This is a genomic window from Paenibacillus eucommiae, from assembly GCF_017874215.1.
Classification (GTDB): Bacteria; Bacillota; Bacilli; order Paenibacillales; family NBRC-103111; genus Paenibacillus_AI; species Paenibacillus_AI eucommiae.
Map to the genome: position 1 here is coordinate 57,672 of NZ_JAGGLB010000011.1, position 57,671 is coordinate 115,342.

General features: G+C 45.3%; 27 protein-coding genes (2 of these 27 cut by a window edge). 7 read left to right on the forward strand and 20 right to left on the reverse strand.

Annotated elements, in window-relative coordinates:
• The 5 genes from J2Z66_RS16945 to J2Z66_RS16965 form a co-directional block, all read left to right on the forward strand.
• On the forward strand, positions 1 to 663 hold the 3' portion of the coding sequence (locus J2Z66_RS16945) for a DUF418 domain-containing protein (RefSeq protein WP_209972638.1). It extends 537 nt beyond the left edge of the window; 663 of the gene's 1,200 nt are visible here — the last part of the coding sequence; its start codon lies beyond the left edge, outside the window; the stop codon is at positions 661 to 663.
• Positions 664 to 1,231: 568 nt separating this feature from the next.
• A complete protein-coding gene (locus J2Z66_RS16950; protein WP_209972639.1) occupies positions 1,232 to 2,215 on the forward strand; it encodes an ABC transporter permease in 984 nt (327 codons plus the stop codon).
• A complete protein-coding gene (locus J2Z66_RS16955; RefSeq protein WP_209972640.1) occupies positions 2,202 to 3,500 on the forward strand; it encodes a hypothetical protein in 1,299 nt (432 codons plus the stop codon). The genes J2Z66_RS16950 and J2Z66_RS16955 overlap by 14 nt, the downstream gene beginning before the upstream one ends.
• 5 nt (positions 3,501 to 3,505) lie before the next feature.
• The gene (locus tag J2Z66_RS16960; protein WP_245375620.1) at positions 3,506 to 4,225 is read left to right on the forward strand and encodes an ABC transporter ATP-binding protein; all 720 of its coding nucleotides are present in this window, start codon (positions 3,506 to 3,508) and stop codon (positions 4,223 to 4,225) included.
• A 288-nt stretch (positions 4,226 to 4,513) separates the two neighbouring features.
• Positions 4,514 to 5,878 carry an FAD-binding oxidoreductase gene (locus tag J2Z66_RS16965; RefSeq protein WP_209972641.1) on the forward strand — a complete coding sequence of 455 codons (1,365 nt, stop codon included), beginning with the start codon at positions 4,514 to 4,516 and terminating at the stop codon, positions 5,876 to 5,878.
• Between the two features lie 111 nt (positions 5,879 to 5,989).
• On the opposite strand, the gene J2Z66_RS16970 is transcribed toward J2Z66_RS16965, so the two are convergent.
• Together J2Z66_RS16970 and J2Z66_RS42690 are read right to left on the reverse strand one after the other, a co-directional pair.
• Positions 5,990 to 6,571: a TetR/AcrR family transcriptional regulator gene (locus J2Z66_RS16970; RefSeq protein ID WP_209972642.1), complete on the reverse strand. Its 582-nt coding sequence runs from the start codon at positions 6,569 to 6,571 to the stop codon at positions 5,990 to 5,992.
• Positions 6,572 to 6,669: 98 nt separating this feature from the next.
• Positions 6,670 to 6,927, reverse strand: coding sequence for a hypothetical protein (locus J2Z66_RS42690; protein ID WP_245375639.1), 258 nt, complete (start codon positions 6,925 to 6,927; stop codon positions 6,670 to 6,672).
• Here J2Z66_RS42690 and J2Z66_RS16975 point away from each other — a divergent pair.
• Complete coding sequence (locus J2Z66_RS16975; protein WP_245375627.1) at positions 6,869 to 8,044, forward strand: MFS transporter; 1,176 nt, start codon at positions 6,869 to 6,871, stop codon at positions 8,042 to 8,044. The two genes, J2Z66_RS42690 and J2Z66_RS16975, sit on opposite strands and share 59 nt — an antisense overlap.
• 51 nt (positions 8,045 to 8,095) lie before the next feature.
• Here J2Z66_RS16975 and J2Z66_RS16980 read toward each other — a convergent pair whose 3' ends face one another.
• The 6 genes from J2Z66_RS16980 to J2Z66_RS17005 form a co-directional block, all read right to left on the reverse strand.
• Entirely contained in the window at positions 8,096 to 8,590 is a 495-nt protein-coding gene (locus J2Z66_RS16980; protein WP_209972643.1) for a GyrI-like domain-containing protein, read from the reverse strand.
• A 27-nt stretch (positions 8,591 to 8,617) separates the two neighbouring features.
• Complete coding sequence (locus tag J2Z66_RS16985; RefSeq protein WP_209972644.1) at positions 8,618 to 9,043, reverse strand: VOC family protein; 426 nt, start codon at positions 9,041 to 9,043, stop codon at positions 8,618 to 8,620.
• Positions 9,044 to 9,100: 57 nt separating this feature from the next.
• Positions 9,101 to 9,574, reverse strand: a complete 474-nt coding sequence (locus J2Z66_RS16990; RefSeq protein ID WP_209972645.1) for a GyrI-like domain-containing protein — start codon at positions 9,572 to 9,574, stop codon at positions 9,101 to 9,103.
• 131 nt (positions 9,575 to 9,705) lie between these two features.
• On the reverse strand, positions 9,706 to 10,560 hold the full coding sequence (locus J2Z66_RS16995) for a pentapeptide repeat-containing protein (protein WP_245375629.1): 855 nt from the start codon (positions 10,558 to 10,560) through the stop codon (positions 9,706 to 9,708).
• A 45-nt stretch (positions 10,561 to 10,605) separates the two neighbouring features.
• Positions 10,606 to 11,094: a GyrI-like domain-containing protein gene (locus J2Z66_RS17000; protein ID WP_209972647.1), complete on the reverse strand. Its 489-nt coding sequence runs from the start codon at positions 11,092 to 11,094 to the stop codon at positions 10,606 to 10,608.
• An 18-nt stretch (positions 11,095 to 11,112) separates the two neighbouring features.
• On the reverse strand, positions 11,113 to 11,376 hold the full coding sequence (locus J2Z66_RS17005; protein ID WP_209972648.1) for a hypothetical protein: 264 nt from the start codon (positions 11,374 to 11,376) through the stop codon (positions 11,113 to 11,115).
• A gap of 467 nt (positions 11,377 to 11,843) precedes the next feature.
• Between J2Z66_RS17005 and J2Z66_RS17010 the strand changes: the two genes are divergently transcribed.
• Positions 11,844 to 12,533 (forward strand): VOC family protein, encoded by a 690-nt coding sequence (locus J2Z66_RS17010; RefSeq protein WP_312894625.1) that lies wholly within the window; start codon positions 11,844 to 11,846, stop codon positions 12,531 to 12,533.
• A 136-nt stretch (positions 12,534 to 12,669) separates the two neighbouring features.
• On the opposite strand, the gene J2Z66_RS17015 is transcribed toward J2Z66_RS17010, so the two are convergent.
• The 12 genes from J2Z66_RS17015 to J2Z66_RS17070 all read right to left on the reverse strand — a co-directional run.
• On the reverse strand, positions 12,670 to 13,083 hold the full coding sequence (locus tag J2Z66_RS17015; RefSeq protein WP_209972650.1) for a basic helix-loop-helix domain-containing protein: 414 nt from the start codon (positions 13,081 to 13,083) through the stop codon (positions 12,670 to 12,672).
• 215 nt (positions 13,084 to 13,298) lie between these two features.
• Positions 13,299 to 14,603 carry a helix-turn-helix domain-containing protein gene (locus J2Z66_RS17020; RefSeq protein ID WP_209972651.1) on the reverse strand — a complete coding sequence of 435 codons (1,305 nt, stop codon included), beginning with the start codon at positions 14,601 to 14,603 and terminating at the stop codon, positions 13,299 to 13,301.
• A 176-nt stretch (positions 14,604 to 14,779) separates the two neighbouring features.
• Positions 14,780 to 15,475 carry a S1 family peptidase gene (locus tag J2Z66_RS17025; protein WP_209972652.1) on the reverse strand — a complete coding sequence of 232 codons (696 nt, stop codon included), beginning with the start codon at positions 15,473 to 15,475 and terminating at the stop codon, positions 14,780 to 14,782.
• A gap of 41 nt (positions 15,476 to 15,516) precedes the next feature.
• A complete protein-coding gene (locus J2Z66_RS17030) occupies positions 15,517 to 24,723 on the reverse strand; it encodes a chitobiase/beta-hexosaminidase C-terminal domain-containing protein (protein WP_209972653.1) in 9,207 nt (3,068 codons plus the stop codon).
• Between the two features lie 88 nt (positions 24,724 to 24,811).
• A complete protein-coding gene (locus tag J2Z66_RS17035) occupies positions 24,812 to 32,461 on the reverse strand; it encodes an S-layer homology domain-containing protein (protein WP_209972654.1) in 7,650 nt (2,549 codons plus the stop codon).
• A 103-nt stretch (positions 32,462 to 32,564) separates the two neighbouring features.
• Positions 32,565 to 37,847, reverse strand: coding sequence for a hypothetical protein (locus J2Z66_RS17040; protein ID WP_209972655.1), 5,283 nt, complete (start codon positions 37,845 to 37,847; stop codon positions 32,565 to 32,567).
• A gap of 1,174 nt (positions 37,848 to 39,021) precedes the next feature.
• Positions 39,022 to 40,677 (reverse strand): S-layer homology domain-containing protein, encoded by a 1,656-nt coding sequence (locus J2Z66_RS43835; protein ID WP_209972656.1) that lies wholly within the window; start codon positions 40,675 to 40,677, stop codon positions 39,022 to 39,024.
• Positions 40,678 to 40,761: 84 nt separating this feature from the next.
• Entirely contained in the window at positions 40,762 to 52,659 is an 11,898-nt protein-coding gene (locus tag J2Z66_RS17050; protein ID WP_209972657.1) for a beta strand repeat-containing protein, read from the reverse strand.
• Positions 52,660 to 52,721: 62 nt separating this feature from the next.
• Positions 52,722 to 55,076 (reverse strand): preprotein translocase subunit SecA, encoded by a 2,355-nt coding sequence (locus J2Z66_RS17055; protein ID WP_209972658.1) that lies wholly within the window; start codon positions 55,074 to 55,076, stop codon positions 52,722 to 52,724.
• A gap of 575 nt (positions 55,077 to 55,651) precedes the next feature.
• The gene (locus tag J2Z66_RS17060; RefSeq protein WP_209972659.1) at positions 55,652 to 56,158 is read right to left on the reverse strand and encodes a hypothetical protein; all 507 of its coding nucleotides are present in this window, start codon (positions 56,156 to 56,158) and stop codon (positions 55,652 to 55,654) included.
• A gap of 256 nt (positions 56,159 to 56,414) precedes the next feature.
• A complete protein-coding gene (locus J2Z66_RS17065) occupies positions 56,415 to 56,921 on the reverse strand; it encodes a hypothetical protein (RefSeq protein WP_209972660.1) in 507 nt (168 codons plus the stop codon).
• Positions 56,899 to 57,671: the final stretch of an ABC transporter transmembrane domain-containing protein gene (locus J2Z66_RS17070; RefSeq protein ID WP_209972661.1), read on the reverse strand. The gene runs 1,405 nt beyond the window's last position; 773 of the gene's 2,178 nt are visible here — the last part of the coding sequence; the start codon falls outside the window, past its right edge; the stop codon is at positions 56,899 to 56,901. Before J2Z66_RS17070 ends, J2Z66_RS17065 begins: the two co-directional genes overlap by 23 nt.

Below are 57,671 nucleotides of genomic sequence, written 5' to 3' on the forward strand. Positions count from 1 at the left end.
ATTACCATTTATGGAACGGGCACATATGAGGAAATCAAGCACCACCGCAACACGCAAGATCCGCTCGGAATGAATGGCTTCCTGATTTTTATTCTGCTGCTTATTGCTCCACTTATGACTGCACCCTTGTTTCTATTTGGTATGTATGCCGCAAAGAAGCAATGGTTCAAGCAGCCGGACAGCGAACGGAGTATTTATTTAAAACGCATGCTGCTCTTCCTTCCCGCAGGACTGCTGCTGAAATCACTAAAGCACCTGTTTCCCGGGCAAGGCTGGAGTATTGCAAGTGATACGATCGGCGGAAATCTTTTGGCTCTCGGATATATCTTTGCCTTTGCCCTGCTTTTCGCGGCAGCGAAATCATCGCCTTGGCTTGTACGCCTCGAAGCTCTCGGAAAGCTTTCCCTGACAAACTATCTGCTGCAGTCGGTCATCTGCACGACGCTCTTTTATGGCTATGGGCTTGGATGGTTCAACAAGATTGGTGTGATCGCCGGCTGCGGACTCGCTCTTGTCATCTATATCGGGCAGCTCTTTGCCAGCCGTTGGTATCTGACACGATTTAACTCAGGGCCTGTGGAACGGCTGCTCCGCATATGGACTTACTTTTCCTTAAGTGGAAAATCAAAAAGTCGGGTTGATGGCAGGGAGAAGCTGTTTTGATGGATTGACTCACAAACTTCTAAAATTAGCTTTATTTATAATTATGGGAAATGTATTGGGAATTTTCGCTAAACATGATGCGAGTTATATATCCTGTTTCCCATGATTTTATTCTTCTCATAAATTTCCTATTATATTAGTTGTAAATTCTCCTACTAGCTTCGAATCCTCAAGCCTCATTCCTGGAAGCGTGATAATCGTCTCATCATCTTTCAGAGTTGCTACTTCCAAACTTCTTCCGTAATTTCTCACCCCCCTTTCCACCGCCGCTAATAGCACCCTTCCTACTATTCAATAATTTTAGTGCGATTGGGATGATTGGGTCGCTCTTTTTAGTTGTGGTTTAGGTGTCCAGCATTGGATTATAATTGAAAATATTTAGTAAATATAATATAATGTGGAATTAGATTGTGATTAGTACTTCACTACTAAGCCTCTCTCTTATTGCAGCTGCTGTTCCCTCATACCTTTCTTCAAATTCAATATGCGTAAGTAATGAAAGGTTACTTTATCTATTAAGTTAGATGAAGTAGCCTTTGGCCTTTATTTCAGTGAAATGAGGAAAGACATGTTTACATTCAAAAGAAGAGATGTAGCTTTCATCTTTATTTTTATTTGTCTTTATTTATTCTGTTTTTCTTTTCAGCTATATTCTAGTAAACAAAAAAAATACTACGAATTATCCAATGAACTTTATACCAATCATTATGCAGTATTTGTCACTAAAGATGATCAAAAATGGCTACCAACCCCACTTTCGAAATCCAGTTATCGAGTTTTTATGGAATATAACCAAACATTTCGACTTATATTGGAAAATAAAGGAGATTGGTCACCTCCAATGATATCTGGTCGTTTCTTCGCAGAGACAGATGAAGGTTCTAAGGCGGTTATTGGGCAGGAAATGCTCGAATATGTAAAAGAACATAACGGTATGAAATATATAACTTTTAAGGGAGAAGATTATCAAGTGACAGGTGTTATGGGGGCTTCATTTGCAAGTTCGATTGATTATTTAATATTACTTTATGTGCCTAATCAAACTCCCGTAACAACAGGCATGAGAATAATTCTAGACAGTGACAGTAAATCCACAGTGAAGAAGATCACACATCACATTCTAGATATTAATCCATCACTTACTGTCATCGAAAGTATACAAAAAGGAATTTTCAGAAAAGCAAATATACCCTTCTTTTATTATTTGCTACTGCTTGAGATGTCTCTTCTTTTGTTTTTTAGTATATTTGCGTTTTTACGATATTGGTTTGAAAAAGAAAAAAAATATATGTATGTGCTTTATTTGTTGGGTATTTCAAAAAGAATTATACATAGAAACATCTTTATTAAAACGAGCTTGAATATTTTTATTGGAACCCTTATATCAATTATACTTTTTATTGTATTTAACTCGGAATCTGTATTAATACTGAATCAAATGGTCTGGTGTGTCATCCTTTTTCTTTCAATTTCTTGGATTCTTTTAAGTTCATTTATTTGGAGCAATAACTTAAATTCGAGAAGTGGGGTAGTAAAAAGTGATATTAAATGAGCTTAAGTTTTATCTAAAAAAATATAAGATAATGATATTAATCCTTTACCTTCAAACCACTTTATTTTTAATTATTTTAGGGACATTCATTGCTTTTATTGAAGAACTTAACTATGAAAGCAAAAATCTTCAGCAAATATATGAAGGAAAAGCTATATATCAACTTATTGACCGTTATTATGATGGTGATGAATACCAAAAGTTTACTAGCCGCCCTGATTATTTAAATAGCTTAAAAAATTTTTATAAAGAACTCCATACATCAAATGATTTTCAGTTCCTTTCTATGTTTGATCATCATATTTTAATAAAAGATGAAGGAATTCCTTTGGAAATGATTGAAGGGTATGAGAACGGCAGGGAAAAATACCAACAAGAAATCAATGATAAGTTATATACAGCTGTTAAATCTTTTCAAATGAATGCGCAAGCTCTTGATTTTTTCGGGCTGGATGTGTCGGAAGGAGAAATCTGGGACGAACAAGATTTTAGTGATACTCAAAAAATAATGCCTGTCTTGTTAGGTAATTCATATCGGGATGTGTATAAGATTGGTGATGAATTAACTATCAATTATTATCAAAAAACCATCCCTATAAAAATCATTGGATTTTTAGAGCCTAATAGCAATGTTTATTTTAAAAATGATACACAGTTTTTTTTAGACAGATATATACTCCTTCCCTATATAGATTATGAAAAGCAGCCGACATCAGATATTGATGAGAAATTTGAACAAATTAGCTATTTTGCCATGATTAATGGGTATGTTGTAACTGAGAATAACCCTTCCTCTACTCAAAACATGATGCAAAGGATTGAAGCAATTGCCCAAAAGGCCTCTTTTGAGTACTCATTTATTGGACTGAATCCTCATTTCCAACAGTATAGAGGTCTGATGACAGTTTTACAAGAAGATAAGATGTTAGTACAATCTATATTCGTTTCTTTTTTTATTTTAAACTTAATCATGATAAATATAATTTTATTGTTGCAACAAAATAGACGATTATCGTTTTTTGCTACACATTTCATAAATGGAGCAACTAAATGGCATCTTGTGAGAATGCAATGGAGAGAAATTAGTATTATATGGCTCGCAGCATTTTCAACTAATTTTATTATATTAAACCAAATACTAAAAATTGGAGATTATAAAACACAGTTTTATTTACTAATCCTTGTTATCGTTATGAGCATTATCGCTTGTCTATTGCCTACATGTAAATTAATATTCAATCCTATTGTAAATTTCTTGCATAACGAAGATGAAGGGGGAAAATAAATAGTATGTTGCTCGAACTCTCTGGAATCACAAAACGTTTTAAAAATGGAACTAAATATCAGGAAATCTTAGAAAATTTAGATCTTAGAATATATGAGGGAGATTCAATCGCCATTAAGGGCAAAAGCGGTTGCGGAAAATCTACTTTACTTAATATCTTAGGAGGATTGCTTCCTTTCGATGAGGGAGAAATGCTATTTAAAAGTAGAAATATTTCAACACTGACTGTAAACGAACAAGCAGAATATCGCAGAAAAAATGTTGGTTTTGTTACTCAAAATTTTCATTTGCTAGACGATAGAAATGTATACGATAATATTGCACTTCCATTGCAGTATCTTAGGCTACCCAAAAAGCTGGTAAAAAGCATGGTGGAAAGTGTATTGTATGATTTAGAAATCGAACATATTATGAAAAGACATATTTCTACCTTGTCAGGCGGAGAGCGCCAGCGCGTTGCGATTGCACGGGCAATTGTCAAAAAACCTGCTATACTTCTAGCAGATGAACCCACTGGCTCATTGGACGAGGAAACTGAGGAATTCATCTTAAAAATTTTTGACAAACTACATCAAAAGGGCATGACCTTTGTAATTGTTACTCATGATGATACTGTATCAAGCCATTGTCAGCATATTTATGAACTACATCATAAAAAACTGAGACTTTTTAGAGGGGTTGCCTCTGAAATAAACAGTTTGAAAGACGAGCCGCTAGTGCTGTAGTAAAGGGATACCTTATTGTTAAAGGTGTAAAGGAACCGTTATGTTCGTATTTCCACCATGTTTCATCCACACTTGGACCATCCTTCTCTGGGTGGTTTTTTTCTGTTCAAGCTTTCTGTTTCGAATGTCTATCACTACATCAGCACTTACTTTCTAAAGAAAAATATTGACAAAGTATTTATCAAGCTATATCTTATACTTTATAAACAAATATGTTTAATAAGTATCCGGATGCGATGTATACATACCTGTTTATTAGATAACGAACAACCCAGGGAGGAATTTAATTTGTTTGATCTTTTAAAAGCTGAAATTAACGGATATCTCCTATTACCAGAGGATAAAGAGTACAACGATAGAAGGAAGGTTTGGAATACCTTCATCGACAAATACCCGGCAGCAATCTTGGTTTGCAAGACCACTTCCGATGTTGCCGCAGCCGTTCGATTTGCCAAAGATAAAGGGATCCCGGTTTCGGTTCGCGGCGGCGGTCATCATGTGGCTGGGACAGGAGTCTGCGATCAAGGTATCATGATAGACTTATCCGATATGCGCAAGGTCTCTGTCGATACCGAGCATCGCATAGCTATTGTTGAACCAGGTGCAACTCTAGGTGATGTCGATGCGGAGACGCAAAAATACGGTTTGGCGACTCCTACAGGAACCGTTTCAGAAACAGGTGTCGCGGGGCTCGCTTTATGCGGTGGGCTCGGTTATCTAAGAGGCAAATATGGCATAACTAGCGATAATATTGCAGCTGTGCGAATCGTTACTGCTGACGGAGCGGAGATTCAAGCCAACGAGCAGGAGAATCCCGATCTTTATTGGGCTATTCGTGGCGGCGGGGGCAATTTCGGAGTTATCACTTCCTTCGAATTCAAGCTTTACCCTCTCGGACCTGAGGTTCTTGCGGTCGATGTGATGTATGATTATAAGGACGCGAAACAGATTTTGCAAAAAGCGCAGGCTTTTTTGCGGTATGCACCTGACGAAGTATCCTTTAATATGATGGCCGTCCAACTACCTGCCACTCCGGGCTTGCCTGAGAACTTGCATAACAAACGAGTAATCATTATAGCCGGATTATATGCAGGTGATAAGGCGGATGGAGAAAAGGCTGTTCAACCATTACGCGAGTTAGCTAGTCCGATCGTGGATCAAACGGGCATCGTCCTTTTTAAGGAGTTACAGAGAAAGTTCGACTTGATGGCTCCGAAAGATGTTCCCGTTTATGGAACGTCACTCTTTGTTAAAGAATTAACTGATGATACGATTGATACTCTGCTAAGTAAACTTGAGCAAATTCCACGACCATCTGTATTGGTTCAATTCTGGGCGTGTCACGGCCAAATGAATCGTGTGCCTTCCGACGCATCGGCATTTGCCGTTCGGGATGCTTCTTTCCTTCTCTTGTTCGATGTCGATTTTCCTCTGGAAGAAGCTCAGCTGTGCAAGGATTGGATCGAATCCGTATATCAGACGATGCTGCCATATTCGCTTCGCAAGTCATCTTATTTAAATACCGTTCGCGCTGATACCCAAATAACGAAAGATTCTTATGCGGACAATTTCAAGAGACTAATAGAAATAAAAAAGAAATACGACCCTACAAACTTTTTCCGTCATAACCATAATATTGACCCGCAAGTTTAGTATAGTCTAAAAAAACATTCCACCTTGTCTTTTGAGGCGGAGTGTTTTTTTAACTTAGTAATTTGTTAATTTTAAAGAAAAAAACCACGATTTACGTGACCTCCAATGGGCTTAGTCTAACAAAGTAAGTGTTACCCTTACAGAATTATCTACAAATGACCGTTCCGGGCAAGATTTCATCATTACGGTAATTCCAATTAACGAAACAACTAGTGTCTGTGCCAATGCTTTGGCGTTCAGGCTGGCTTCAAGCTCACCGGTTCGTATCCCCCTCTCAATCGTTTCTTGGAACGTTGCCGAAAGATACATTTGATGCTCCCTTGTGAGGATTTCGAATTTTGCATCATGAGGCGCCAGCTCCACCATCGTATTGATGCAAAAACATCCCTTGTTAAGATTTTCTTTATAGGCTTCCGCCACCAGTCCCTCAAAAAAAATACGAAATGCTTCTTTTACAGAAGTATAGTTTTGAAGTGTGGTTCGGACGTAGGAAGCATGAGCTCGTGTATATTTACGCAGCGCAGCTTCGAATAATCCCTTCTTGTCTCCGAAGGCTGCATATATGCTTGGCCGTTGTATACCCATTCTGGAAGTTAAATCACTTAAGGAAGTAGCCTCATATCCCTTCTCCCAAAATATTTGCATGGCTAAATCTAATGCCTGCTCCTCATTAAATTCACGCGGCCTAGCCATAACATACCCCTCATTTCATATCGATCAGTATGTTATAATTTTATTCTACGATAGATCGCTTGTCAAATAATTGTTGAATAGAACTTATTATATTGACATTACACAAATGAATGAGTTATATTTACCACAAATAATTTCATACCGTTGAGTATGTTATTTAAATTTGGAAATGGGGTGTCTGAAAAAATGAAGAAGATGGATGATAAAGTCACAGTTATTCCTGACTCTTTTTGCGGCATAGAAGCGGCAGCAACACAAGAAGAGTTACTCGGTTCCAAATCAATTCTTGTCTCTTCGATGTCTCGTTCTGTGGCACTCTTGTTTGCAATCGCCTGCGGGTTGGCTGTTGCAAACATCTACTACGCACAACCGCTTCTGGTCGCACTCGCCAACGAGTTCCATATGACTCATTCTTCCATTGGCATTGTCATTACCATTACTCAGATTTGTTATGCACTGGGACTACTTCTGCTAGTACCGCTCGGTGATCTTATAAATCGACGCAAGCTGATCGCAGGTCAGATGCTATTGTCCGTGTTGGCTTTGACCGTAGTTGGCCTCGCCCCTACCAACACTGTGCTGCTTATTGGTATGGCAGCCGTCGGATTGCTAGCCGTAGTGACACAGGTACTTGTTGCGTTCGCCGCGACGTTGGCTGCCCCTGCCGAGCGCGGACGAGTAGTCGGCTTGGTGACAAGTGGTGTCGTAATCGGTATTCTGCTAGCACGAACCTTTGCTGGCCTATTAACCGATCTAGCAGGTTGGCGTTCGGTCTATCTCGCATCAGCAGCCTTAACGCTAATCATGGCTGGAGCGTTGTTCCGAGTGCTCCCTTCTGATGAGCGCCATAAAGCATCACTGTCCTACACGCAGCTGCTTCTTTCGGTCCTCGCACTATTCGTGCAAGAACGAATTCTACGTATCCGTGCCGTGCTGGCTCTATTGATTTTTACCGCGTTCAGCATATTATGGACTTCACTCGTGCTGCCTCTCAGCGGACCGCCGCTGTCTCTTTCGCATACCGCGATTGGAGCATTTGGTCTCGCTGGAGCTGTTGGAGCGTTAGCGGCAGCACGGGCAGGGCGGCTCGCTGATCAAGGTCTAGGACAAAAGACCACCGGCATCTCTCTTGTCCTGCTGCTGGCATCCTGGTTGCCAATCAGCTATACAGGACACTCCCTGCTAGCATTAATCATTGGTGTTGTCCTCCTTGATCTGGCAGTGCAAGCCGTGCATGTCACCAACATGAGTATGATCTATACCGTACGCCGGGAGGCACGCAGCCGGCTGACCGCTGGCTACATGATTTTCTATTCCATCGGCAGCGCCACCGGATCAATCGCTTCAACCCGTATTTATGCATTCGCTGGCTGGAACGGAGTGTGCCTGCTCGGAGCCTCTGTCAGTGCTTTGGCCCTTTTGTTTTGGGCATTGACTCTCAGCCCGCGCAAGCTGCCACCGTCATTGGACTAAATATTTAATAACAAATCATGCTTCAAACTTGAAGCATGATAATGTTTGAGTCTAGTTTATAGGACCGTATACCTCTAGAGCGATGTACTCATTTGGTAGGCATTCTTGATCAAAACGATATTTTTCAATGACCATGCCATTGTCTTTTTGCTTTATTTGATTTGCCTGACGATACTGGGCCAACAGCTCATATGGATCAGGGCCCATTGGATGTGGCCCTTCATAGGAAACGGCAGCGTACTTGGTTCCTGGTATCGTAAACCCGTTCATTCCTTCGGGAATGTCCGCCAGTTCACTGACCCTCAGACAGTAAAAGTATGTAAACATCAACTCGCAGCTGTACCAAGGTGACCAATAGCTCTCCTGATCAACGGCATGTTTGATTTCACCTTTTCGTTCCATAAACAATTGCTTCATTTTCCCGATTTTGCTAAAATCGCCATCTTTAAATGATACCACAACTGGAAAACCTACAAATTTCATTTCTTCTAGCTGGACGATTTGCACATCCGATGCTTGTCCTGCCTTTTGGTCTTGTTCACTCATGAACTTCACCCTCCATCTATCAATCATTTATCCAAAAACAATAATGTAACCATCAGGATCTTGAATGTAGAGATTTTTAAAGGTCACGTCATTACTATGAGTTTTTTCAATAGGTCCTAAAATAATATTGGCTCCATTGGCTTTCATTTCTTCTATTAGTAAATCAAGCTCTTCATAATTTATATGGACAAATGTGTCCCAGCCTAGATCAGGCCCTTCCCAATCTGTCGGATAATTATCCCGTTTTGCTGATAGTTGATTGGGCTTGACATCACTTGAATCCTTAGCCTGCTGGAGGATTAGTTTCATTCCTCCTCTTACAGCATGTCCCCAATAATCGACCTCACAACCAAGCACATCACGGTACCAAGCTAATGATTTTTCCAAGTCCGATACAAGCCTTACCTGCAAACCATCGTAAAATGTTGCTTTCGCTTTAATATTTTCTTCCAATTTGCTCACCTCAAAATTAAATTTTATTTTAATACGGAAAACATATTTCCAACAGGGTCAATTTGATGCTTTTATGGCAATGTAAATATCGGTTTCAGATTGTTCATTTTCACCTCCGAGAAACCTTTCTCCATACAGTTCAAAGCTGTCTTTTTCATCGAGCTGATAACCCGAATTGGGCAGCCAAGTGTTATGAATAAATTCAAATGCTTTACCCATTGATTCCAACTTCCCTTTATGCGTCACAACCACATATAAAGCCCCTTGAATTGTTTTGGAAATCATTCCATCAGGCACTACTTCGATGCTGTTTACAGGAGCACATGCCCAGTAAGTAAAAAATTCGTCAACATAATTATCGCTATATTCACTAATTCCATATGTATCATGGTGGTTGGTCCGATGTACGATTTCGTCCATTCTTGGTAAAAATTTTTGCCATAGTTCAGGTATCTGATTCTCGACCATTCTGGTATCAACTCTCATTCCTACAACCATAAACGTTTCTTTGAAAACAACATTCGGTTCCACTGGCAATCCCCCATAAAAATGATTTAATTACTCTTTTGAAATGGTCATTACTCTAATTGCAATTCCAGACATTAACTCGGTTTCCCTCAGCATCTATAAGGTAAAACATTTGTTTTCCTTCCAACATAGTTTTAACACTCCAGAATAGTGAACTTATTACCATCAGGATCAATAATTTTAAAAGTCTTACCACAAACCCCGTGGTCTTCTATTTCTGTAATATTCACGTTTTCTCTCTTTAGCTGCTCATAAAAATCATTCATATTTTCTGTACGTAATTCGAATATAGTTAAGTTACTTCCGCTATTTATTGAAAAGTTCATACTAACTTGTTCAGTAGATTCACGCAGCCAAACAGAAGGACCTGCTTTACCTAGCCTAATTAGCGAGTTAGCATTCCCGTCTGGGAATCTTTGAGGTTCCCGCATTATAGTACTTCCTAAATGATTAACATACCAATTTGTAGATACTTCAACGTTACTTACTGGAAGATTTATGCATGCTACTTCAGATACTCGATGCATTTCCCTTTGTTCAAATTCTTGGTCTATTTCCATTTTTTCTGCAGCAGATGCATGCTGTCTGATTAATTTTTCGATATTAATGCCGTTTATCTCCAAGCCAGAAATGTCGCAATCCTCCAGCTTCACATTCGTTAGATTACATTCTGCAAACACGCCTTCTTTTAAAGAACAATGGGAGAACTGCACAGGATTGCTTTCGATTTGTGCTAATTCTGGCTGATCCTTGTCAGAGTACCCGAGATGAAGAAAAAGTGCACCTCCCCACTGCGCCCCGTCAATGACGAGTCCGCTCAAATTTGCATCGGAGATGTCCATTCCTGTCAAATTGACATCGTTCATCTTCATCCCACTTAGATTGGAACATTGAAAAGTGAGTTGTTCTGCCCTAACATTCTTAAATCTAGAACCAGTAATATCAGAATTAATTATTGTCACTACTTTCTTTTCATTTTCCAATTGCATCACTCGCTTCCTCCTAAAATTAATGATCTCATATATATCCCAACATCAATTCGATGCTAAAATTGGAATGCGTAACTCAATCTCATTATCAGCTGTTTCTTTATCCAACAAATTTGCCGCAGGTCCTTTTATTTCTAATACAAACGCTTTCAAATTATGTTCAAATCCTTGAGTTTCTATAAATGAATTAACTCTCTCATAGGCACTATTAAAGTTTTTAATTGGACCACGATAATTGTAAGATACATATCTTTGAGGAGGTATTGTAATTTGAATCATTTCTGGAGGAATATTTTGAACGGAATTAACCTCAACACAAATGTAATAATAACATTTATTGGTGTCTGGACTATCACTTGATTGTGGGTACATTCCATATAAAATATCATCGTTTCTTCGATCAGACACTTCATTTTTCCGAATTTTCATGGACTTCCAAGCATCAGGTATTTCTACTTCCATGCTAGTGAAAGGACAGATTATTTCGACCCCAACTAACTTTAATTCTTTTTCAACAATGATTTTGCATTTCAAGCTTATTCCCTCCAATAATTATTTATCTTGATATTCTACATACACCACACGACTATTATAGCGCACATATGTTCTATTGTATATATTTTCCTTTAAATAAACATGCAGAAAAAGAAGAAAAACACCCTGCGGTGTCCTTTGAGGAGCGTGTTCATGGCGTTGGCGCATTACGGAGGAAGAGATGTGAGCTCCAGCCGCTGTTAAATATTTGCTCCCTTTAATGGAATGGATGAGGGGATGGAACAAATCTTTAAAGGCGGACGCTGGCGCTCTTCCGCCCACACCCCTTCCCTCTCTCTAGCTACAATCGCACGAATAGCACGAATACCAAGTTCAAACGGACAGCCAGCAAGGGTTTTTCTCTTGATTTAGAGGAGATTTCCTAGCTGGCGCAGGCGCTGGGCATGAGGAGCGCGCGCAGTTGAGAAGGATCTGCTACTTTAACGATGTTTTTCATCGTTAAAAGCACTGGGTCCCCTCCATATCCTTGCTTTAGCGATGAAAAACATCGTTAAAATCCCTTTTAACCATCCTGAGATGCCATCTGCCCTCTTTTAACGATGAAAATCATCATTAACGTGACGGATTGACCTGGAACTCTTACTTTAACGATGAAAAACATCGTTAAGTGAAGCACGCGCTCAAAAGGACTGCCAATATAGGTTGCTTCCTGTAGAAAAGCCCCTCAATGGCCATATTTTCCGAATAAGGATATAATATTAAGTACAAGTTATTGTTACATAAGGATGGTGACTCCATTGAAAATAACTGAAGTACTTTTAGGCACACACCGTTTCGAAGCAATGAAAACCTTTTACGGCTCTCTCTTAGGCCTGGAAATTCTTGAGGATCAGCCATCTCAGCTGTCTTTCCAAGCCGGAGAATCGGTTCTTGCCTTCAGAGAAAACTCCCCTACGGATAACGCGTTTTATCACGTTGCGTTTACGATTCCAACGAATAAGTTCGCAGAAGCCAAACAATGGGTAATCCAGCTGGGTATCCCATTGTTCTCCAAAACCGGACAAGATGAGTTCCCCTTTGAGAGCTGGAACGCAACAGCACTTTACTTCTATGATCCGGACGACAACCTGATCGAGTTCATCGCTCACCATACGCTCGACAATGCGGCATCCGAGGCTTTCGGACCAAAACATCTACTTCGAATTAGCGAGATTGGGCTTCCTGTCGATGATGTCCCGGATGCCGCCAAGAAGCTTGCTGATGCGTTCCAGCTTAGTCTGTGGGGCGGGGACGGAAAGCAATTCGCGCCGCTCGGCGACGTGGAAGGCGTGTTGATTGTGGTGGACAAGCAGCGGCCGTGGTTTCCGGACGATCGGGTACCAGATATTTTTAACACCAGGGTCTCAATTAAAGGTACAGAAACAGGCTCCGCCAGCCTCTCGCTTCAGAACGGCCTCTACGATCTGAAATCGACCTGATAGGAACAAAACAAGGCCGCCCAATAACTGGGCAGCCTTGTTTTGAATTTAAGCTCGCATTTTTTAGTAGACTTGTACAATACTTGTGCAATATTCATGAATACATCGGTAATAAGGAAGAAGGTTCCAGGAGCTTCTACGACAGAAGCCCCATATACATAAGCTCGGATGGATTAGCCGGATTATGGCCCAAGCCGACCCGATCTCCTGAGCGCGGGATTTGGATTTTCGATACGAGCGTTTCTAAGGTCTTCCGGTATGTGCTCCCGTCATTCTCTATAACATCCAATACGAGGACGACGATCGGATCGAAATTGATAAGCTTTCCTGTATCGGCTACCGATACGACGATGGCGGTTGCGCTAAGCGGCACGCTGCCGCTCGACGCCATTTGTGCTTGTTTTGCCGTCTCCAGGCTTTGGTTGATGCGGTCCCTATGTTCTTTGGACACCGTACTTTTCATAAGTAACCCCGTCAATCCTTTATTCATCAGATTATCCGCCTGCTTCAGAGCATCCTGCGGTTTTTTCTTTTTTCCGAATCCGAACATATGCTTCACGCCTCTCTTTTGTTTGGTTAGTCGTTGTGCTTTAAGTGTATAAGACCGCCGTTAAGCTTACAATAGCTTCAGCGACATACAAACAAGAGAGTAATAACGTAAGTTTCCCTTCAGATTAACGTTTCATTTTTTTCGAAATGTGGCTTACTTTGCAAAATTTCCGGTCTTGCCCGCCATTTAATGGTTCCAATCGTTCAAAGTTTTGTTTAAATCTGGCCGGAAGCTCCTCCATTACCGCCATTATTTCTTAACAGATACACCAGCTTCCGATAATAAATGGACGATTCCTTGTAGCGGCGCCCTTCTTCAGAAACGACTGCCAACGATTCGTATAGCTGCTCGAGACGCATCGCATGTCCAGTGGATTCAAAATAGGGCAGACATTCCAGTGCACGGGTCTGAAACGTCTCCATATCCCCTTGGGCAAGTGCCAACTGGCTTTCATAAAAGTCCAGGGCCATCTTCTGATCCGTGCCGGTATGGCATATCCGCAACCGCTCAATCCCCTGCAAAAGCAACCCCCAGTTTCTCTGGGCAAAAGCGGCTTCACACCGATAAATGGTCGTCACCGGCTCAAGCAGCTGTCGAGATTCCTCCGGCTCATTGGCGATCATGGCCTCGAAGCGGACGATTTCCTCCAATGCTTTATCCGGCTCTCCCGTCATCGTCAGCATAACAATCCGGTTGTTCATAATCGTCGTGACCACTTCGCCCGGCTGCTCCAAGTAAACAAGGTTGGCTTCAGCCATCGAAAGAGCCCGCAAAGCTTCCTGCACAAGTCCCATCGCGAAGCAGTATCCGCTGTACGCCACATACAGCCCGGATAGACGGTGAAACAGCCGGTCATCCACGATTTGCCGCATCGTCTGCTCGAACACCTGCTTAGCCTGTTCGAACTGCTTCAGCAGAACGTAGGCTTCCATCCTGATATTTTGCGCCGTCAGCCATATTTCTGTTCCCGCCTCTACAAGCCCGCTTAAGCGGTTAACATCGTTCAGCACATCGTAGTAACGGCCTTTGGAGCGATAATACTGGACTTTATATAGCAGGAGAGCTTTCTTCAAGGGCAGCGGTACATCAACATCATCAGCTATTCCATATTTTTCCAAATAATGATTCAAGTAGGATTGATGCAAATAATCATAGGCCGCCTGATTGTTCATTTGTTGGTAATAAACAGCTTTCATTAAGGAAGTTGTCAGCTCTACGACGATTGTATCATCCCGATCTTCCTGAGCATCCACGTAACTTTCGGATACCGCCTGCCCGGACATGGTCTGGAAAATACGCTCCGCCCGCTCCATCGTCTGTTCATCATCCGCCGCGGCATTGGTCAAATAGGTAATGGGAACGCCAAGTCGGCCCGCAATATGCTCCGCCAAATCGTCCGCGAACGGATATCTTCCTGCCAATATGTTGGCAAAATGGGACTGCGTGACGAGTCCCTCCACAAGATCTCTCCGCGATATTTGTTTCTTCTTGCACAACAGCTCGATACGTTCCTTGAGCATGAGGCTCTCCCCCGCTTTCTGAAACCTATTGTACAGGCTTGCCGGTCCCGATTCCAGTGTAAACAGTCCTACATTTAGATTGTTTAGGATGAAGAGCAGCTTCTCTAATAACAATAAAAAAAGCCTATAGATGAAGAGAAGAACCCTCTCCACTATAAGCTTGCAAAATAACTGGATTACTTCAATTTTGCCGGAAGTAAGCTTCTTAAATCTTTGGTGTCAATAACAAGATGGATATTATTCATTGTCCGTATAGAGCCGGAGATAATCCCTTTCAGATGCCCCTGCTGATCCAGAATCGGTCCTCCGGACATGCCGCTTACAATCTGCGCCGATGTCAGGATTCTATCTCTTCCGTTGATCTCTGCCTTTGGCGTATTCACAATCCCCTCTGTAATGATAGGCGTATTTTTGAGCGGGTATCCGATGGCAAATACTTTTTCCCCGTGCTTAACGCTTTTTTCGCTAAGTTGAAGGACATTATACGCTTTATACGTTTTATCCTTGCCAGCTATTTTTTTCGGATCAGGCAGCTTCAGTATGGCTACATCTTTTAGCTCATCGTAGCTCAGTACCTCTATCGGACTAATGACACGTCCGTCATTCAGCGTTCCTTCAATCCGCTCCGCCCCTTTAATAACATGGTAAGCTGTAACTGCTATCCCGTCTGGGGATAGCAGCACACCTGTTCCAACCGCTTTTACAGTATCATCATTCTGGAGAATCCGGACATAGAATACAGCATCAGCGGAATGCTCAAAAATTTCCTCCGCATTGTAAATAGGCGGTGTATCGGCATTCACATTCACATAGAAGATCATACCGGAGAGCAGCGTAATGAATAAGCCTAAAGCCATTATTTTTCTTTTCATTTCTTAACCGCCTTCCCAAGCCCTCGCCTCTACTTGAGCCTTTATTTCACTACGGCCATAATGTCCTCATAGGCCCAGTGAGATGGACTTAAATCAATAAATTTCTTAGGCAGGCTTTGCTTTTTGGTGCCGATGATTCTGTTGATAACGACTACAGCCTGTGCCCTTGATATTTTGCTTTCAGGCTTGAAGGTCCCATCCGGGAAGCCTTCCACATAACCTGCCGCGGTAAAGGCATTAACGTACTTTTCGGACCAGTGCCCCTTCACATCAGACAGTACCGTTTTACCTTTACTGCTTAAATCCAGCTTCAAAACCCTCGACATGATCACGATAAATTCAGCTCTGGACAGCTCTCTTGTGCCGCCGAAGGTCCCATCGGGATAACCATCTATAATGCCTGCTGAGGCAAAAAATGCAATTAAATCCGCGGCGCCGTCTTCAGCATCACTAAATGTACTTCCCACACTCACTTCCTCCATATCCAGCAAAGGCGCCAGAACTTCAACAAGATTAAATCTTGTCATGGCTGTATCAGGTTTAAACAAAGCATTCTCAAAGCCAGTTATATATTTGATTTGATTAGCTTCCCTCTTCAAATTATATTTGGCATCTTCAACTTGATAGCTAATGGTGATCACCTTACTGTCTTTATCTGTAATGGCTTTGATGGTCATATTTCCTGTGATAAGCAGTTCCCCTTTAAATTGAGCACTGTTTTTCGTAGGCGTACTTCCATCTGTTGTATAATAAATAATTTGACCTGCTGGAGCTGTTAATTTCAACTTACTGTTTTTAGGCACTTTCACTGCCTCTTTACTATTAGCTTCCAACGCTTTTGAACCAATATTGGCTGTAATTGATGGTTCTGTTTCTTTAAGTGGTGCACCCCAGAAGCCTCCGCCCCAGCCTCCGCTTACGAGCAGGGTCCAAACGCCTGTCAGCACCTCACTGTTTTCCTTCTCATCAGCAATTGTAATAGCCTGAAGTGTGGTTGTCTTTTTCAGTACGATCGGGCCTTGGTAGAGCAGCGAGTCAACATCAGGCTGACTGCCATCCAAAGTGTAATAAATCTTTCCTCCCGGTTCATCCGTTGCTAAGACGACCGATACCTGGTTACTGAAATTCGCATCTCCAGAAACCACCTTTGGTTTTGCCGCAGTGTTATTAAACTTTAAGGCCGGGATATTAATCACTATATCTCTGCTTTCTCCATGAACCGCCGCTGTCAAAACTGCACTACCTGACGATTTCAAGATGCCCTGCAGCTTTCCGGAAGTATCCTGGATTGAAGCTTTAGCCGGATCAGCCGTCCAAATAACCGCTCCATCCCGGGTTAATTCAAAGCTTCCTTTGACACGATTCACCAGCTCAGCATCATTGAAAATAACTGCCACAGTACTTAGCTTGGCCGCATTCGATCCGCCGAATGCTCGAAGTGAAGGATAAAAGCCTTGAACAGCCTGCCAATTCTCAGCTTGCACATTGCCGGGGAGCACCGCTTTAACAAGGTCTTTGCCCAGCAGTCCGGCTGCGCTGCCCGTTTCCCCTGTGATCCTGCTGCCTGCAGTGTCAAAATAGGCTGTATTTGTTTTTAACATCTGCTTGTTAAAGGCCGTATGTGAGACTGTCGCAGCAGCTTCCTTCTGACCTGTAATCCCGCCATAATAAGTCTTTCCAGGTACAATCTTACCCTCTACCCCTGCGATAACCTCACCATAATTCAATGAATAGCTTATCGTACCAGCTGCAGCATATCCGGCAATACCGCCAGCCCAAGCTTGTTCTGTGCCTTCGGCTTTAATCCGCCCAGAGTTGTAGGTATTGCTGATCATTCCATGGTTACTACCGGCAATTCCACCAGCCTTAGTTTGTTTGGAGGAAATATCCATATCCGAATAAGAGAAAGATTGGGTAATTTGTCCGGCTGCCCTATTTTCACCTGTAATTCCCCCAACAGCAAGTACTAATTCAGGGTTGGCAAACTGGATCGTGCCACTTGAATAGGACTTGTTCACCAATCCTTCATTGGCGCCAGTCACGCCTCCCAAATAATTGCCTGTACTTGTTACACTTGCTTCTACAGCGACCCCGTTTATGCTGCCGCTATTCAAGCCAGTCAGGCCGCCTGTATAATCGCTTCCTTTTACCGATGATCCTCTAATAACCACATCACTGATAATCGCTTCCGCATGATTAATCCCGGCAGCAATCCCGGTCATCCTGCTCATTCTGTTTACCAAGGCAACTCCTGTGCCCGCATCAACCTGAGCATTCTCAAAGATCACATTTGTAATTTTGCCATAGTTTTCAGATACGAAACCATTAGCAGCCGCACCTCCGCGAGCCGTTAGCTTGAGTCCTGAGATCCTGTAGCCTCTTCCATCAAATTCACCTCTGAACTCAGCAAAGGGTATCCAGGGAACGCTCGTCAGGTCGATATCAGCCCCTAGAATGATCTTGCTCAAACCAGGTTTCTCAGTTGCTGTTCTGTTAAATAAGCGATAATAGTCCAGACCCGTATCATTGTACAGGAGAACTGCGCCAGCAAGCTGTTTTCCATTAACAATCACAACTTCCGCAGCTCCACTATTGATTAAAAAAGAAGTATCTGGTTCGAAATTCCATTCACCAAACGCATAAGCGTTAATTTGATCCGCTTGTACTTTAGCAACCTCTGTCGAACTGCCTATGTTGTGTCCAATGGGAGCTATGGAACCCACATAAGAGGAAAGAGAAAACTTCCCGTCTCTGAAGTTATAGCCGATGAAGGCTCCCTTGTAGGCATTGGCACCTGTCACATTGGTTGAAATATTGGAAACATTCGCAAATACATCTTCCAAAGTGCCATCATTATAACCTGCGAAGCCTCCAGTATAGGATCTGGTAGCATGGTTGATTCCAGTAGTCACTACACTGTCCTGAACCGCGTAAGCATGCTTGATGCTGCCTTTTCGCTCCACAGCGGCGGCAAACCCTCCACTTCTTGTATCAAAGCCCATATTGGAAATATTGCCCGTTGAGTAGGCATCAGTAATCGTATAATGATCCACAGAGCCCGCAAATCCTCCCGCATAGGCGCCTGTTTTTCCTTGTACCTCTACACTTCCCTTGGCATAAGCTTGATGAATAAGTGCAACTGCCGTCTCGGAATCACCAAGCAAACCTGCAAATCCTCCGGCATAAATGGTATTGTCTTGATTACTGCATATCACTTGGATGGCTATATCGGCATAAGAATTTGTGATCTTGGTTTGATCCGCCATTCCCACAAACCCGCCAACATGCGCCGCCGGTATAAAGCCCGGTTTAGTGATGGCGCTGCCTACGGTGATTTGTTCTCCTTTAGGAGAGGTCATGTTCGAATAATGGATTTCACCACCCGCTGCCTTGCCCACAACGCCTCCAACTTGATATACACTGCTTGTATCAGCATGAATGTTGTTTTGTGCGGAAGAGCTCACGATGATCCCGTCACTGAAACCGGCAATTCCCCCAACAGCAGCAGATTTGCCGCCATTAACCGTAAGATCGGATGTTGCTTTTGAATGATAAATGGAAGCAGTTAAATGTTTACCCGTGATTCCACCTGCAAATATATTTGTGCGATTGTCCACTCCATGGACCTGAATCCCTTTTGTATGAACAGCTGCCTCATAGATGCCCCGGTATAACGGAGTCAGACGGCCAAAATCAAAGCCCTTATTTATATCACTCGAAGCTATAATACCGGCCACTCCGCCAACGGCATTTTCTCCCGTTCTCGCTGTGGTAGTCATGTCGGGTAAAACCTCAACCTGGTAAAGGATTGAATCTTGTCCATCCCCCACGATACCACCGGCTGTGACACTGTCTCCTTCAGCCTTTATTACTGCATTAAATATGGCATGACTAATCGCTGTATCCGTCAGTTTTCCTGCAATCCCGCCGACAATAGCATGGCTGCTCTCTGACAATGTGGAAAGCAATACCTTTTCGATTTTCACATGTTCAACATCGAACGTATTGCTGCCGCTGCCTTCTTTGACACCAACGATGCCACCGACAATTCCGTTTCCTGTCAAATGCTGGCCTTCCTGCGCAGCCGTCACTGTCACATTCTTGATCGTATTGCCGGCATCAGATTGCCCGATCAATCCGCCAAGAGTTGACGCCGCTCCGCTTGCTTCCAGCCTGCCATCTACGAAAGTAAGGGTTACATCTTCCGCCTTACCAGAGACATAGTGCCCAATTAATCCGCCAACAATATTGTTAGTTCCTGTGGATGTGATCCTGTATGATGCCGTAATATCAACCTTCAAGCCGCTGACATCTCCGGTCTGCTTTCCAATCAATCCGCCAACCGTCGCGTGATCCGCGGCGCTTCCCACACTGCCGTCGATCGTCTTCAGATCGAAAATAGCAGGCTGGATGGCAAATGTGTTATCACCGACAATTCCACCGGCAATCGCCTGGTCCCCAGTTCCTTCAATCCGGCTTCCGCCGTCCAAGGTCAAGGAAATGGCTTCTAAAGTTCCTGTATTTTTACCTAAAATACCGCCAACGGTACCGCCGCTAACCTTCACCCCATTGAGCAGCTTAACATCAATATGCGAGACAATGCCTTGATTGACCCCGGCAAGCACTCCGGTGAACTGCTTTCCTGCCACGTTAAGAGGCTCCAGCTTCACATTTTCTACCTTGCCTGACTGTCCAATAACCCCAAACAAGCCTGAAAAATGATGATCGGGTAACAAGCTCAGCCCATCGATCAAATGATGATTCCCTGCAAAAGTTCCCTGAAATGCATGTTCTTCATTGCTGCCAATAGGCACCCATTGACTGGACTGAATATGAATAGGATTCAATACCCTAACAGTTCTGCCCGAGAAATCAAATTTCGCAACTCCGGGAACTGTTCCATTCACAATCGCTGCGAGTCCGGCAAGCTCGGCTTCCGTCTTCAGTTCGAAGTAAATGGCGTCTTTATCCCGCATATACCAGTTGATGTTCGCATTCACATCATTGCCGCTGCCCCCGTCTCCGCCTGTGTTGGCAATGCGGTTGACTTCGGGATATTTATAATAGGCACTTAATGAACCATATTTCCAAGCTGCGCCAAAATCCCATCCTGAAAGCTCAGGAAAGATGTTCCTGTCTTTAAGCGTTGCGGAAAGAATGGTGCTGAGTCTCACATGCACATTAAGAAAACGGTGATTGCCTTCCGCGAAGTCCGGCAAATCCTTATTAATATGCTGATCCTCGTCCTTCACATAATAAGTTTTATAAATTAATTCTTTACTTGGATTGTCATAACGCCCTGCAAATCCACCCGCATACGCGCCATTAGCAGCTGTTACCTGACCAGCTGAGTAGCTGGTTGCAACCGTACCAAAGGTGATTCTGCCAATAAAGCCACCAGCGTAGGAATGATCCTTGTTCGCTATAACTTCTTTAGATGCATATGAATTTGTGATAGTACCAGCCTTATGCTCACCTACCAAGCCACCAACATTTGTATAGCTGCCGTTAGCCGTTACCTTGGAAGCTGAGTAAGATTTCTCTATGGCGCCGCTGTTCCTGCCCACCAGTCCGCCTAAGAACACAGAACCATTCTCGGTTCCAAAAGCATTGCTCGTAATATCGATGTCAACGTAGGAAGCAATAATTTGTCCTTCATTGCTGCCCACAAGACCACCAGCCAGTGTATTTTTCCCTTCAATCGTAAGATTGGCATTGGAATACGTATAATAAAGCGTTCCTGCTCCTGTATTCAAGCCGACCAGTCCGCCAAGGGTACTATCATTCTTCTTCGATGAAACCAGGATTTTATCCGTAATGCTGTTGTTAGCAATCAGACTCCTGTTTTCACCAACCATGCCTCCGGTCAGGGAAGCTGGGGCATCAGCCTGAATATTTCCAACAATACGGCTGTTTTGAATCGTACTGACTGCTGTAGCTGGATCAGAGCTTGGGTCACCTGTCCTGGCATCATTGATCCCGATGAAACCTCCGATAATTGAAGATGCCGCTGGAGTGTTCACCTTAATATTAAGATCTATTATATAATTGCTAGTGATTATAGCTGTATTCGTACCCTGGTTGTATGCAGCCATACCACCAACGGCCGTCTTCTGGCCATTAATGATCAGATTCACATTTTTGGCTACGATTTTATCCATTCTTGTTTTGTCATTATACCCGGAAATCCCGCCTATATAGGCATCAACTGCCGCGTTGGTAGTTGAAATCAACAGATTGTCTATATTCGTTTTTAACGCATCGCCTTCGATTTTACCAGTAACAATTTGACCAGCAATCCCTCCGGCCATTACACGCCCTGCTTTTATGGACAGCATGGCATAATCGGGAATCACTGCGTTTAATTGAGGTGCTTTAATCTCGGTACTCTTGGCAAAACCAACGATACCACCGGCAAAAGAATCCGCTCCCGTTACTGTAATCAGAGCCTCTTCTCCTGCAAGAACCGAAGCCTGGCTGATCCTCGCAGGAACCTGGCTATTCTCGTTTGCTTGCGAATGACCGGCAATGCCTCCAGCCTCAGCCTTTTCACCGTTGGCCACAATTGTCAAATTCATAACTTGGCTTTTTAGCAGAGAGCCTGTGTTCCTACCCGCGATACCACCTAATTCGTTAGCTGTTCCCTCCGCGGTAATAGATATATTTTCCACGAGACTCGCTCTTGTATCGCCACGATTTGCGCCAAAGAGACCACCTATTTGATTCTGGTTCCCTTGAGCTTGTATAGTGATTTGTTTGGCCATCATTACATGCTCTTCTGTATCGTTATCCGCTATAACCGCATCGTTAATTCCGGCAATCGCCCCCACGATTCCTGATGCAGCCGGGACAGTTATTTGAATCTGTTCTGCTTTCACATATACCTCTGGAGAATGGTTAACACCGATAGCGCCTCCGACGCTGCTGTTATCCGCCTTAACATCGATATTGACCTGTCTGATCTCAACAGGCACACCCGGTTCACCAAGCTTCGCAGCGGCGGATAGGAATCCTGCTGCTGCCCCCAAAGTATAGCTGCTTCTGCCGCTTTGGTTCATCAAGCCGATTTTTGTAACTTGGCTTTTGACAATAGTCAATGCCTGATCATTTACACCTACAATGCCGCCGGCCGTAAAATGGTCTTGACCATCCGCCGCATTTCTTACCAAGGCAGCTAATCTTACACTATCACTGGTTGCAAAATCTGTATCCCCGACCACTGCACCCGTTATTTGTCCCTGGGCCTTCCCGGCAATTCCACCAGCAAACCCATCAGCTGTCTGTACAGTCAGAGCAGCATATTTAACAGCTGCCGTATCTACAGAACCTTTCATATATCCTGCGATACCGCCAACGACACCATCCGATGCGATAGTTGCAAAATCATTTGCTGTATTTCCAATGGTGATATTGCTAAGCAAACCACCGTCCATATACCCGCTAATTCCGCCCGTATAGGTATCTGCGCCGCCGCCTGTTACTTCAAGCTTGCCGCGGAAGGTGCTCTGATTAATACTTCCACTGCCGCTTCCATTCACATAATAGCCGACGATGCCTCCGGTGCTGATGCTATGAGCGGGATCGGAAGCTGTTGCTGTGACATGTATCTCCTTCGTGAAGACTGCACCTGATATCGTTTTATCTGCTCCCTCATTTGGAACAATTCCGATAAAGCCACCCGTATATATGCCGGATACACCATTTACTTGAATGTTTTCACTGCTGCTCACATTATTGCTGGCCTCGCCAGAAGCTCTTGCATAAGCTCTATTCGAAACAATTCCTCCTGTATACAGGCCTGTTCCGCCGCTTACTGTAATCTTGCCGCTGTTCTCATAAGCATTGCTCACCGTGCTTTCCAATAAAACCCGGCCACCTGCAAAACCGATGAGTCCACCTGTATAGGCTTCATTCGGCTTCTGCGGCTGCGTTCCGCCTGACACCTCAATCACTCCGGTGTTCTGACCAGATCCATTAAATGTAAGATCTCCCGTCACCTTCCCGAGAAGTCCGCCGCTGTATACATGTTCATGGCCAGTTACCGTAATGTTCACACTGTTTATATAGCTTTTCCCCCATATGAAGGAACCCTCGACAAAGCCTGCAATCCCACCCGTGTAAACGTTCGAGCCGCCATGATTGGTGACAGGCTTATTGTTTGTAAAGGTAATATCAAATAACGGATTAAGCTGCTGCCCTGCAATTGCGCCAACTAATCCCCCTGCGTAGGAGCTGCTTGCCCCGGGGGCATTCACATCGACAGCTCCCTCATTGGAGGTCGTCGGGGAGAAAGTCACTTCTGCACTTGCTTTAGCTATAATACCACCAGCATAGCTGTTGCGGCCATTAACTGCTGTCACAGCAGCCTTGTTCGCAATGGGTGTATTTTCTTCATCCATCAACAGTGCTCCGGAAGCAAAGCCTGCAATCCCGCCTGCATACACATCTCCAACACCATGACTATCTGCATCTACCGTGCCGTTGTTGGTGACTTTTTTGATTTTAAGACCTTCATTGTCGCCATAACCTGCAATCCCGCCGGCATATATATTCGTGCCTTTTACCTGAATGGGCTGGTTATTGACGGAATTTGCAATCGTTCCTTCACCCGATCCGACAATACCTCCAGCATATACGTTGACGTCCGGAGTGTTTATCTCCAGGGCAATATGATTCGTTATTTGGTAAACGGTACTATTGTTCACCATTTTACCAACCGCAGTACCGACATAAACACCTGTACCGCCGTAAACATCCTGGCCTACAGTTTGAATATGAATACTGCCCCTGTCAGTAAACTCAAATCCGCCCACAGTAGCCCCGTTCATGTAGCCGATAAATCCAGCGTAGGCGATGTTTCCGGTCAATTTCATACCTGAAATCTTGTAGACTGCTCCGCCCTTGGCAATTAATGTTCCTTTGAACGGTCTTTGCTCGGTACCGATAGGTACCCATAAATAATCGGATAAATCCAGATCCTGATCGATTTCCAGCACCTTGTCTTTAAATCCATCAATAGGTGCTCCGGAAGCGCTAACTCCTTCATTTACAAGCTTAGCAACGCCTGCAAGCTTTTGATTCGTATCAATTTTGAAGGTTGTATATACAGGGTCATACCAGCTGGTATCCGCTTGATCCCACCAGCTTTCTCCGCTAGCATTAGCCCGAAACACCCCCGATAATGCCAACAGGGTGATGACTACTACAGCAAGTACAATCCCATAGATTGTTTTTTGCTTCACTGCCATTTTTACACCGCCTCAATTCATTATTGATCCTTATAGAGCAGATATACCCGCACAAATCCTTTGGTTTTGTGCAGGTATACTTTATTTATTAATTCTCTGTTACCAAGCGATTCAGCCTTACCGCAATAGCGGCGGCTTGCGCTCTAGTCAGTACATCCCGTGGATTCACGTTATTGTTCTCACCCTCGATAATGCCGTACTTGATACTCAATGCGGCAGATGCTCTGCCCCAATCAGGAATTAGATCTCTGTCTTTAAAAGCACTAAGTATCTGCTGTACTTCCTCTTCCCCGATATCGCTGCTGATTCCAAGTACGTTAAGCAGTCTCCCTGCCATAGTCATAGCTTCAATTCGGGATACAGGTGCCTGGGGCGCATATAGTCCCTCTGCCAGACCATTTACAATCCCCAATTGTGCCGCTATGGATACACTGCGGTTAAACCAGTCGCCTTCTTTCACATCTGTAAAGCTAGCCTTCGCCGTCTTATTCATCAGTCCTGCAACCCGAAGCAGAATCGTCGGGTACTCGGCTCTTGTAATTTTGCTTTCAGGCTCAAAGCTGTCAACCGCTTTACCTACTACAAAAAGCTTGGCCGCTGCTTCGCTGATGCTAGCTTTCCCCCAGAATGAAGGGGCCACATCCTTGAAAGCTTTGGTATTGCGGATGAATACCAGGTTGCCCTCACCGGTCAATTGAATATTTGCATAAGCTGTCTTGTTCCCAGGGTTCGCAGGGGCCGCAGGGGCCAGCTTCCAAGGTACCTGGGTCCAATTGCCGTCTGGACCCATCAAAACAACTGCTGTAATATCTTCTGCCTGAATCGTGTCTGGAATTGCCAGCCTCACATCCATATACGATTTCCAATTGTTTGCAGGCAGGTTTGTCTCAATAGCTGCGCCCTCTCCCGATGCCAGCAATGTGGCATCCACACTTGCAGCTATCTCAGTCAATGCGCTTATAGCTTTATCACTGTTAGGACTGATTTTAATTTCCAGATCCTGCTCCATGCCTGTAAGCATATCTGGCGTTAGCACTAATCTTGCAGCCGGTACATCGATAATGAGCTTCCTCTGCTGGCTGACAGCCAGTTGTCCTACTGCTTTATCAATGCGGAAGGAGTAGCCCTTAACCGTTGTATCCTGAGAAGCTATAACAATGTCTTTGGAACCAGTGGACTCGATGTCCTTCAATGTAATATGGGCCGATAAAACACCCTCTTGTATGTCAACATTTACCGGTTTCTCATTGACAGTTACCGTCTCTTTACCGGACACTCCCGGGAAGAAGCCACCGCCGCCGCCACCACCGCCACCTGAGGGGTACCAAACATTAGCGGCTAGCTTTTCGGATACAGCCACAGCCTGCCTGCCTCCAGAGGTTCTTTTGGCAATGACAATGTACTCCCCTGACTTGGCAGCAACAACCCCATTCTGAGGCAGAATGCTCCACTCATCTATATTTTGCCGGAATTGCGGCAGCACTACGTCTGCTGGCTTGGCATATACCTTATAAACAAGCTGTTGTCCTGTCAAGTCGCCTGCCGAGCTTACAACCACCTTGGTTCTGGTACTATCATTATTAATCATAGTTGTTGAAGCAGATATACTTCCCATTCGTTCCGGTGCCGGTACATCTACCGATGCTACCATCATAGCCTGAAGGGCTACACCCTCAGATACTTGATACTCCGCCTGAATGAGACTTGCCCCAACTGCTAGTGCAGATACTTTGCCATCCTCTGAAAGCATCACCGCTTCACCCATCTCGACCGAGTAGCTTAGCCGCTTCTGATCTTCGGGAGACACTGGAACTTCCTTGAATTTAGGTTTGCCACCATCATTCTTTCCATCGGGCATCCGCAAAAAGGCTTCTACCTTTTTACTATCGCCCGGTTTCATAGCCATTTTCTTTAATACAAGAGCGACAGGCGCATCAAACTGATCATTTGTAATGGCCACGACTGCTGTATTTTCATTGCCTGCACCGTCATGAGCTGTAAACTTAAGCTCTATAGAAGGGTCTCCGGATGTCACACTAATGGATTGATTAAAGCTTCCATTATCCGTAATACTCAATGTTGTTCCGTTAACTGTCAATACAGCATCGTTCGAGGTTGTACCCGAAACCTGTATTTGGCCATTATGGGTTCTGGCGCCAGTTAGCGGTTCATCGATGTACAGCACCGGCGGGATTTTATCCACAGTCAAATAGAGCATTGTCACCGATACATCTTTCGTCTTTGTATTCGTTGCTACCAGTTCAATTGCATAAGGCCCGTCAGACTGGAATGAATCCAAGTGCAGGGTCCCGCTGCTTCCGCTCCCTTTATTCACAAAGGCTACTTTGCCAAGGGATTGCTCTGCGTAGAAGGCTTCCACCTCTATATCCTTTTGATCGGACACAAGTTCGATGCTCTGCTCGCTTTTGTTCGTCAGCAGCTCCATATAATGCTCGGATGCCCCAGACTTCATTCCTAACGTTCCTGCTCCTGTCAGCTTTGGCTTAACTGGTACAGGAAGCAGCTTCTTGACACTATCTGTTCGGCCGGCATAGTGATAATTTTCATTTTTATCCGCTTCCTTGGACGGCTTGGTTACCGCTGAAACACCTATCGTGTACTCTTGGCCCACCTCAAGCCCCGTATGTTCGGCTTCTTTCAAATCGATCACAGAGCCTTCGAGACTATCCAGGTTTATTTCATCAGAGCTGGATACCTCTGTCCACCCACCCAGCAGGATACCTTCATACTTACCGTTTGCTGGATTCCAATGTGCAGCGAGCTCCTCTTCCGTAAACAGAAGTTCTCCGAAATTAGGATAGTTGTTTAGTTTGCCGTTTTGCTCCTGAAAAGCTTGTATGACATAGCTGTGCTCGAAATTAGTTTGATCTGATTTTTTCTGCGCTGGCTTAAAGGAAAGAGCGAAGAGTCCATTGCCGGCAGGCTCGATCTTAACATCGCTGACATTTTTCGGTGCCAGAGGATCTATAATCTCGAATTTCTCTGCCGATGTCTTAGTCCCAAACGTTGAATTGGATTTCAGCTCGGCACGCAAATAATAATTACCCTGCTGCAGCAGCCCGCGAATATCTTCAACATCTCCGAGCAAGGAAACCCGGGTTACGTCAATGACCGTGCTGCCGGTTGTAAGAGCTCCTGCTACTCCGCCATTGGCCGCAACGGGTACATCTTTTGCAATAAGAAGTCCCGGGTCTCCCGGTTCAAGTACTTCCTCACCACTCGCCAGCTTCGTCTTTGCAGTGGATACTGCATCTTGGGCAAGATACAAATTCATGGTATCTCCCTGTTTTGCATTCTCCACGGCCCACGACGCTGTAAACTTATTGGAGTCTGCATTATTTTTGCTAAGACTTACTTGCTTTAACTGCGGATTGGTTGGCACATTCATCAGCTTGGTTTCCACAGCCTTAACGGAAGTAAGCGTCCAAGTGCCGCCGCTCTGCAATTGATTTTGTGGAATAATGATATAAGCCTTTCTGACATCCACCCCGTCGACTGACTTTGCTGCCGGCACATACTGGGTGTAGGCATTAGCTAACGGATTGGTGTTGTTGTTATCAAAAACAATCGGATACGGCTTGCCTGCTGCATCCTTCAATGTAAAGCTAGGCATATCCTTGTCCGTATATTCCATTTCAATGATGGCATTTCCGGATACGGCATTCATCGGGATTTCGTGCACTCTCCCGCTATTTTTCACTGTAATGCCGCCAATTCCTACATTCAGGGAACCATCATCCAGAACGCTCACACCTTCTGCTACATTGCGATAGATGATTTCATGATTTTCTTTTTCGGCATCCAGCCAAGAGGTAGCCAACGTTTCCATGCCCTGTCCGATTACGAGCAGCTGCGGTCCACGCTCCGGATCTTCAATAATCATGCGAATCAAGCCATCAGGCAGCCCTTCACCAGAAGTACCGAATTCCAGCCCTCCACCCCAATAATAAGTCACACCAAGCGATATAAACAGAATACCGACACTACCCCAGATTTTATCGTTATTGACGCCAAAGAACACGCTGGACAAAGGCATTCCGCCTACAACAGGAACATTGCTTGGAATCTGTACCCTCGCACCGATGTAGCCTTCAAAGTCCGTTCGTTTCTTTTCCAGGTTTTCTCCTACGAAAATTCCTGCCTTGCCCATAATGATGTCCCAGCCGCCGATATCTACTTCTGCTTCCAGCCGCACAAACCAAGGGGTTACCCATTGTGCTTCCAGTAGAGCTTTGCTCAGCATTGGAACTAAATCACTTTTCCCGGGATCAGCCTTCACTGAAAAATCCAGCTTCCCTTGCAGCGCCAGCCCAGTACGCTTCACCGTAAGATCAATATCACCAAAGAGATAAGCTGGAGCTATTCCAAATCTCATACTTACGCCTGCTTGTATGACAAGCGGGAACGGATCTTTCTTCGTGCCACCGGCGATCGTATCAGCCAGCTCACGTACTGCCCCCCGCACCTTTGTTAAATAAGTTGCACCTGTAATCAGGACTCCTGGTTTACCAAGGGATGTTCCAAAGGCAATCACATCTGGCAAAATCCTGCCATCCTCAACCTGCTTCAAGGAAAGCTCTGCTTGCACCTCCAGCATGTTTTTTAATTGTGCCTCGAATTTAACCCCGTAACGATTAGAAACACCTGGGACCTTCTGTACGTAGTGGACGATATTGATTTCGCCGCTAGGCTGCTTGGGATCATTCTTAGCATCCTTTTTATCCCCGGATTTCTTGGGACCAAACAGGCCCAGTTCCTTATTCAAGTCAAATTTAAGACCGGCATCCACGCCGACAAATCCTTTATCATTAAAAATAACGTTACGAACCTCGGCATCCACAATTTTCATGGAAAGCTTGCCACCGAAGGAGATGCCCCCATGTCTTAATATAAAATCATTAAAGGTAAATCCAAAGCCCGCTATACTAAAGCTTGGCGGTGCAAACAAACTGTGTTTGTTGAAATATACATGACCGATCATCAGTTGTCTGAGGGGATTCAGTCTGTCGCCCAGAGCTCCTACAGCCCAGCTTAAACTGCCGTTCAGGCTTTTATCTTCCTCATTATCGCCATTGTCGGGAAACACTTCATTCTCAATGACATAACCTTTACCCAAGGATTTATCAAATCCGTTAAAGAAATCCAGCGTCCATTCGCCCTGATGGAACACAAAACCGCTGCTTGCTACACTGAGCCTGCCATCTCCCTTGACGAAGAGTGTATCGAAGAAAGGCATGCTCTCATAGCCATTAACCTTTTTATTAGTTCCGAATATATCGAGCTTTCCGCGGACGAAGACCATATCCTTCCCTTTATAAGCCACAGCCCCGTTAATAATAGCAGGCTCAGTCTTCGTATCCACAATAACCTGCTGCTCGCTGCCAGTACCTACCTGCTTGATCATCCCGCGAACGACGACAAGCGATTCCCGGATCGCTTTTTTATTTGCATCTTCTTCCTTAAAAAACTGTTCCATCTCTTTTTCCGAAGCAAACAGCTTATATTGATAAGCAGGTACTTTCTCCAAGGCTTCGTTAGCCAGAAATTTATCAAGCTTAAATTTCGGGTCCAATGTATTGCTCGCTGCGCCTACAAACATTTTTGCTGCCTTATAGATGGTTACAGCACTGTATAAATCCGTCCCTGTTGCAAAAGGCTTGCCAGGAAATGCTTCATTAATTGTATCCAGCAACTTTCCATTAGTGTTCATTGTTACATGGCTTAAATCCACATTCTGCTTGTAAACTGCGAGAATACCCGCTTCCCTGACCCGGGATTGCTGATTATCCGTGACAAAAAATGTCTGACTGGTCGTAATATCATACAGCGCAGCTATTTCGTCATTACCGCCAGTGTCACTTTTGTAATCAATTTGAACCTGATATTCGCCCAAAGGCAGCTCTGGCCCAAGACCGGCCTCAATGATGTTGCCTCCTTGATCAACCAAGTCGCCTCCCCGATAAGTAATACGCATATCTCCCGAGAAGCCATCATCTGTAGGCTGTAAAATCACGGAATCCTTGACTGGTAATTTATAGCGTTTGCCCGTGATTTTCTCCTTCAAATACAGGTCAAAATTAGGGGCAGTAGTTTCATTCCCTGTATTGTACGCATCAATATTCGTCATATTAACTGTTATATATTTCACATCACTGCTATACAATTCTTTCGGCGAAAGCCCATAGGCATATGTAGCAGTAGCTTGACCAACGGCCGGCAATAAAATAAAGTTCGCTTGGCTCGATTCATACTGCGCTTTGATGCCTTCATCCTCAACCCCGGCAATTTTCTCTTCGGTTTGGGGGCTTCTGACCGTCAGCATATATTGTTGGTTGGTCGGCCACGGTTTGCCTTTAGCTTGTACTTTAAAAGAAACGGTAATGGCATCACCCGGCTTGTAGGTAGGCTTAATCCCTTGCGCTGCTTCCTCTGGTGTCGCCCCCTTAAAGAAGGGTTCCGGCGCAAAGCTTCGGAATGCTTCCGTGACGGCTTTGCCATTATTATCCCGCACAATATTTCCTTGCTTGTCCAGCTTTACAAAGCTAAGTCCGCTATCCAGGTTCATTTCAACGGAAATGCTCTGATGCTCCATATTAAACATGGCCAGATTCTCGATTTCAGCGGTAATATCGAATATGCCTTCATTGGCATAAGCACTTTCGTCCTCCAGTGTAGCCAACTGCTGCGGCGTGTCCATAAAGCGAATGGAGAAAACCTTATCCGGCTCAATGATTTCCCCTAGTCCATACACTGTCTCATAAGATTGGACAGCCCCAGCAGCCAGCGGCTTAGGCTGCCAATAGAAGGCTACAGCAGAATCCGCAGTTCCATAGTCATTCGTGTCCCTTGTAAAATCAAGGTTTCCATTAGGTGTGTAATCCCATTTGGTATTCGCCAGTCCGTTCCAGTGCCCGACGATCATTTCATCCACTATATTGATGTTATTTTCCGCAAAGTTATTAAACCCATATGCGATAACATTAGTCGCCAGTGGATTCGTTAAATCGAGCTTGTCTCTCATCACCCAGTAGGGAGGCAATTTATGCAAAGCTCTATCCTCTACGGAAATATCAGGATTATCTTCCGGGTTATGTACCAGCTTTCTTTCCACCATCAAGGGTGCTTTATAGGCAGTTCCGATCTGGAACTCAGGCCCGTCATTTCCCGCAACCATAGTATCCAGCAAAACCCGCGTACCGAACTCTACCTTCACATTGCTTCTATTGACCACTTCATAGCGAATATTGACATTCCCGGCATTTTTCTTGTCTGAAGCATCGGTATACAGCAGCAAAATCTGTTTAATCTCGACGCCTTTTATTTTCCAGATCGTTTCAATTTGTTTAGTTCCGTTGGAGTTTTGAACAATTCGGGGTGGAGTAGTCTCAGAAAAGAAGTTTGCGGCAAATTTATAAGGATTTCCGAAAATATAATCGGTCCCATCAATCCGAAAGGTGGTAAAGGAGGTTTCCGGATCCTCGCCACGGAACAGCATATTGACATTCTGGTCGTTTTTGCGGATAGGCTGCCCCTCCACAGTTCTGATGCCAAAACGCCCCGTACTATTGTCAACTGTTATTTTCACAAAATTATTTTGCAGCACCGTTGTTTTGGGCGCCGTGATTTCCGCCGCTAGCGCGGATGTAATCTCGGTCATCGTACCTAAAAAAAGAATAAAAGCCAGTATGAACACAAGCGTCTTTTTGACCAGCTTCACGTAAGTGCCTCCTATCTTTTATAAAAACAATCTTCATGCATGGGGAAAGGGACTATGCTAAAGTCCCTTTCCTTCTGTGCCTGACTTCAGTTATTCGTATCCATTATTCGAGCTTACCGATAAAGAAAGTTGCATATTCCCGTTCCCGCTCCTGGTTTCTCACGATAAGCGTATACCAGCCCACTTGAGGGAACGTGACTTCAAAGTGGCCATTCACCAATTCTTTGTATGTGATTTTACTTGCGATGTACTTCATCTGTCCTTCACGGTACAGTCCCGGCTGGTACAGCAAATCGTAAGTTCCCCACTCATTGGTCCTGATCTGGCCATTCACATCCAGAAGATTATATCGCTCAACCTTAAATGTCAGCTTATTGCGGTCAAACAAGGCGGACTCCCCAGCGGCTCCTGAAATGAGCACATCATCGGCAAAAATTAGCATGCCATCCGAACCGACTACAATAACATCCTGCACAGCCACTGCCGTATTGCCTACCTGATCCGTAGCTGTGTAGGTGACACGCTGCCGGCCAAGCTTAGTCAAATCAAGCCCGCTGTGGGTGACTTTAATATGGCTGGCTTGCGATACATTATCAGATACCGTATATCCGCCTAAATCCTTGTACAGATCGAAGTTTTGCTTGTTTTGCACAATCCCGGCCGCAGCCTGATTCAGTTTAATTTCTGGCGGTTTATTATCAAGTCCTTTAATCTCAACAGGTACTTTATTCACATTCCCCAATAAATCTGACAAGGCAATGGAGGTAGACCCTTCAGCCCCAAATATCCTTGAATAGGTGAAGCTGCCATCCGAGCCGCTAATTTGATTCGTATAATTCCCGGTCCCATCCTGCCGAATCGGCGTGACACCTGAAAAAACCATATTGGGCGCTGTTGTCTGGCCGCTTAAAGTGACTTGTACCTTGCCGCGTGCATACTGCTTACCATCGATCGTCACAATCTCATTCTTTTCCAAAGGCTTGCCTTCCTCGTTCACAAAGGTATAAGTGATCGTCTTTGCTTCCGGAGGTGCAGCAAGGATATTGTCTATTTCTTCCTTAATGACGGTCGTATTGCCGAACAAATCAGCAACCATAAATGAGATACTGCCATTTTTCAGCATGGTAACGGCCTTCTTTTCGTCAAGGACAATAAAGTCCTTGGCATTTTCATCAGCTTTTTGCACTTCAAGAGTTACTCCTGAGGAAAAACGCACCTGGCCATTATTGTCAAGGATGGTGCCAAAGGATTGGCTGTTGTTGGCCCCATAAGTGTAGGAGCGTACAATCTTCACCTTTGGACCTTCTTTGTCAATATTGGTTACAGTCGCCGTTGCTGTGCCGTTATTCCCTGCTTCATCTCTGAATTCAAACGTAAACGAACCATTTTCGGTAAAGGTGTACACAGCTTTGCCCATATTGTTAGTGATCTGGACAGGCTTTGAGGTTTCCAGCTTGACCGAGACATTGCCATTGGTTGGTCTTGTCGTTAAATACTCAATGCTGCCTTGCGGCGGAGTTCCATCTACATTATTGACTACGACAATAAGCGTCTCTATTCTGCTTGGATCGGCTGTATCTGTAAGATTAAAAGTATAATAGCCGTTCTTCTTTACATTAAATTTGTTGCCGCTGCGTACCGGATCAGAAGGATTCACAGCCGATGGCACCACCTTGATACCCAAAGGAGTCACGACATCAATGTCAACTCCAGTGATTGGACTAACTGGCCTTGTTGTACTTAGAGACGCCAAGGCGTATACAGGCTCCACCACGGATACAGCCTTCGTGTCCAACGCTTGCGGATCGCCAATCGCTCCACCTGGTGTTTTATATTTCACTTTGATTTTAAGGTCGGACACTCTGTCCGTAGGTACCTTTATCGCTACAAAATTCGTATAGGGACGCCATTTCACCCAGCTTTCGCCATCGTCCGGGGATACGGAAAATTCATATCCGCTCTTATCAAGCGTGTCCAGACTAAGCTTCACAATGGCTGTATAACCATCTTCAGCATCACCATATACATAGATCAAATCCGATTTCGAAGATGCAGGAGGCGTACCCCCTCCAACCTTGGATACCGTAAAGGTATCTGTAGTGCTTGCAATCAGACTGTTTCCGGCTCCATCTACAGCACGGACATACAGCTGGTAATAAGCAATTTCTCCATCTTGCAGCCCGGTATCTGTGATGATCACCCGTCCATCCTGCGGTATTGGCATCCAGTTGGGAGAAGCGTCATCCGGCAAGGCATCTCCGGACTTAACCCATTGGTATTGCTGTATAAGTCCGTCCGTGCTGTAAGGCTCCGTTACTGTAACCGTTAGCTCATGGGAGGCTTGTGGATAAGCTACCCCATTCTTGCTGAAGGAAATATCAGGAGCTAGATTATCGAAATAGTAAGCTTTGGAATAGTAGTAATATCTGGCTCCATACGGCCCCTCTGCTTCCACTTTAATATGAACATAATAAATGCCATTCAGGGCTGAATTGGCTGGAATCAGATAGCTCTGCTGCCCACTATCATTGTTCATACCATTTGCAATAAGCTCTGTGTACGCAGCTTCTTCCGGACGAATCGTACTGGAGTTAATAGCATAGGACACATGACTCTGATACGTAATTTCGCTCACTGATCCGCCATAGGTTCCTGAAGTTACGCTTTGCGGCGTAATTCCACTAATATAGAACAGCACATCATGACTTTTTACGTAACTGGTATTGGTCTCAGGCTCGAATCTTCCATGAACCTGTTCTTCCGAATTAACCGTTATCGGCGTTTCTGTTTGGACTATCCGTTCATTGCCCGCTTGATCTGCTGCTTTGATATACAGCAGGTAGGAGCCATCTTCCATAACTTCATTCTGAGTGGACAGGTTAACGCTATTTTCAACAAGGCCAATAGCATTCCAATTTATATCCTGGGGTTGGTCTCCTGCTTTCACCCATTGATAATAACTGTCTTTAAGGCCGCTGTGCTCATCCTCTATCTTGACAGAAATTCTAACGTTAGCCGTGTTGTCGCCATTTATTTCACCCATAGTAACGATGGGCGCCAGATTGTCCAGTTTAATAGCAGCAACCTTATAATCCCAGTTGGAATCTTGTTGTTTAAAATCTGTCAGCGGCCATATAGACAGGTCGCCGTATTGGCCAACAGCTGCCAGCGCTTTGTTGTCTGCATAAAAGATTTTATCGGACTCCGAGCCTGTGGCTTCTGCTTTCCAGGCTGCGTATTGTCCAGGATTGTTTTCCCGGAATGCTTTCATCTTCTCATATTGCATTAGCTCTCTCGCTGTATCCCAGGTCATGTCCGCTGTCCAGCTGTGCAGATACCATTCCCCGCTGCCGGGCTCAGTTAAAGCCTCGACAGGTGGTGCCAACATGTTCGTTTTGTTGTTTACAACCCGCAGTTGCACACCAGCGAACTGACCCGGATAAAGCTCGTCCGCCGGCTGCTTGGCCGACAGGGAATACCTTTTGATAGCTGCATAATGATCGCCGCTTTGATCAGCAAAAGGGTCAGCAGGATTCTGACTCCACAAATAATAAACCAAGCCTACGGCTGGCGAAGCCGGCCCGCTCATATTGGAAGGGCGATAGATGCCCTTGCTTGGTCTTTCCTTACCACGATCCGCTATATTCGGATCCAGAGAGGGTATGATCAATGGTGGATCGTTAGCATCGATCGTAATCTTGCCGTTCTTTTGATACTTTTCATTACTCGCCCCGCCTGTTTCATAGTGAAAGCCGATTTCTGGCTTTGTGTTATCTATGGACAGGGTAGCCCAATCAATTTTCGAGTTCACATTGGACTCGTCGCCATCCTTATGAATGCCCTCGAAATTGGCTGGTTGAATCAGCATATTTCCCGCATAATCCTGTATGACACTCGTGTCGGAATCATCCATCTTGTTTTTATGGGTTAAAGCTATGACCTTAAGAAGTGGCGTCTCTACGTTCACTCCATCTGGAATTTTGACCCGGAAGGTCCAGTTTTTCGTATTCGATCCAGATGCATATCCGGCTTTCAATCCGTTGTTAAGAAGCAAATAGGTATCTTTCACATCCCATCCATCCTTGACAACAGCTTCCTCCGTCATCTGAAGGGTGAAATCAATCGTGTCGTCCTTATTCAAGGTTACTCCGGTTAAAATTTCGGGCTGAATCCCGTTACCAACCTTCGTATATTTAGGTGCCACTGCATCGACGATCACCCGATATCCGGAGTTTTTGTAGTCGAAGGGATTCACTGTTTTCCCTGCTAAATAACTGTTGCTGGCCAGGCTTGCTTTATTAGGAAATTGGGTTGTAGCCACGTTCCCGGCTGCATCCGCAAAAACAGCCTCCTTTATTTTTTCCTCCAGCGATTTATTAAGAGGTGGAACCCCGGAGGTACTGCCCGTTATTTTCGGTTCAACGGGAAGATTATCGCTCTGGTGATACTTGGAGGCCGTATATGAAAATACAACACTCTTCTTATACTCCTTTAAATTGCCTGAATTGTAGGTTTCATTGTCCAAATACTGCTGTTGCCCAGCAGCTGGCAGTCCAGTCCCTGAAGGATTAGTAAACAGCGGCTGTCTTAGAAAATGCTCATGGTACGCCGAATTCAGTGCCGTCGGCTTGACAGGTTCACTAAAATTGTAGGCGAGGGAGATGTACTCGTCCTGTTTGACATACAGCTCTCTTTGACCGAGGTTCGTGTTGTCCCGCTGAGCTCCGTTGCCAATGAAAGTGTAATTGTTCAATACCGGGCGTGTTTGGTCCTGAAACTTAACATAGAAGTCTCTCACACCTGTCAAATCGCTGCCATCCTTGCCTTCGCCAAACAAAACAATTCTAATCACAGAATTGGGTTTGATAACGGCTGATGCACTTCTAGCGGAGACATCCCCACCACTTGTTTTTCCGTGCAATACCTCTGTACCATCCACAGTTATCGTCATCTCTGTAACTCGCGTCCAAAATAAACCAGAGTAATACTTCAGCCTGCTCCATCCAAAAACAGCCTCTGCATGCCCGCTTTGAGCAAGATCCATTAAGGCTGGATTATTTGCAACTTTAATTTCAAACTCGACCCAGGTATTTTTATCCTCCTTACCAGTAAAAATGTCACCCTTAGCCCAGTCTATTTGCGCATATTCATCCCTATCCCTGTCAATTTGTTTAAACCCGGGGGTCTGATTATTATAAAAGTTTAAAAAAGCATTATCAGCATCATGGGATGCATTCCCAATTAATGTACCTGCTCCAAAACGCACTTCCAGGTCGCCGCTTGCCGCTTCCGCCTTTGTTAGGAACCACTCAGGCATCAGGGAAAAAAGCATGCTGAAGGTTAAAGCCATTGCGATCCATTTGCTTACAATCTTATTCCTACGCATGAACACAGCCTCCTACTAAAGTCCTACATTCGTTTTTTGCCTTTTGATATCCGCGAATTCCCTCCCAACTAGTCAATCTGCATCTAAGGGCATTCCAATATCATCCGCCAAAACCCCTTTCTTATATCCTATCCTCCTCAAACCTACTGCTTTATAGCATATATAGGTATTATAATACTTGCCTCTATACCAATTCTAAACATTGCCAAATATCTAACATATTCTATTAGATGGATAACCTTCAAAAAATGAAACCTGCATTAAATTACAAATATTACCACCCGACAATATATGCGTTTATGTGACATTTTGACTAAATTTTTGGAAAGGTTGACTAGGCTTAATTACTCACAAGAACACCGAATCTAAAGTAGCAGAAAATTGTTTTTTTGATTGTAATAGTATCATTTCCGAATGAACAGCCAACCGAAAGGATCTGCTGCTTAACGATATTTTTTATCGTTAGAAGCATATGGTCCGTTCCACATCCCCTCCCTCTCAGATACAAAGTGCTAAACGTGATAGACCGATGCAGAATCCGTAATTCTCAACGACGGAAGATATCTTCCCGATACGGAAAGTACCTGTCTCTAACGGTCACCGCTGACCTTTAGAAGCTGATTTTTACATATTCACGATTCTAATGGACATCCGCGACCATTAGAAGGCAGTTTTCCCCACAATCGCCCCCTTTTCAGCCTGTAAGGGGCATCCATGACCGTCACAATCTCATTTCGCTGCATTTCCGCTTCTAACGGACTTCGGTGGCCATTAGCGCACATGTTACCCTCGCCTATATGAAAATAGCTATGAGAAGTACCGGGCCGCTATAAAGCTGGCATTTTCGTAGCATTTAACCGCCATCGAATGTTAGCTTGACTGTCAAGCACTGATTATTAGGTTGAGCCATCTAATAAAAAAAAAAAAAACACCTTGCGGGACTGTTGACAAAGTGTGGAGTAGAGGATAAATTCCCTCTAGCCCACACTTTGTCAACAGTCCCTTGCGGAGTCCTTTGAAGTGCGTGTTCGTGATGTTGGTGCATGGAGGGAGGAACAAATCTTTAAAGGCGGGCGCTACCACTCTTCCACCCGCAACCCTTCCCTCTTCTCAGCTACAATCGCACGAAGCGTACGAAAACCTAGCTCAAACGGAACTTTTCATAGACTTTGTCTTAATTAATAAACTTCAAATATTGAAGCATACGCTTGAGCATTACAGTACCCTGTGCACGTGAGGCATTTTGCTGTGGAGCGAACGTAGTATCCGTCATCCCTTGAACAATGCCTGCAGTAATGGACTTGGCCACTGCTTCTTTGGACCAACTGGAAATGGAGGCACCATCAGCGAACTTGTTAAGCACGCTCTGATCCAAGGCTACCTCTTTATCCGAAACCTTCAACGCACGAATGATCATAGTGACCATCTGTTCTCTTGTGATCATAGCATTTGGTTTAAACGTGCCGTCCTCATAACCATCAATCAGACCGGCTTTCTGTGAAGCTCCGACCGAGCCAGAGAACCAATCTGCCGCGGCGACATCTTTGAAGCCCTCAGCTTTTACCTCTGCAAGTCCCAAAGATCTAACTAAGAGGGCTGAGAATTCGGCTCTTGTGATAAGTTTGTCCGGAGCGAATTTAGAATCTGCAACACCATTCACGATTAGTTTGCTGGCCAGCAGCTCAACATCCGATTTTGCCCAATGGCCTGCAACATCTCCGAAGGTTTTGGCATGTTGGATAACACTATACAAACTGTTCCCTTTACGATATAAAATAGCATTTAGTCCGTCGAATATAGTCGGCACCGGGCTAAAGGTATTAGTATCCGGATTATACCATACCCCTATTGCGGTATTGGGGTCCGTTTCTTTTGAAAGATGAATCGTATGCGCTATATAAGTGCTGAATACACTGATTTCCTGGCTCATCCCATTGCTGCCAACAACCGTCACTGAAAATTCAACAGGTGCAGCCAATACTTCCGCTCCCAATTGAGCAGCGAATGCGTTGATAGCTTCTGCGCTTTCACCCTGAGTCCTGTTGATTACGATACTAACCTTCACATCTTTAAGCTCCAGCCCCATCTGCTTAGACACAGCAGCAAGGTCGATTTGATTGATGGGAAGCTTATAATCGCCTGCTCCTGTCTGGAGATGAAGTACCGATGCAGCATTCTTCGAAGTTAGCAAAGCAAGCACTTCAGGAGTAAGCTCCACTTTCACTACAGATGCAGCCGCTTTTACTTTTAGTGCATATTCCAGCGTAGTTGATGTCGCTTTCGATACAAGCTCAGTTATCTTAGCTGCATCAAAAGTGACAGTGACTTCATTCCCCTTCACAACTTCATTAGCCGCATCAGCTAATTGCATAATGCCATTGGATGGAGTATTTGGGTTATTGGTAGAATTATCTGGGGATCCAGGCCCCATAGGGCCGCCGCCACCACCAGTAAATGTTGCTCCGATGTCAACTTTCTTGATAGCAAATTCCCCTGTTCCACTTCCAAATCCCACAATAATATTCATACTGCTTGCACGGGTTTCTGGCATTGTAAATATAAATTGAAAAGTTCCATTATTATCTTTGGCATAGATGGCATCTACGTGCACGATATAGCTGTTGTTGTCAATCACCTTTAAGGTGATATCTTTTCCTGCTGGAGAAGTTCCGTTAATCTGCACTTGACTGCCGACAGCATATTTCCCCGCACTAGTTGAAATTTTTACGTCTGCAGAAGCTGCATAAATGGAATTTTTTGCAAAACCCGGGCTCAGGCTCGCTGAACATACACATAGCATGAAGCAGAGCATCATTATTTTTTTGACCACTTAATATACCATTCCCTTCTATTGTGAAAAGGTGGAGGAATAAGGCCGATTAAGCACCCTATTCCTCTGTGAAATCCTCTGTGATTAATTCAACTTCAATACGATTTTTTGTGAGAGTAATTGCGAAGCTGAGATGCTATTCACGTTATCAAAAATGTATGCCTCTACGGTGTACTGACTCAGGTCACCAGTCAAATTGCTGAAAGTTTGGTTAATTTGGACGTTGCCATTGATGTCCATTTCGGATGCGATCAGCTGTATAGGTGTTATCCCTTTTTTGATTTCGAAAATAACAACTTCATTACCACTATGACCTTTCACTGTTTGAATGGTTAATTTTGCTGTCAAGGTTCCAGCTGTTCCCGTAGTGAGAGTGCTGGATGAAATCGCAAACTCTCTTCCGTCAAAAATACCTGTCAGTGCTAATGTATCATCGCTTACCGGGGATGTTCCCATCGCATTTTTAATGCCATGAACCTGGATGCTGTCCCCAATCTCAATCGTTGATCCTGTCACATCAATTACTGTAATTTCGAGCACTTTACCGTTATTTTTCCATACGCCTTTGTAATCAGCGCCCAGAATCTTCGGAAGGCTTACGGAACCGAATCTGACGAACTGGTTGACCGTGGTCTTGTTCCATTCACCGCTTTGATTAGTTGGCACATCGAATGTGATTGTAATGATATCCTCATTGCTGATCACTGACTCTGCTTTACTCTTGTTATTGCTCGAAGCAACAATGCTGATTACACTCGGAATGTTGGCCTGACCGAACGTACCACCGATGACGTAGGTCCCTTGCACAGCTTGGGATGTTCCTGTCAGATCTCTAATATTCAGCGAATCCAATGTAATCTCAGCGTTATCCATTAACACAGGATTTGCACCAAGGTTGCCTACCGTAATGACCAATGTTCTTGGGTTCAGCCATTTCGCGCTTGCATCGGCGCCAATAAGTCCGGAAAGAGTAGACACATCCAAAGAGGTATCCGCCAAACCATTCGTATCTGCGCTAAACGTAATCGTGATCTTATCGCCGACACCAGCTCCCGGATTCATTCCGGTATTGGCCGCTACTACGCTAACGACGGAAGGCGTTAACGCACTGCCGAACGAGCCAGTCAACGACTGCACCGCATCATTGGCAGGAAGATAAGCAATTCCATTGCTATCCTTCAAATTGAGAAGCTTTAGGTCAATCAAGTCACCTATTTGGATCGTCGCATCCGTTTTGACCGTGATGGACAGGACATTGCCTGAGCTCCAAACCGCTGTTGCCCCTGTTCCAAAGGTATGACTATCCGACACAAGAATTTTTGCCAGATCGACAGTTCCTGGTTCTTGATGCATGACTGTGCTAAAGATGATTTCTATCGTTCCCAAAATATTGGCTGCAGGGTTACGGTTATTCGTTGTTGCAACAGCATTTGTAAATTGTGGAAGTATGCCTGGTACGAAGCTGCCGCTAATAGGTACGCTGCTTGCATTCGCTGGGGCAGTACCTGTAGCGTCTTTGATACCTAATCCACTTAAATCCAATATATCGCCGATCTGCAAATTGGCATATACAGCATCCGTTACTGACTGGCCATAGGTAGCAAGCGTTATAGTCAGTGTCCGGTTATTGTTGCTCCAATTGAAGGACGCATAGTTGCCAATTGTATGGTTGGATGCGTTTATTACCTGAATGAGATCTTTGGTTAAATAGTCATTCGGAGCCGCTCCATTCGTAGGAGAGTCGAATGTGATAATCAATTTGTCGCCGTAGATCGATTCCAATCCATTTTGATCTATTGCTATCGCCGATAAAACGTTAGGAGCTACTGCCGTACCAAAGCTGCCGCCAATACTAGGCAGTGCAGTACCATTGGAAAGTGCTTGGGTTCCCGTTGCAAGATCATAGATGCCTCCAGTAATGGTAAGCACGCTTGAATTTGTTACAGCAATTCCTGAGCCATTAAAAGTAATTGTCAGCACCGTTTTGGTGGAGTCTAGTGCATATGTTGATGTGCTTCCTAATGCATTCGCTGCTCCATCCACCAATACCTGATCCAATGAGAAGCCGTCCAATTTCACCGGCGTATCAAAGATGATCGTCAGCTTGTCTCCTGCAGTGACGAGTGCAGTACCATCCCCATCAATCGCATTAATCGCTGTGACACGCGGAGCCGTGGCCTCGCCGAAGCTGCCGCTGATGGAAATGTTCGTTTGTGTTGTCAGCTCTGCCTGGTTCGTAGCATCTGTGATACCAGACGAAGCCAGGATACTCAGCTTATCGCCGGCCACAATCGTTGGATTGGAGCCTAAGGTAATCGTCAAATGCGCATTATTAGCGCTCCAGGAATATTCAGCATCTTCGCCCAGCGTATGTCCATTACTAACTGAGATTTTAGTCAAGTCAACCGTTCCGCCATACGCAGGTGTATCGAAAACTATTAACAGCTTATCGCCTGCACCTACACCTGGTTTTCCATCCCCATTAACAGCAGTAATGGATGAGACTACTGGCGCTGCCGCAGCACCAAAGCTGCCGCCAATACTCAGCGCTGCTGTGGCCTCTAACGGAGCTTGCCCTGTCCAGTCTGCAATCCCGCTGCCCAAAGCAATCGTTATGCTGTCAGACTTCGTGATCGTGGTGCCTGCTCCAAGCGTAACCGTTAAACGCAGATGATCGCTGCTCCAGCTCGCAGCTGCTCCGGTTCCCCACTGATGCCCGCCGCTGATGCTGAATTTCGTCAGATCGACAGCCGCTCCATTCGAAGGTGAATCCAGTACAAAGACCAGCTTGTCTCCTTCGCCAACTGTAGACTTACCATCGCCATTGATCGCCGTTACACTGCTCACTACCGGCGCTACCGCAACACCAAAGCTGCCTCCAATACTCAGCGCTGCAGTCGTTGCTAACGGAGTTTGTCCTGTCGCATCTTGAATACCGCTGCCGCTGTTAATCGTAAGTGTATCTGCTGTTGTTATGTCCGTGCCCGCTCCCAGGGTAAGAGTCAATCTTGTGTGATCTGAACTCCATGCCTGGCCTGGATTTTCTCCAAGCGTATGTCCATTGCTCAGCATGATTGATGTTAAGTCAACCGTTCCGCCATTTGTTGGTGTATCGAACACCACTACCAGGGTATCTCCAGCACCTACCGTTGCTTTGCCATCACCATTAGTTGCATACGTACTAATCGCTTGAGGCGCCGCAGCCGTACCGAAGCTGCCACCGATCGCCGGCAGTAAACCGCCATTAGCCAGTACTTGGGTCCCCGTTGCAAGATCATAGATGCCACCATTAATGGTAATAACACTTGATTCGGTTACAGCAATTCCAGAGCCATTAAACGTGATCGTCAAGGTCGTGTTGCTGGCATCGAGCACATACGTTGCTGTGCTGCCAAATGCATTCGCTATACCATCAGCCAATACGTTGTCCAGTGAGAAATCGTCTAACTTCACAGGTGTATCAAAGATGATCGCCAGTTTATCATTTGCAGCCACTAGTGCGGTGCCATCACCATTGATCGCATTAATCGCTGTGACAAGCGGAGCCGTTGCTTCGCCGAAGCTGCCGCTGATGGAAATGTTCGTTTGTGTTGTCAGTTCTGCTTGGTTCGTTGCATCTGTGATACCAGACGAAGCCAGGAAACTCAGCTTATCACCCGCCACAATCGTTGGATTGGAGCCTAAGGTAATCGTCAAATGTGCATTGTTGGCGCTCCAGGAATATTCAGCATCTGTGCCCAGCGTATGTCCATTGCTAACTGAGATTTTAGTCAAATCAACAGTTCCGCCATAGGTAGGTGTATCGAAAACTATTAACAGCTTATCGCCAGCACCTACGCCTGGTTTTCCATCGCCATTTACAGCAGTTGTCGATGAGACTACAGGCGCTACCGCAACACCAAAGCTGCCGCCAATACTCAGCGCTGCTGTAGCTGCTAACGGAGCTTGTCCTGTCCAATCTGCAATCCCGCTGCCCAAAGCAATCGTTATGCTGTCAGACTTCGTGATCGTAGTGTTTGTTCCAAGCGTAACAGTCAAACGAAGATGATCACTGCTCCAGCTCGCAGCTGCTCCAGTTCCCCACTGATGCCCGCCGCTGATGCTGAACTTCGTCAGATCGACAGCCGCTCCATTCGAAGGTGAATCCAGTACAAAAACCAGCTTGTCTCCTTCACCAACTGAAGCCTTACCATCGCCATTGATCGCTGTTACACTGCTCACTACAGGCGCTACCGCAACACCAAAGCTGCCTCCAATACTCAGCGCTGCAGTCGTTGCTAACGGAGTTTGTCCTGTCGCATCTTGAATTCCGCTGCCGCTGTTAATCGTAAGTGTATCTGCTGTTGTTATATCCGTGCCCGCTCCCAGGGTTAGAGTCAATCTTGTGTAATCTGAACTCCATGCCTGGCCTGGATTTTCTCCAAGCGTTTGTCCATTGCTCAGAATGATAGATGTTAAGTCAACCGTTCCGCCATTTGTTGGTGTATCGAACACCACGACCAGGGTATCTCCAGCACCCACCGTTGCTTTGCCATCACCATTAGTTGCATAAGTACTAATCGCTTGAGGTGCAGCTGCCGTACCGAAGCTGCCTCCGGTCGTTGGCAGTAAACCGCCATTAGCCAGCGCTTGGGTCCCCGTTGCAAGATCATAAATGCCACCATTAATGGTAATAACACTTGATTCGGTTACAGCAATTCCAGAGCCATTAAACGTGATCGTCAAGGTCGTGTTGCTGGCATCGAGCGCATACGTTGCTGTGCTGCCAAATGCATTCGCTATACCATCAGCCAATACGTTGTCCAGTGAGAAATCGTCTAACTTCACAGGTGTATCAAAGATGATCGCCAGCTTATCATTTGCGGCGACAAGTGCGGTGCCATCACCATTGATCGCATTAATCGCTGTGACAAGCGGAGCCGTTGCTTCGCCGAAGCTGCCATTCAAAGAAATATTTGCTCTTGAAGCTATCTCAGCCTTCCCGGTGGCATCCATAATACCGATGCCTTGAAGGATGTCGATAGTATCTGTTATAGCAATAGTCGGATTGCTTCCCAAGGAAATCGATAGGGTCCGATTATCACTACTCCAAAGGGCACTCGGAGAAGTCCCCAAATGATGTCCATTGCTGACGACAAGCTTAGATAAATCTACCACGCCGCCATTTGTAGGTACATTAAATATGATTTCAAGCGTATCGTTCTGTTCAACAGCCGCTGTACCACCACCATTAGTGGCAATTATATTGGATATGGCCGGAATGATTACATTCCCAAAGGTTCCTGTTATAGGTTCTGCAGCTGTAATAGCCGCTAATTCACCACTTACCTCTGTAATTCCTGCCGCAGCAGATATCGTGACGTAATCTCCAACTTCTACGGTTGCATCATTACCTAAAGTAATCAATAACGATGAGCCTGTGCTGTTCCAAGCTGCTGCAGCACCTGTCCCCCATGTATGTCCGTTATTCAGTGCAACATCTGATAAATCAATGAGCGGTGTATTTGTTATTGCTGTAAAAATAATTTCAACCTTGTCGCCACTTTCAGGACCAGGACCACCCATATCATTAGTTGCCTGAATGCCAGCAACAACAGGAACAGCTCCAATACCAAATGTGCCACCAATGAAACCACCCGCCGTGCTTACCGCACTCTCTTCACTAAGATCCCTAATATTGGCCGAGGCTGCGAACGTAATTGTCGCGCCTTTCCTCACTGCTGCATCCGATCCAAGCGTCACAACGAGGGTTGTTGCATTCGTCCATGTTATAGCTGCTCCATTAGCTGTAGTTCCAATGCTGCCTTCGCTCAAGACCAGATCTGCCAGCGTAATGTCCGGTTGATTCGTGGCTGTATCCAGAACAATCGTGACTGTATCTCCTATGCCCGCTCCTACCTGATTGCCAGTATTCGCTGCAGTAATGCTCGATACAGCAGGTACAGAGCCCATTCCAAAAGTACCCGCAATAGTACCATCTGCTGTGCTGACAGCACTTTCGAGACCAATGTCTTTAATTCCCGCTGATGCTGCTAGCGTAAGCTGAGCACCCTTCCTGACCGTTGCATCTGAGCCCAGCGTGACAACTAAGGTAGTCGCACTTGTCCAAGCTATGGCTGCTCCATTACCCGTAGTTCCAAAGCTGCCTTTACTTAGCACGAGATCAGCAAGATCAATAGCCGGCTGATTCGTTGGCACATTGAATATAATTGTAACTTTATCTCCAGCTCCAGCTCCTACCTGGCTGCCGTCATCCACCGCTGTAATGGTTGATATTCCTGGAACCTGACTACCGAATGTGCCACCAATCGTACCACTCGCTATGCTTGCCGCACTTTCCAAACCGATATCCTTGATCCCCGCCGAGGCTGAGATCGTGATCGTCGCATCTTTTTTCACCGTTGCATCCGAGCCAAGCGTAACGACCAAGGTTGTCGCATTGGTCCAAGCTGTTGCCGCTCCATTAACCGCAGTTCCAAAGCTGCCATCACTTAGTATCAGATCCGCAAGGTCCACGGTCGGCTGATTCGTTGGTGCATCGAATACAATCGTGACTTTATCTCCAGCGCCAGCTCCTACCTGATTACCCGTATTGACGGCCGTAATGCTCGTTATAGCTGGAACCTGGCTGCCGAATGTGCCACCGATCGTTCCGGTCGCTGTGCTCGCCGTACTCTCCAGACCGATATCCTTGATATTGGCTGAAGCTGCTACTGTGATCGTCGCGCCTCTCTTCACCGTTGCATCCGAACCTAGCGTGACCACCAGGGTTGTTGCATCCGTCCAAGCTATGGCTGCTCCATTAGCAGCAGTTCCAAAGCTGCCATCACTGAGTACCAGATCCGCAAGTTCCACAGCGGGCTGATTCGTAGGTGCATTGAATACGATTGTTACCTTATCTCCAGTGCCGGCTCCTACCTGGCTGCCGGTATCTGCTGCCGTTATGCTTGTTATAGCTGGAACCAGACTGCCGAATGTACCACCGATCATACCACTTGCTGTGCTCGCATCACTTTCTGCACCAATATCCCTGATATTGGCTGAGGCTGCGAACGTGATTGTCGCATCTTTTTTCACCGTTGCATCTGAGCCGAGCGTCACAACCAGGGTTGTTGCATTCGTCCAGGCTATGCCGGCACCATTAGCCGTAGTTCCAAAGCTGCCTTCGCTCAACACCAGATCTGCCAATGCAATAACTGGCTGATTCGTGGCTGAATCCATTACGATTGTAATCGTATCGGCTAAGCCCGATCCTACCTGATTGCCCGTATCTGCTGCGGTAATGCTCGATATTGCAGGTACAGAGCCCATTCCGAATGTACCCTCAATGGTTCCTCCGGCTGTGCTGACAGCACTTTCGAGGCCAATGTCTTTAATTCCCGCTGATGCTGCTAGGGTAAGCTGTGCACCCTTCCTGACCGTTGCATCTGAGCCCAGCGTAACCACCAAGGTTGTTGCATTGGTCCAAGCTATGGCCGCTCCATTACCCGTAGTTCCAAAGCTGCCTTCACTCAGCGCAAGATCTGCAAGATCAACCGCCGGCTGATTCGTTGGCACATTGAAAATAATTGTAACCTTATCTCCAGCTCCAGCTCCTACCTGGCTGCCGTCATCCACCGCTGTAATGGTTGATATTCCTGGAACCTGACTACCAAATGTGCCACCAATCGTACCACTAGCTATGCTTGCCGCACTTTCCAAACCGATATCCTTGATACCCGCCAAGGCTGAGATCGTGATCGTCGCATCTTTTTTCACCGTTGCATCGGATCCTAGCGTGAGAACCAGTGTTTTTGCGTCCGACCACTCTACGCCTGCTCCATTACCTGCTGTTCCAAAGCTGCCTGCATTTAGGACAAGATCAGCAAGGCTAACGGCGGGCTGATTCGTAGTTGTATCAAATACGATCGTAACTTTATCTCCAGCGCCTGCTCCCACCTGGTTGCCCGTATTGACTGCCGTAATGCTCGTTATATCTGGAACCTGACTGCCGAATGTGCCAGCGATTGCACTGCTAGCAGTACTTGCCGCACTTTCTTCCCCAATATCCTTGATATTGGCCGAAGCTGCTATTGTGATCGTCGTGCCCTTCTTCACCGTTGCATCCGAGCCCAGTGTCACGACGAGGGTTGTTGCATTCGTCCATGCTACAGTTGCTCCATTACCCGTAGTTCCAAAGCTGCCTTCACTTAGCACCAGATGACCGAGGTTCACGGCTGGCTGATTCGTGGTTGTATCGAATAAGATCGTGACCTTGTCTCCAGCTCCTGCTCCCACTTGACTGCCCGTATCTGCCGCTGTAACAGTTGATATAGCAGGTACAGAGCCCATTCCGAATGTACCCGAAATAGTACCACCCGCTGTGCTGACAGCACTTTCGAGACCAATATCTTTGATTCCGGCCGATGCTGCAATTGTAAGCCCAGCACCCTTCCTGACCGTTGCATCTGAGCCCAGCGTAACCACCAAGGTTGTTGCATTCGTCCATGCTACAGCTGCTCCATTAGCCGTAGTTCCAAAGCTGCCTTCACTCAACACTAGATCCGTAAGGTTCACGACCGGCTGATTCGTTGGTGCATCGAATACGATCGTGACTGTATCCCCAGCACCCGCTCCAACCTGGATGCCCGCATTGGCTGCGGTAATGGTCGTAATACCTGGAACCTGGCTGCCGAATGTGCCATCAACCGTACCGCTTGCTGTGCTTACAGCACTCTCCAAGCCGATATCCTTGATACTCGCCAAGGCTGAGATTGTGATCGTCGCAGCTTTTTTCACCGTTGCATCCGAGCCAAGCGTGACCACCAAGGTTGTCGCATCCGTCCAAGCTACCGTTGCTCCATTAACCGCAGTTCCAAAGCTGCCTTCACTTAGCACTAGATGCGCAAGGTCCACAGTTGGCTGATTCGTAGGGGCATTGAATACGATCGTGACCTTATCTCCTAAGCCTGCTCCTACCTGATTGCCCGTATTAACTGCCGTAATGCTCGTTATATCCGGAACCTGGCTGCCGAATGTACCAACGATCGTGCCGCTTGCTGTACTTGCCAAGCTCTCCAAACCGATATCCTTGATATTGGCCGAAGCTGCTACTGTGATCGTCGCGTCTTTCTTCACCGTTGCATCTGAACCCAGCGTGACCACTAGGGTTGTTGAATCCGTCCAGGCTATTGATGCTCCATTAACTACAGTTCCAAAGCTGCCATCATTAAGCACCAGATCTGCAAGTTCCACAGTTGGCTGATTCGTTGGCGCGTCGAATACGATCGTAACCTTATCTCCTGTGCCCGCTCCCACCTGACTGCCCGTATCCGCTGCCGTAATGCTCGTTATAGCTGGAACCTGGCTGCCGAATGTACCATCAATTGTACCATTTGCTGTGCTTATCGCACTTTCTAAACCGATGTCTTTGAGCCCGGCTGATGCTGCGAACGATAGGGTCGCACCTTTTTTCACCGTTGCATCAGAGCCCAGCGTTATGACCAAGGTTTTGGCGTCAATCCACGAAATGGCTGCTCCATTGGCAGCTGTTCCTAAGCTGCCTGCGCTCAGTTCCAGATCCTCAAGTGCCAGAGCCGGCTGATTCGTAGCAGTATCCAATACGATGGTGATCGTATCGCCTGCCCCCGCTCCTACTTGGCTGCCAGTATCCGCTGCGGTAATCGTAGCTATGGCAGGAACTCGGCTGCCGAATGTGCCATCAATGATGGATGACCCTGCATTAGAAGCGCTATTTCCTAGTGCATCTTTAATTCCTGCACTTTGATTAACAATAACAGTCGCAGCTTTTTTTACTGTAGCGTCAGATCCAAGGGTAATGACCAATTGCTTGGCACTCGTCCACTCAGCCGACAATCCATTGGCTGGCGTCCCCCAGCTTCCTTCGCTCAATGAGAATAAGGCTGCAATATCGCCGGGAGCAATCGCGTTTTGATTCGTATTGATATCAAAGTTGATGGTGACCGTATCATCCTGACCGGCACCTACTTGTGCCCCTGTGTCTGATGCTACAATATTAACAATAGCAGGAACCTGTACATGCTTAAATGTGGATACTATATTGCCTCGTGTATTGTCTACTCTGTGCTCATCTGTATAAGTGACGATCATATTGCTGTTATATGCGGCTTCAAGCTCCTGGGGAGAAAGAGATCCGTTCGATCCTGTCGTTACCGGCTTAAACTGACCCTTGAAAATACCCGTGCCATTCCCTGTCTCCGTCATTGTCAAAAAGAAGCCTGTCGGATCATCCACGGAAGTCACTGTAACTTGCGCTGTTTCAACAGCATTAGAATTCACATCCAAGTCAGTATCGTTCAGCGTAACTTCGATAATTTCACCCGAAGCGCTGGAAAGCCGGTCATAGGACACAGCCCCCGTCACCCTGTCCTTACGACTTAATGTAGCTGTCACTGGCTGATTAGTTTCGTTTCCAGCTGTTATTGCATCTGTATAAGTAACGGTGATTGCCTCACCATTAACAGCACTGATTTGACTCGTTGGTACACTTACTCCAGCGGTAATCTTAAAGGTACCTTTGAACACTCCTGTATCTGCAGTCTCTGTTAGAGCAACCAGAATGCCTGCGGGATCAGAAATAGAAGCGACCTTGACTTCAAACACCTCGCCTGGGACCGTATTGACGTAGTCCGTATCGTTGACAGTAATCGTTACATTCTCTCCTACAACAGCGAAGCTTTTATCAACCGATACTGTACCACTGATGTGATCTTTGCGGGCAATGGTTTTGGTTATGGCATTGGTCGCTCCAGCTGTATCGCGAAGATCTGTGTAAGAAACCGTTACTGAGCTGCCATTAAGAGCTTTGATATGATTTAATGACGGATTGCTGTCATTTTGCATGGTGAAAGTGCCAGTGAACTCGCCTGTATCTGGGCCTGTTTCCGTCAGTGTTAAGCTGAAACCAGCAGAATCTTCAGCTGAAGTTACTTTTACAATGGCAGTTTCACTGGCGCCAGGATCGATATTCAAGTCATTGTCAGTTAATGTTACCGTAACCGGCTCATTATAAGCTGCCTTAGACGGGAGTGCTGACAAAGTAGCAGCGGAAAGATCTTTACGCACCAGTTTCTTTGTAATGAGTCCCGAAGAATTATCAACTTTGTTATCATCCACATATTCGATATAGAAAGGACTGTTGTTCGCCGTATTTATATCCGTGCCCACTGTAAACTCACCAACAAACAAGTTGGAGTTAGCGGAGCTTTCTTGCAAGACAAGCTGATAGCCGGGAGTACCTGCAGTTGCTGTCACATTAATGGTTTTGGATTGAATTGTTGTCGGGCTAGTATTCAGATCATCATCTCTCAATTCAACCCTGATCACTTGACCGTTATGTACCAGATTCGAGACAGGGGCCAGCGTAGCAGCGTCAAGCGTCTGAATCGCTCCTGTTACATGGTCGCGTCTCTCTACATTCAATACAATAGGATTTAATTGATTTTCTGTATTCCACTTTGGATCTAAAATCGTGACTGTTCCGCCGTTAGCTACTTTAATTACATTGGCTGCAGGGGATGCCACTGAAGGGTCAACCAAACCAAGACTTCCTTTAAATACACCTGTAGCGGGACCTGTTTCCGTTAAAGTCAACATAAGTGGATTGCGGCCTTCATCCGTATCCGCAGCAGAAGAAACGGCTACCTGTGTGGTCTCTGCAACTCCCGAATTCAGATTAAAGTGATTCCCGGAATCAGTAATGGTGATTTCAACAAACTCACCTGCCGCTACGTAATACTTATCTGCTGTCAATGTACCTGTCGTTGTGGTGAGTGGTGAGGCTTGCGCCACCTGGGATGGAAGGAAAGGGGTAATAGCTCCAGCTACCATAACCGTTCCGGTTATAGCGCTGATCAATTTCTTTTTATGATCTGGCTGGTCTGCTCTTTTGCGCTTAATATTTTTTACCGTTGATTGCTCCTGATTGTCTTGCTCGCCAATATTTTGATTTTCGTTAGACATTAATGAATTCCTCCTATGAATCTTGAATGATTAAATGGATGAGTCAGCGATGCGTGCAAGCTTTACTCAAGTTGATTCCAAATTACTCGCAGAGCCTCCTGTTCAATTGAAGCCAATAATTCATCAAACATGCGTGCCGTTTCCCGTTCGTACTCAATGAAAGGATCCACATTGGCATACACACGGAAACTCATTCCTTCCTTCACTTCCTCTAAAGCCTCCATATAAATAAGCCAATGTTTATCTATAGAAATAATAAGCGATCTGCATATTAACTCCAGCACATCCCCTTGATAAAGGCCCTTCTTCTCCTCATAATAGGCCAGAAGCTGCTCTTGAATCATATCCAAAATGCTTGTCGGAGTAATATCCTGCAATCCAACTAATTGTAATGACTGCTTGTATGGAAAAATTCGTCCCAATGACACAACCAGGCCTACAAGATTCCAGTCCTCTTGAAGCTCCCCTGGACAACATCGAACAACCTCATTCTTGACAGCTTTTCGGATCATGCCATGGATCTCATCCGATACATCCTTTCCCTCCAAAGCGTCATTTCGCATGGAGTAAATGATATTTCGCTGTATATTAAGAATTTGGTCATACATCAGGAGCTTCTCTCTATGGGAATACATCTCACCTTCTACCGAGCTTTGGGCACTGCGAATCCCGCGGATATAGCGAGGTTGATCGAGGGCAGCATCGTTGGCAAGATCCAGATCAACCAATTCATCCAACAGATGGTCCGGATAACTATTCGCCAGCAGCTCGTCCTCCAGAGAAACAATAAAATGCGAGCTGCCTACATCCCCTTGTCTGCCGCTCCTGCCTCTCAGTTGATTATCGATACGCAGTGATTCGTGCCGGGTAGTTCCAATAATATGGAGGCCGCCCAGTTCGGCAACCCCGGGACCCAGCAAAATATCCACACCACGCCCAGCCATATTCGTCGATATGGTCACAGCACCTTTTTGCCCGGCCAATCGGATAACCTCGGCTTCTTCGCGGTAATTTTTCGCGTTCAGCACCTTATGGGCAATGCCTTCAGCGGTAAGCATCCTGCTCAGCAGCTCCGATTTCTTAATGTTAGAAGACCCTACCAGAACAGGCTGTCCCCGGACAAATTTATGTTTAATTTCCTGAACAACGCGTTTGAACTTCTCTTCCTCCGTTATGCACAACAGGTCGGGATGGTCAATTCGACTCACTGGCTTATGGGTAGGAATAGCTATCACATCAGCTCCATAAATTTTCCTGAATTCATCACGTACCTCGAGACCTGTACCCGTCATCCCGGCGATCTTCCCGTACATCCGGAAGTAATTCTGAAGTGTAATCGTAGCTTGAGTAGCTGGCTGTCCTTGCACGCCGATGCCTTCCTTAGCCTCGATCGCTTGATGCAAACCTTCCACAAAACGTCGTCCAAACATCAGTCTGCCGGTATTTTGATCAACAATGACAATTTCCCGGACTCCTTGTTCATTGGTTTCAATCACATAATCAATATCCTTATGCATAATGTGATTCGCACGCAAAGCTTGGAGAAGCTTATGATATAAGGAAGCATGGTCTATATGCATAAGATTATGAACACCAAAGATTCGCTCACAGCTGTCTATGCCTTCTTCCGTAAGCATAATCTGCTTTGTTGATTCTGCGATCTGGTAATCTTCGCTCGTCAGACTTTTGACCTTGTTATCAATGAAGTAAAGATAATCCGTCCCCTTTCCAGGCTCAGCTGATATAAGCAAGGGGGTGCGGGCCTCATCAATCAGAATGCTATCGACTTCGTCAATAATGACGCAGCTCAGCTTTCGGTGAACACGGTTGCCTACCTGATACACCATATTATCGCGCAAATAATCGAAGCCCAGCTCATAGTGCGTAGAGTAAGTAATATCACAGCTGTACTCAGCCTGTCTTTGCTGAACAGACATATTGCTTTTAATACAACCGACAGTCATGCCCAAAAGCTGAAACACCTTACCCATTTCCTCACTATCACGCTCTGCCAAGTAAGGATTAACAGTAACTATATGTACACCCTCACCCGATAAAGCGTTCAGATAAGCGGCAAAAACAGCAACAGCTGTTTTCCCCTCCCCCGTCTTCATCTCGGCCATACAGCCTTCGTAGAGCACAATGGCTCCCATTAACTGCACATCATGAATCTCAAAACCGAAAATCCGGTAAAAGGCAACTTTAACAATAGCAAACGCCTCCGGCAGCTGTTTATCCAGCGGATATCCATTCGCGATTTGCTCCTTTAATATGCCGGTTTTCTCAGAAAAATCTTTTTCCAAAAAATACTTTTGGTACCCTTCATACAAGTGATTGATCCTATGTATTAGAGGCCTATACTTCGCCAATCTACGATCTCCCACTGTGCCAAGCACCTTTTGTAAAACTCCAATCATGCCACTCCATCCCCCTCATCACTATTTGGCTAGTTGAATCTGTCAGATAAGAAGGTGGTCCGTCCGTGCAAACAACGTTGTTTTATCGAGAACTTCTCGCTTGCTAAGCCGTATCCATGTTTTATATGTATATAGTACTACATTATTTAAAATAAAAAAGTATAATTCGACACATTATTTAGGAAAAAAGGTTTATTTAATTGTAAATTTCGACAAAGTTTTTATTAACCTTAGCTTTTTCTATAATTTTAATAGGAATTTAGATTCAAGACATATTGACTATATAAGAAAATAAGTAACAAAACAATAAGTTTATTCATCTGTTTCCTTATACACATTTAATTGCTGCCATGGCATGAGCATGAGTATACTTCCTAAGCACTAAAAAAAGATACTAACTAAAGTTAGACTGGCGCTAATAAAGTCGAAAAAGCCTGTAAATTGGCGGATTTCAGATCAAATAGCTGACAAACCATATTAGCTAATTCAAATAAGAACATAAGAAAAACGAGAACCTGCGTGAGTCCTCGTTTTTTTCTTATGCGTAATGAAATAAAGATTGTGAAATAAAAACATCACCGGAATCGGCGGCAAAAGCTGACGAATTGATCATAGGTCGTGGAATAAACATGGAATTGTCCATATAAGGTTGGGAAGGTATGTATCCTTTTGGAGAATTTTTGATACAGATGATTTGTATAGGCATTGTCTGCAGCCGTCGGAATTCGTACTTCCTTCACGTTGTTACCAGCTTCTCCGATTTGCTCCGCCAACACCTGCAGCCCTCTCACGAAGGTCCGGTTATTCTGATATTGATCGGTAAAATAACAATTGCCAAGCACGGCAATCTCTTTATGTTCAAAACCTTGGTCTGCTAATCCGAGTACAAAACTGCCCATGCCAACTACTTGATCCGCTTCATCCGTCAGTATAGCGCCCCTTCCACGTCTCATATAATTTTTGACATCTACAAGCGCATGAATTACTTTGTAGTCCGGGATAATACGCTGACGGTGCTCGACATAAAACTCCGTAAACCTGCACCATTGTCCCGTGTTGATGCAAATTTCAAATCGAACCATCGACGATCACTCCTTTTCATTCGCATTATTCGACAAAATAATATAATAGTTGCAACATTCAGATAAATAGATTATATTTCTATTTAATCCAATTTAAGGAGGTGTTAGTATGGGAGCTCCAGCGTGCAATGCACCTATGGCACAAACAATTGAAAGAGATCCAGCTAAGATGTAATTATCCGTTTCCTGGTGGCCAGCAGCGATGCTGGCTATTTGTATTGAAATTAGCAAAGGAATTTGTATGAGACTGTGAAAGTCACTCTCTGTTGCAATCAGCATATTCTAATAAACTTTTTGGGGTCGCCGTATAGAAATCCAGCAGACCGCAAGGGTGCTCTGTTGTGCTCTCCAAAGCCGCGAACTTGGCAAACAGCTTCCTGTTGTCAGAGGAAGGCGCAGCATAGAAGACAACCTCCCTGAACGCATTCGGCGAATCGAGTATTTGCCTGGCAAGCTTATGCATAGCTGCAAGCAGTATTCTTCCTCTAAGCGGCCGCTCCTTGATGTATAGGAGATGAACCTCAATTCTCGTCTGGTCCTCGTAATCATCCTCACCGGCTCCAATTGTGTACGCTAACACTCCTATAATCTGGCCGCTGCTGTCAATGCCTATTATGAATCCGTTATCCTCAATTGAACAGGCGAGAGATGACATTACAGTGCTCCAATTATACGGAACCCCAAGATGCTCCCCATGTTGACATAGGAACCTTACTCCTAATTCCCTTGCTGCTTCGTTATCAGCCGGCAACCACTGGATCACGGGTATCCCTCCTTTGATTTCGTGTCTGCAGCGAAGCTTCGAGCGCTTCGCGGACCGACGGATATTGGTCCAACAAGGGATTAAAGTCGTCGCGGGACAGCGCCAGGCATATACAAGGCGATTGGGTTACGATGCTGGCCGTTCGCGGAATGTTATGCAGCAGAGCAATCTCTCCGAAATGCTCCCCGTCCTCCAATACAGCCAGCTTCTTACGTTCCCCTGTTTCCGTCACCCGGACGACCTCTACCTTCCCCCGTACGATAATGTAAAACTTGTCTCCCTCTTTCCCCTGCTCCACCACATGAGTGCCTGTCCCGAATTTTTCCGTGACAAATAACCGGGAGATTTCCTGCAGAGCAGCCACTTCCAGCCCCTGAAAAAAAGAAAACTGGCTCAATCGGTTCGATTCCACATGAACGCTTCCGCCGCCTTTGGACAGAACAAAGCCCTGCTGCTTATCCCACATCCGGCGATACACGCCATTAAGCGTAATCAGTTCCTCATGCGTACCCAATTCAGCCACCTTCCCCTGATCAAGAACGACAATCCTGTCGGACATAGCCGCGTATGTCAACCGATGCGTCACGGAGACGATCGTCCGGCTGGCCGCCAATGACAAGATGGTCTCGTTCACTGACCGCTCCGTCTCGGGATCCAGTGCCGATGTGGCTTCATCCAGAAACAGGATTCTGGGCATTCGAATGAGCGCTCTGGCCAGCGCAATTCGCTGCCGCTGTCCTCCGGACAGAT

Coding starts and splice junctions, on each gene's coding strand:
- J2Z66_RS16950 (WP_209972639.1), top strand. CDS start 1,232: ATGTTTACATTCAAAAGAAGAGATGTAGCTTTCATCTTTATTTTTATT.
- J2Z66_RS16960 (WP_245375620.1), top strand. CDS start 3,506: ATGTTGCTCGAACTCTCTGGAATCACAAAACGTTTTAAAAATGGAACT.
- J2Z66_RS16970 (WP_209972642.1), bottom strand. CDS start 6,571: ATGGCTAGGCCGCGTGAATTTAATGAGGAGCAGGCATTAGATTTAGCC.
- J2Z66_RS16975 (WP_245375627.1), top strand. CDS start 6,869: ATGTCTCGTTCTGTGGCACTCTTGTTTGCAATCGCCTGCGGGTTGGCT.
- J2Z66_RS42690 (WP_245375639.1), bottom strand. CDS start 6,927: ATGTTTGCAACAGCCAACCCGCAGGCGATTGCAAACAAGAGTGCCACA.
- J2Z66_RS16980 (WP_209972643.1), bottom strand. CDS start 8,590: ATGAGTGAACAAGACCAAAAGGCAGGACAAGCATCGGATGTGCAAATC.
- J2Z66_RS16995 (WP_245375629.1), bottom strand. CDS start 10,560: ATGCAATTGGAAAATGAAAAGAAAGTAGTGACAATAATTAATTCTGAT.
- J2Z66_RS17015 (WP_209972650.1), bottom strand. CDS start 13,083: ATGTTCGGATTCGGAAAAAAGAAAAAACCGCAGGATGCTCTGAAGCAG.
- J2Z66_RS17020 (WP_209972651.1), bottom strand. CDS start 14,603: ATGCTCAAGGAACGTATCGAGCTGTTGTGCAAGAAGAAACAAATATCG.
- J2Z66_RS17025 (WP_209972652.1), bottom strand. CDS start 15,475: ATGAAAAGAAAAATAATGGCTTTAGGCTTATTCATTACGCTGCTCTCC.
- J2Z66_RS17030 (WP_209972653.1), bottom strand. CDS start 24,723: ATGGCAGTGAAGCAAAAAACAATCTATGGGATTGTACTTGCTGTAGTA.
- J2Z66_RS17040 (WP_209972655.1), bottom strand. CDS start 37,847: ATGCGTAGGAATAAGATTGTAAGCAAATGGATCGCAATGGCTTTAACC.
- J2Z66_RS17050 (WP_209972657.1), bottom strand. CDS start 52,659: ATGTCTAACGAAAATCAAAATATTGGCGAGCAAGACAATCAGGAGCAA.
- J2Z66_RS17055 (WP_209972658.1), bottom strand. CDS start 55,076: ATGATTGGAGTTTTACAAAAGGTGCTTGGCACAGTGGGAGATCGTAGA.
- J2Z66_RS17060 (WP_209972659.1), bottom strand. CDS start 56,158: ATGGTTCGATTTGAAATTTGCATCAACACGGGACAATGGTGCAGGTTT.